The organism is uncultured Rothia sp., from assembly GCF_916715725.1.
GTDB lineage: Bacteria > Actinomycetota > Actinomycetes > Actinomycetales > Micrococcaceae > Rothia.
Map to the genome: position 1 here is coordinate 1 of NZ_CAKAPD010000008.1, position 57,671 is coordinate 57,671.

A 57,671-nucleotide genomic window follows, 5' to 3' on the forward strand; every position below is an offset into this window, starting at 1 on the left:
CGGAAGAATGACCTTCCGGGGCACCGCCCTTTAACTATGCGGGGTTATGGGGTTGAGAAGCAAAGCCTAGCCAGCGTGTGCGTCTTCATCGTGTACGTTCGCGTGGCACAAATCCTCGTGCAGAATATCCCGCGCCGGATGCAACCGCGCCCGCTCCTCCGCAGCACGGTCAGACAGCGAATAAAACCACGTAATGTGCTCGCACACCCGCTCATAGGCCGCCTGCTCATCGTGAGAAGCAATCGCCTCAATAATGCCGTAATGCTGCCGCTGCAACGTGCGCTTGACCGCCTCCCAATCCTTCAAGAAAGGAACCGCCTCCTGCACATAACTCATCGTCGCCATGTGCAAAGAGTCAATCACCGTATCAAGCACAATATTGCCGCCAAGCTTCGACAGCTCATAGTGAAAACGCGTATCGCAGAAATGGAAACGCTCATCGCTGATCTGCTCATCCATCTCCGCCAGATGCACGCGCGCCCGCTCCAACGCTGCTTCACGCTCCGGGGTGTCCGGCGCCGCGGCTGCCGCACGGGCGGCGGGACCCTCCAACAGCAGGCGGGTTGAGACAACGTCCTTCACCGGCAGGCTACGGGTCGCAATGTGCATGCGCAACGCCCAGCTGAGCGCATCCGATGGCTCCGAAATGATAATCGCACCCGACTTCGGTCCCGAACCGGTGCTGGAACGAATCAGACCCAGCGCGTTCAAAACCCTCAAACCCTCACGGACCGAGGGGCGGGAAATGCCGTGTCGTGCGGCAAGCTCACGTTCGGAAGGGAGCTTATCGCCCACACGCAACTCACCCAGGCGCAGGCGCCGCTCAAAGGTCTCCAGGATGATGCTGTAGCTGCGGTCCGCCAGAATCGGCTGGCGCTCAACCGCAGGGGGCGCCTCAGCAGGCTGGGTGTCGTCATGAGAACGAGGCATGGTCTCTCCTGATAACGAGGCTGGTAACGAAAAGAAATACCCGTGTTTGAGCTAGCTCAGAGATATTTCGGGTCATTCGTTGAGTGGTCAGGGCATAAAAAGCGGGGCGGCGGAACCCAGAAGGTTCGCCGCCCCGCCGTGGCCTCCGGAAAATACCGGGGCGAATGTCCTATGGTCCTCGAGGCTTTCACCTCAAGAACTCTCTAAGGGGTGAGCCTCAGATTAGGGAACCAGGAAGGACAGAACGTTGGTCTGCAGGAAGACCAGGACGCAGACGACCACGAGCATACCGAAGGACCAGGGGAGGACAGCCTTGAGGATGTCGGATTCCTTGCCTTCCATGTCCACAGAGGTAGCAGCAATAGCCAGCGACTGCGGGGAGATCATCTTACCGACCACACCACCGGTGGTGTTAGCAGCCAGCATGAGCTCGGGGGTTGCGCCGTGGATACCTGCCTGCTGCAGGTTCTCAGCAGCAGACACCTGCAGCTTGGAGAACAGTGCGTTCGCGCTGGTGTCCGAACCGGTCACAGCGGTACCAATCCAGCCCAGAGCCGGTGCGAGGAATGCGTAGACGGTGCCCAGGCCTGCCAGGTAGGTACCCATAGCGATGGTCTGACCGGAGAAGTTCATGACGTATGCCAGTGCCAGAACCGAAGCAATGGTCAGGATGGACCAGCGCATGCGGTAGACAACGGAACCGAACTCGGTGAAGATCGCCGGGAACTTGAAGGCGTAGCGGCCCTTCTCGTTGAAGAAGAAGTAGATAACAGCAACAACCAGGCCGGAGATGATCAGCAGGGTGCCGGGGTTGGACATCCAAGCGAAGTTGTAGACAGCGTCCTTGACGGGCTTGCCGTCAGCGGTGACGAGGCGGGAGCTCAGAGCCTGGATGTCGATCTTGATGACGAAGCTCTTCAGCCATGCCTTCAGGCCGGCGTGCAGGTTAGCAATACCGAAGATTGCGACAACGATGACGTAGGGCAGCAGTGCCATCCAGACGCGAACTGCGGGCAGAGCTTCCTTCTCTTCGGACTGTGCGGGCAGACCGTAGCGCTCACGAACGCCTGCGACGCCGCGGGGCTTCCAGAACCGCAGGAAGATCACAGCAACGCCCATGGAGACGATGCAAGCAACAACGTCGGTCAGGTTGAATGCGGGGGTAGCAGCGGTGACCCACTGTGCGATTGCGAAGGAAACGCCGATGACCAGTGCGGGCAGCCAAGCGTCCTTCAGGCCCTGCATGCCGTCGAGGATGACCAGCAGGATGAGGGGAACGAGCATTGCCAGGAACGGAGCCTGGTGACCAACGATGGTTGCGATAACGTGTGGGTCCTTGCCGCCAACGTCACCTGCGGTGGTAATCGGGACAGCAACTGCGCCGAATGCCACGGGTGCGGTGTTAGCGATCAGAACGGTGACAGCAGCCTTAAGGGGCTTAACGCCCAGGGAGAGAATCATGGTTGCGGTAATTGCAACGGGAGCGCCGAAGCCAGCCAGTGCCTCGAGCAGACCGCCGAAGCAGAATGCGATGAGGATAGCCTGGATGCGCAGGTCGCCGCCGCCGAGGCGGTCGAAGACGCGGCGCAGATCTTCAAAGCGGCCGGAAAGGACGGTGATCTGGTAGAACCAGATTGCACCGAGGATAACCCAGCAGATGACCAGGCCGTAGATGCCACCGCGGATGGCGCTCAGACCGGCGAGGTCAGCGGGCATGTGGAAGCCCAGGACTGCTACGAGGATGGATGCTGCCAGTGCCACGAGTGCGGACCAGTGAGCGCGTGCCTTGACGCCCAGTAGCATCACGAAGAAGGTGAGGAGGGGAATGGTTGCCACGAGTGCGCTGAGGCCGAGGCTACCTCCCACTGCATTGGTTACAGCGGTATAAGTTTCCACTGGAACTCCTTTGGTTCAGGGTGTGTCTTGTGTGTGGTCAGACCATAGATAATCCCGCCGGGGAACGGGTCATTGTTTCCCATGCGGGGATGTGGTCAGACCATTGATCGCATGTTTAGAAGAGTACCGGATAGTGTGGTGTTTCGCCAAAAGTGACCTGACTCATTCTCGCATCTAAGGGGTGTTTGGGAGGTTTGTGCCCCGTGAATTTACCGAAATATTGCGACTCTGATAGTTAATGCCAGCTTCTGAAACTCGAATATTTCTGAAAGCGTAAAGAACCGGGTGTATGAGTGACTGCTTTATCCGTTGGGGAACCTTCAACTGCGGGCACATTCTTGAAAAGAATGTTGCATTAAAGAGGAGTCACCCCACAAAACAATCATTAATGCTTCAGAAAGGCGGATTTCTAGGGGGTTTGTCCGCTAAAAATGTGTGTTTGATAAATGTTCAATAGATAAAGAGGTGTAGGGGATGGGGTGAGGGTAAAAACTAGATGAGGTCATATGTACCGGAAGGTAGGAAAATATACCTTAAGGTCAGGGTGACCTAACCCATTATTTAACAAGGAAAGTATGCTCTATTTCGACTAGAGAAAAGCCGCACGACGGTGTTAAATGGCAAGGAAGATAAAAGACATCACCACGGTTTCTGATCCCACCGCATCCCACCTCCACTTGGGGCGCGCACATTCAGCCGGAGCTCTCCGGCCCAGCTTCCCCGACTCAATACAGCTGAGTCGCCTCTTTGGAAGACCGAACTCGTTCGGACTGTGCCCCGCCTGCCCCAGACGCAGGCGGTGAGACCGAGAAACTCTGAACACAGAGGAAAGGACGGACAAGTCATGCGCATTGCACTCTTCTCCACGTGCATCGTTGACGGCATGTACCCCCGCGTAGCACGCGCCACCGTCGAAATTCTTGAGCGCCTGGGCCACGAGGTTGTCTTCCCCCCGAACCAGACCTGCTGCTCCCAGATGCACGTCAACTCCGGTTACTTCGATGACGGCTACGAAGTCATCAAGAACCACGTCGAGGCATTCGACTCCTGGGACTGGGACGTTGCTGTTGCACCCTCCGGCTCCTGCGTCGGCTCGCTGCGTCACCAGCAGGCAATGGTCGCACGTAGCCGCGGCGACGAGGCACTGGCTCTGAAGGCAGAGCAGATCGCTTCCCGCACCTTTGAGCTCTCCCAGCTGCTGATCGACATCCTCGGCATCACCAACGCCGCTGAGCAGCTCGGCTCCTACTTCCCCGAGCACGTCACCTACCACAGCTCCTGCCACGGTATGCGTATGCTCGGCCTGGGCACCCGCCAGCAGGACCTGGTCCGCACCGTTGAGGGCATCAAGTACACCCAGATCGAGGGCATGGACCAGTGCTGCGGCTTCGGCGGTACCTTCTCCTTCAAGAACGCTGACGTCTCCGGCGCAATGGTCAACGACAAGGCAGACAACGTTGAAGCAACCGGTGCTTCCGTCTGCACCGGTGGCGACTGCTCCTGCCTGATGAACATCGGTGGCGCACTCTCCCGTCGCGGCTCCGACGTGAAGACCATCCACTTCGCTGAGATCCTCGCATCCACCAAGGAAAACCCGCTCAAGATTGATGCCGAGCACCTCGAGCTCTCAATCGCCTAAGGAAAGATAAGACCTCATGACCGCTATTCAGCTTGGTATGCCCAAGGTCGTTCACTACGGCGAGGGCAACATTTTCGAAGAAACCCCCTTCCCCAAGTACGCGAAGGAAGAGCTCAAGAACGAGCAGCTGCGCTCCAACCTGCGCTTCGTGACCCACGCGATCCGTAACAAGCGTGCCAAGGTCACCGCTGAGGTGCCCGACTGGCAGGACCTGCGTGACACCGGTGAGTCCGTCAAGAACTACGTTCTGGCAAACCTCCCCGAGCTGCTCGAGCAGTTCGAGCGTAACTTCACCGCCGCAGGCGGCCACGTGCACTGGGCACGCAACGCCACCGAGGCAAACCAGATCGCTCTGGACCTGATTCGCGAGCAGGGTGTGGACGAAATCATCAAGATTAAGTCCATGGCAACCGCAGAGACCGGTCTGAACGAGTTCCTCGAGGAAAACGGCATCAACGCTATTGAGACCGACCTCGCGGAAGAAATCGTCCAGCTCGGCCACGACCGCCCCTCCCACATTCTGGTGCCCGCAATTCACCGCAACCGCCGCGAAATCCGCGACATCTTCCTGCGCGAAATCGAGGGTATCAACCCGGACATCACCGATGAGCCGGCAGAACTGGCAGAGGCATCGCGTAACCGCCTGCGCAACAAGTTCCTGAACACCACCGTGGCAGTTTCCGGTACCAACTTCGGTATTGCTGAGACCGGTACCCTGACCATCGTGGAGTCCGAGGGTAACGGCCGTATGTGCCTGACCCTGCCCGACACCCTCATTACCTTCATGGGTATTGAGAAGATTCTGCCCACCTTCCAGGACTACGAGGCGTTCCTGCAGCTGCTGCCCCGTTCCTCCACCGGTGAGCGCATGAACCCCTACACCTCCATGTGGACCGGTGTGACCCCCGGTGACGGCCCGCAGAACATGCACGTCATCCTCATCGACAACGGCCGTACCGCCGTTCTGGCTGACGAGCTCGGCCGCCAGGCACTGCGTTGCATCCGTTGCTCCGCTTGCATGAACGTGTGCCCCGTGTACGAGCGCGCAGGCGGTCACGCCTACGGCTCCACCTACCCGGGCCCCATCGGTGCGATCCTGTCCCCGCAGCTCTCCGGTATCGAGGCAGCGCACAACAACTCGCTGCCGTACGCATCCTCCCTCTGTGGCGCATGCTACGAGGTCTGCCCCGTGAAGATTAACTTCCCCGAGGTGCTCGTGCACCTGCGCGCTAAGGACGTCGAGTCCAAGCACGCTGTCCGCGAGTTCGAGGGCAACAAGAAGGCTCCCTTCTCGCAGATGGACGGCATGATGCTCGGTGCGAAGAAGCTCTTCACCTCCGGCAAGATGATGTCCATTGCAGAGCGTGGTCTGCCCATGTCCCGCCTCATTACCGGCCGCAAGCACAAGATCACCGCTGTTCCCGGTATCGTCGGCGGCTGGACCGCTTACCGCGACATCCCCGAGCCCCCCAAGGAATCCTTCCGCAACTGGTGGAAGAAGGAGAAGGGTCAGGCTCCGGCACGCGATAACGCACAGCGCGTTGACATTCAGGCCCTCATCGAGGCTAACAAGGGTAAGGCAGCTGAAGCGGCTGCAAACGCTAAGGCTGCTCAGGAAGCCCGTGAAGCTAAGGAGAACAACTAATGTCCTCTGCTAAGGAAGATATCCTCGCACGTATCCGCTCGTCCCTGGCTGACGCACCCGTCGCCCCCGAGCCCGTACGTAACTACCGCCGCGTCAGCGAGCTGAACGAAGAGCAGACCATTGAGATGCTCGTCGACCGCCTCATTGACTACAAGGCAAATGTGTTCCACGCGAACAAGGAGAACATCTCCGAGGTCATCGCAGAACGCCTGGGTGAAAAGTCCACCTACGTGGTTCCCGAGGGCCTGAACATGGAGTGGCTGCCGGCTGACACCGCTGACCGCAAGCGCGTCACCGACTCCGGTAGCACCCTCAAGCCCGGCTGCCTGACCCTGAAGGAACTGGACGCAGTTGACGCTGTGGTGACCGGTTCGACCGTCTCCTGCGCAGAGACCGGCACGATCTTCTTGAACACCAACCCCGATGAGGGTCGCCGCGCCATCAGCCTGGTGCCCGACCACCACATCTGCGTGGTGCCCCGTTCCACCGTCGTGGAGCTGGTCCCCGAGTCGATCGAGCGTATCACCTACACCCGCCCCGTGACCATGATTTCCGGTCCGTCGGCAACCAGTGATATCGAGCTGATCCGCGTGGAGGGCGTGCACGGCCCCCGTACCCTGGACGTCATCATCTACGACGCCTAAGGTACAGCGCCAGAAGGCAAACCTCTAAAGAAACCGCCCGAGAGCTAAGGCTCCCGGGCGGTTTCTTTATGCCCTCGCGACGTCTAGCCGCAGAAGCGAGGCGCCAGTTGTGAGCGCACAAAAACGGTGGCGGGCCCATGTTTCCCGCCACCGTTCTGTGCTTTATATGTTCAGCGCTTTATAGGGTGGTGTATCGACGGTTAGCGTCGTAGCGCCCCGCGGGGGTGCTTAGGCGCGTGCGTCGAAGTGCTGCAGACCGGAGTCCTCGCGGCTACCGCCCTGGCCATCGCCAACATCGTGGTAGTCCTTGATCCACTCGATCTTCTGAACCCACTTGACCATCTTGTAGCCGTGCATGGAGTCCGCACGCAGACGCAGCGGGCCACCGTACACATCCGGCAGGGGCTTGTCGTTCATGCCCCACGCCAGGATGGTCTCATCTTCCATTGCCATGGAGATGTCCAGGCACTCGTAGTAGGGTTCGGTCGGTCGGCCGTCGTAGGTGTGGCCCACGTGGCCGAAGGAGGTCACCATGACGTAGCGTGCCTCGTCGGTCTTCTCGACCAGTGCGAGAACGTCGCGCAGGCGCACGCCCTCCCACTTGGCGATGCCGGTCCAACCCTGCATGCAGGTGTGCATGGTGATGTTGACTTCCTTGCCCAGCTGCTTGAGCTCGTCAATGCTCAGGGACTTGGATTCCTTCACCAGGCCGCCCAGTTCGAGGCGGTAGTCAACGAAATCGTGCTCCTTCAGGCGGTTCCACTCGGTGCTCTCACGCTCTGTCGGCGGGCGAGTGTTAACCCAGTGGAAGGGCGAAATGTCGGCATCGGTGAAGGTCTTCTTCTGCACCTGACGGGAGGTGATGCGGTCCAGCAGGACGTTACGAATCGGCTGGGTCAGACCCCAAATGAAGGTCTGAGTGAATCGCAGGTCGCGCAGGGACCAGTAGGATGCGAAAATCCACAGAGCCACGGCGAAGACAATGCCGCCAATGAGCATGGTGACTGCCTGAGCGAACTGTGCTGCGTCCACCTCGTTGTAGGGCTTGTTCAGCATCATGTGGGCGATGTTGTACTGGGGGTGAACCACGAACACCAGCGCCACGTGAATGACGGTGAAGACGCAGTAGAACGCCATGCCCAGGAAGTGGATGGAACGCGCGGTCTGGCGGTTACGGAAGAGGCGCACGTAGCCGGGGAAACGGCCGCAGAATGCCGGGCTCATAATCGGGCCGGTTGCAATCATCAGCGGTGCCACGATGAACACCACGGTGAAGTACATGATCTGCTGCAGAGCGTCGTACGGCTGGAAATGCTCAATCGAGGGAATCTGGAAGCCAGCGTAAATCTGGATGGATTCCCACGCCTGCGGGATGATGTCCCAGCTGGTCGGGACGATGCGGCGCCACTGACCGGTCAGGAACAGCAGGGAGACATATACCAGACCGTTAACGATCCAGATAACGGTGACCAGCGCGTGCCATGCGCGACCCAGACCAATCTGAGCCTTACCGGGCAGAGAAATCAGGGGAGACAGGGTGCGCTGGTCATCGCGCGCCGTAAATGCGCCGGGGGTGGTAGGGACCTTGTCCTTGGTGAACTTGATCCACTCAGAACCCGGGGTGCAGTGGTTGTTCCAGTACAGGCGGGGGTGAGAGGCGAGTACTTCCCAACCTGAACGAATCAGGAAGCCCATCATAATGAAGTTGATGAAGTGCGTAATTCGGAGCCAGGCCGGGAAGTCCAGCTCTACGCCACCAGTGCTCGCGGTGAGGAGTAGTTGGTGCATGATATTTCCTTCGGAAATGACTGTGTGTGCAGACAATCGTTAGGATTCAGTGCGAGGCCTTGAGATAAGAGGTTAGAAATAATTACCTTTCTGAACCATATGATCCTCCTCCGTGGTTGGGAGCCGCCGGGGGTATCGTCGCGGATACTCCCGAAAGGGGCACCTCCCGTGTGTGAGATGGGAGGCGCGCCAGCTCCCGCTGGGGCGGAAGCGGCTCTGTGTATGTATGTTGGTTTATGTGTGTTTTAGGGAAATTCCCTGTCCGCTTTCAATTTTATAGGACAAAGTGTCAGTCGAGAAAGCTAAGACACGTCATGTTCTGTAATATTTGCATAAAAAATCCGAATTTAAGGAAGATTCTCATTTTTCCGCGGTTTATAAGGTCACTCGGGTGTAAAAAACCCACCGCAGCCTCAAGAGAGAATGCGGTGGGTTTTGATCATATATGTGGGATGCATGTTGGTTTGCAGGGTCTTAACTGCCTGGTATTGTGTGGTTTTATAAAGCTAAACCCACATAAGGTTGGGGTGACTGTAAGCGGGTCCCCCGCTCAAACCGGTTCATCAACCCAATCTTGAAAGACCGAAGCGCAACCACAGTGTAGCCGAGGCTACTTCTCTGCAGAACCCGCAGTCTTAGCAGAGCTCGTAGTCTTCGCAGAACCGGGCTGAGCATCAGCCGGGGCCTCAGCGTCAGACGGGGTCTCAGCGTCAGACTGGGACTTCAAACGAACCACCGGAATCATGCCCGTGGTCAACTTCGTCTGAGCATTACGCTGAGCCTTCAACGCGTTCATCTGCTCCTTACGGCTCGGCTCCTGCTGAACCGGCTGACCAGAGCCAAACGCCTGACGAATACCCAACGCCCACAGCGGGAACAGCAGAACCGTCAGCGCGCCACCGGCAACCAGAAGTGACGCCGTGGACTCCTCCAAAAGATCCGAACTGGTCGCAACCTCCGTCACCGCCACAATAATCGGCAGACCCGCAGCTGAATACAACGCCAACTGCGCCTTCTGTGCGCGAGTAGTCAACCCCGAACGGGTATCGAAGAAATGCTCCGCCAAAAGAACCGGAACACCACGGCACAGCAAAATACCCACCACCACGGCAAGCAGACCCAAAGGATTAGCCACCACGGCAGACACGTCAATGCCCATACCGCTGACCACAAAGAACAGCGGAATCATGAACGTAAAACCAATCACCTCAAGGCGGCGAGTCATCATATGCAACGCCGCCGGAGGAGTCAGGGTACGTAGAATCAGGCCCGCCGCGAACGCACCCAGCACTGCATCCAAATCAAAGAGAGCAGTGCACATGATCAGGGTCGCCAGCAGGAACATCGCAAGACGCAGAACCGTCTGACCGGTCGTATTCGCCTCCGCAGCCATAATCTGACGCAGACCCGGCACATGCGCAAACAGACGATGCGGAATCAGCGCCGTAACAACCGCAACCACCATAAACGCCAGCAACACCACAATCGCCATACCCGGCGAACGCGAAGACAGCAACAACGAAATAGCGAAAATCGGCAGAAGCTCACCCACAGCACCGTGCACCAGCACCGCATTACCCACCGGCGTACCGGCAGCACCGTGAGACTTCAACATCGGCAGCAGCGTGCCCAACGCCGTAGAACTCAGCGCCACGCCCACCGCAATATACGTATTCAGCTCATGCGAGAACGACGTAATAACCGCCGCACCCGTCATGCCCAGAGCAAAGCACACCACCCACGTGGCAATAGCGCTATAACCCTGACGGCTACGCAATGACGACACGTTAATCTCAAAGCCCGCAATCAAAAAGAGCATGCCCAAGCCCAGCTCCTTCAGCAGCGGGATACCGCCCTCACTGCTGGCAAGGTTGAGCATATTCGGGCCAATCAGCAGACCAAAAATGAGCAGGAAAACCACATCAGGGATCTTCTTGCCCGTCAGCCGCGAAAGAATCGGCGACAGCAACGCAACCAACGTAATCCAGAAAATGGACACAAACTGGCCGCTATCGTGGCTCGACCCTTCCGACAGAGTCGTACCCGAAGCAAGAAGAGCACCAGAAGCCCCCAAATCCGTCAAGAAAAGCGGGGAAAAAGTCGAAAACATAAAACCTCAACGTGGTGTGTGCAGGTGGGGCGTGTTTGGGACAGTAAAAGGAGCGAAATCATGCTCCCGCGGGATTGCCCCACCTTTAAGAACGTACCAATGGTACACACCCAACCTCGCGCAACAACACTTGAACAGCACGTATCGAGCGCCTGAACACCGAAAATAACCGCACGAGGAAACCACATGAGAGCAAAACCTCCGCGCCACCACCCGAGCAGCCGTTACACTTAACACCTATGCCAGCGCATCCGGCTCACACCACCGGACGCGGCAGATACCCCGGCAGGGCACACCCCCTGGCGTAGCCCTAGCAGGGCGCACAGACTCTCAAACACGGCACTACAAGGAGCGAGGACATGGCAGCAGGGCGCACACAACCCATCCCCACCGTCAGCAGCGGGGCACGCGCCGCCTCCCTCGGAGGCACCCGACGCGACCTCGGGCTCGACCTCGCCCGCGCCTTCACCGTGCTCAGCCTGCTCATCCCCTTCGGATACTGGCTGCAACTAATCCCGGTGTCCTGGAAATTCTGGATCCCGCAGACCCTCGTACCTGCAGAACCGCTCTTCGCCGCAATCCTGGGTGCCGCCGCCTGGCGCTACGCCCGCACCGCAAACTTTCCGCAGCTCTTCGCCGGAACCATCGTGCGATTCCTCGCGCTACTCCTGCTGGGCGTGGCACTCATGCAGGGCATCACCTACCTGCCGCAAGCCGGAGTGACCGTACCGGCGCAGGGCTTCAGCTACTCTCTGCCCTTCGACATGCTCGTGCACCTGGCGCTACTCACCCTGCTGACCCTATTCGTCGTGCACCTGCCCCTGTGGGCAATCGCAGTGCTAGCGGTAGTCACCAGCCCCTTCATTACCTGGACCTACACCCTGCTCATGGACGTAGCCGCCCAGGCAGATGCGTGGACCGCCGTCCAGCTACCCTTCCTCGCAAGCCACGGCGTCAACCACGCCCAAAGCGCCCAGCTCATCTGGGTCATGTGCCTGGGCATCATGCTCGTGCGCCTCTACGACAACCTGCAGGCAAAGCTCGCAATCCCCGTAGTACTCGCCGTGCTGGCGCTCGCCGTCTACCGCACCTTCAACCCCTACACCGAGCTCGGCTTCCTCAACAGCCCGCAGGTGCTGCTAACCCTAAACCTCGCGGCAACCCTCTACTTCTGGGCAGAATGCGCGCGCCTGCTCTCCGCACAGGCGGGAATGCTCACCCCCATCGCCCGCCTGGGCCAGATGTCGCTGAGCGCCTCCATTGTGCTGAGCGGAATCATCATCTACGCAGGCCCCACCATCAAGGCATTCACCGTCGGCGAGCACTACGTCGCCACCGGAGGCTGGGGCACCGCCGTGTACTGGAGCGCCTTCCTGCTACTCGGCGCTGTTATCGCCCTGGGCTTCTGCATCCTCTGGTCACGCATGGCACGCTCCATTGCCGGACGCGGCCCCCTGGAGGCGATTCTCGCCCTCATCTCCGGGCGCGGCTAACCCAATCTGAACTCGATACGAAAGCGACCCCCTCGCCCGCGTTACTGCGCGGGTAGGGGGGGTCGCCTCTATGTGCTCAACATCTGCAACAGAAATACTGCGGGTACGACAAAGCCCCGGTCCATAGGACCGGGGCTATCTGTCGGGATGACAGGATTTGAACCTGCGACCTCGTCGTCCCGAACGACGCGCGCTACCAAGCTGCGCCACATCCCGATGTTTACCTATCAGCGAATACCGTAGGCAACTCACCTAGGATAACCCAAAAAAATTCAGAACGCAACACAACGGCACACCACCGGTCGGGGAGAGGCAAATAAAGTTCCTAGGCTTCAGCCTCCTGAACCTGATTCAGCTCATCCCAGGAGGCGTACATCGCCGCAAAACGACCGCCGGAGGCAATCAGTTGCTGCGGGGAGCCATCCTCCACCACGGACCCCTCATGAATCACCAGCACACGATCAGCACCCAAAACCGTCGAGAGGCGATGCGCAATCACCAGCGCCGTACGCCCCGCCAACACGGTACGCAGCGCCGCCTGCACCGCACGCTCACTCGGAATATCCAGCGAAGCCGTCGCCTCATCCAGAATCAGCACCCGCGGATTCGCCAAGAACACGCGAGCAAAGGACACCAGCTGACGCTGACCCGCCGACAGAGTAATACCGCCACGACCCAGCTGCGACTCGTAGCCGTCACGCAGACGCTCGATGAACGCATCAGCGCCCACCGCCTTCGCGGCAGCCTTCACCTGCTCATCGGTCGCCTGCGGGTTGCCCATGCGGATATTCTCCAGAATCGACGCGGAGAACAGGAACACTTCCTGAGTCAGCATGAGAACCTCACGGCGCAGTTGCACGTCCGCCAGCTGGCGAACATCCACGCCGTCAATACGCACCTGACCGGAGGAAACATCGTAAAAACGAGCCACCAGCTTAGCGATAGTAGACTTGCCGGCACCCGTAGCACCCACTAGCGCCACGGTCGTGCCCGGCTCAATGCGCAGGGTCGTCTCCTTCAGCGCGTGACGGTCTGAGGTGTACCCAAAGACCGCCGAATCCAGCTCCACCAGGGCACCCTGAACCTTGCTGGACGCGCCCTCAGTGGTACCGTTAGCAGACTCTACAGCGCGCTCATGCGGATGCTCCGGCTCAGCAACCTCCGGCTCCTCAGCCAAGAACGACGAGAGCTTCTCCAACGCGGACATCGCCGACTGGAACATGTTGTAGAACTCAGAGAGCTGCATGACCGGCTCAAACACGCGGTTCGCATAAATCACCAGCGCCAGCAGGGTACCAATCTGCATGGTGCCGCCCAGCACCGCATAACCACCCAGTACCAGCGCACCGGCAATAAACACATTGCCCAAAAGCATCAGCACGGGCGAGTAGATGCCGAAAATCTTAATCGAATCCATCACCGCCAGGCGGTAACGCTCCGACGCCTGAGCGTACTCAGTGCGCATCTGCGCCTCCGCACCAAACGCCTTCACCGCACGGATACCCGTAAAAGTCTCCACAAAACGGCTCGTTAGATGCGCAGACTCGGTACGCATCGTGCGGAAAACCGGCACAGCCGTCTTCTGGAACCAGCGCGTCAAGAAGTAAATCGGCACGCCCATGACCAGCATGAACAGACCGATACGCCAATCCAGCAGGAAAATAGCGACCGCAGAAATCACCATGGACAGCAGCGTAATCGCCAGCTGGCTAATACCGCTGTCCAAGAAGCTACGGACCGTATCAATATCGCTGGTCAGACGCGAAATAACCTTGCCCGAGGTGTAACGCTCATGGAACGACACACTCAGCGACTGCGCGTGACGGAACACCCGCTTACGCAGGTACACCACCACGCCCAGCGACACACGCACCGTGTACGCCACGTTGACCCACGAGAATATCGCGGTCACCGCCGTAGCCGCCACAAAAAACACCAGCAGGGTCAGCAGGACAGAAGCATCACCCTGCTTGAGCGGCTCAATCGAACTATCCAGGACGCGGGCAATCAGAATCGGTGCAATCGCTGAGGAACCCGACACCAAAAGCACCGAAATAATCGACAGTGCCAACGCCCCACGATGCGGGCGCAACATCTGACGCAGCAGAGCCATCGAGCGTTCACGGGTTTCCGCGCGCTCCTGCGGGGTCATCTGCTCCCGCGGCTCCGCCGGACGATGATGGGCCATTAGCCCTCCTCCATCGTCATCAGCTGGCGGTACTGCTCCGAAGAATCCATCAGCTCAGCGTGAGTACCCTCAGCCACCACGGCACCATCAACCATCAGTAGCACACGGTCCGCCAGAGCCACCGTGGAGGGGCGGTGCGCCGTCAGCAGGGTAGTGGCACCGCCCAGGCCCTCCAAGCCCTCACGCAGGCCGGTGATAATACGTTCCTCGGTGTTCACGTCTAGCGCCGAGAACGGGTCATCCAGCAGTAGCACGGAGGGGCGCTTTGCTAGGGCGCGCGCCAAGGACAGGCGCTGACGCTGACCACCGGACAGGCTCATGCCTTCCTCACCAATGACGGTATCCAGACCCTGCGGAAGCTCCGCCACGAAATCGCACGCAGCCAGCTGCAGCGCGGTGTTCAGGGTCGCCTCCAGCTCTTCCTGGCTCGGGTAGTCCTCATCCTCGGTGCCGCGCTCGTACTGCTCGGCAACGCCCATCAGCACGTTCTCACGGACCGTGCCGGAGAAGAGCACCGCCTCCTCAAAGACGAACGCGGTCTGGGCGCGTACCTCCTCAACGGACATATCGGCGGTATCGCGGGTGCCGAAACGTAGGGAACCGGAGGTCGGCTCGTAGAAACGCGGAACCAGCGAGAGCACGGTAGACTTGCCACTGCCGGTTGCACCAACCAGCGCCAGAATCTCACCGGGGAAGACCTTGAAGTTCACGTCCTTCAGCACAGACACCTCGGGTGCCTTAACCGCAGAGTTTGCCTCAACAGCAGGCTCGGCAGGGGCCTCGGCTGCGTCGTAGCTGAACTGAACGTGATCGAAAGCGACAGATACTGCGCCACCGCTGGGGTACTGCATAGTTTCCTTCCCGGAGCCGTCCTCGGCAGACACTCCAGCTACTGTTGACGAATCAGAAGCACCCAGCGGATGCACGGGCTCAGACACAGCCCCGGAGCCACGAACCAGCGGCACGGCCTCAAAGCCGGGCTCGTCCATGACCTCGTTGTGGCGTTCGAGCGCCACCTTATAGCTCAAATAGGCAGACATCAGCGCGGTCGAGCGCGTCACGTGGCTGAGCACGGTCGTCTGCACCGCAAAGTAGGCGGTCATCGCGCCCAGGCTCAAGGTGCCCGCCGCAACCTGCGAAGCGCCCACAGCCAGCGCCACCGCTGTGGAGACACCCACAATCAGGCCCTGGTACAGGGTAACGCGAGCCACCAGCATCGACCTGCCGTACTCGCGTACCTGCAGGGCATCAACCGACTCGGAATATTCCTGAATCTGCTCGGGGGAGCGGCCCAGCGCCTTAATCACGCGGATACCGCGCACCGACTCCTCAATACGGGTGGAGAGGTCGCCCGTCATCTGCTGAATCTCATGCGAGGCGCGGTAGTACTTGCGGGTGAAGTTCACCAGCGACAGCACCAGAATCGGCACGGTCACCACGAACACCAGCGCCAGGGACGGCGAGGAACGCAGCATGAAGAAGCCACCGACCAGGAACATCACCACAATAGTCAGCAGCTGCACAATACCGAAGGACAGCCAGCGGCGAATCGTACCCAAATCGCTCATGGAACGGGTCAGCAACTGACCGGACGGCCAGCGATCCAGCAGAGAAAGCGGGGCGCTGAGCAGCCGGTCAAAGAAGTTCATGCGCATGGACAGCTCAATCGTGGAGGTCGGGTCCACAATCAGCCAGCGCCTCCAATACATGAAGGAGGCGTGCGCAATACCCAGCAGAAGCACCAGGCCACCGGCAATCCAGATGGCGCTTTCAGTGGTGCTCTGCGAGAGATGATCCACGATAATCTGCAGCATCTGCGGGATGGCAATCTCGAGGGCACCGGCGCCGAACGCCACGAGCAGACCCACACCCCAGCGCACACGAATCGGACGCGCATAAGCCGCCAGGGTGCGCGGGGCGCGTTGACCGTGCGCGTAGTCAATTGGGTCGGGGGTCGGCTCGCTCGCGGTCTCCAGGAAGGGATTGCGGCGGCGCTTAGCCGTGCGTGCTGTAGAGGCCTCAGGCATTAGCGGCGACCACCTGCCGAAGCGGCGGTAGGCTGCTCCTTATCGCAAGCCGTGAGGGTCACCAGAATCGCCTCCGGCGGGCAGAACAGACGCACCGGAGCAAAACGAGAAGTACCCAGACCGGCAGAAACCTGAACCGGAACACCGGACTGCTCGCTCACGCCCTTCGCACGCGAAGGCGGCAAATCGCAGTTACTGACCAGGGCGTGACCGCCGGGCAGGCAGACCTGACCGCCGTGCGTATGGCCGGCAAAAATAGCCTGTGCGCCATCCTGTACGAAACGGTACAGGGTACGCATGTAGGGGGCGTGCGCCACGCCAATACGGACGCTCGGCTCGTCCCCCTCATCGAAGGCACCGGGGGCGAAACCGGGGTGCTCATCGTAGCGCAGGTGCGGGTCATCCACACCGGAGAACTCCAGACGCAGACCCTTGAGGTTCAGCGTGTCGTAGCGGTTGACCAGGCCCGTCCAACCGCGCGACTCGAAGGCGTCGTGCATCCGCTCAATGGGCAGTGCTACGCGCGAGCCCTCCTCAATCATCTGCGGGGTGCGCGGCTGCCACAGGTAGCGTGCCGGGTTCTTGAAGACGGGCGCGAAATAGCAATTCGAGCCGGGCACAAACACACCGGGGAAGTCCATGAGCGGGTCGAGCGCCTCCAACAGCGGCTCCATACCGCCCACGTGAGAGAGGTTGTCGCCCGTGTTCATGACCAGATCCGGCTCCAGGGCAGCCAGCGAGTGCATGAACTCGGTTTTCTTCCGCTGCCCCGGAATCATGTGCATATCCGAGATGTGCAGAATCCTGAAGTCGGGGCTACCGGCAGGCAGCACCGGCAGGGACTCGGTGCGGAGCTGAAAATTATTCAGTTCAATAAAGTGCCCGTACGCCGCCGTGGCGGCCCCCAACGCTGCAGTGGCGGCTACCGCCCCCGCCACCTTCTTCAGGAGTGGGGAGGAGCCGCGTGCGCCGGGGACCGCCACGGGGACGCGGGCGTTGACTGCGTTTTCACACATCATCAATCGCCTTTCAGACCTCAGCCTTAGCTGGGGTTGGAGTTATAAGACAGGACCTTATCGCTGGGGGTCGTGAAGTCCTTCGTGTTGTACTTCGGAGCGATGGCCTTCATAAAGGTCTGCCACTGGGCACCAGCGTAGTTTGCACCATCCACATAGCTCAGCACGCGACCGTTGATGGCCACGCCGTTCAGGGAACGGAAGCCGAGGTTGTTAGAACCAACCCAAGACGCGGTGGACAGGCCGCGGGTGTAACCCACCTGCCAGGTCTGCGAGGAGTTATCGTTCGTACCGGTCTTCGCAGCCGAACCGTTCGGCAGACCAATACCGCGCTGAGAAGCGGAACCGCCGGGCTGGATAACACCCTTCAGAACCCAGCTGACACCGTTCGCGATGTCCGGATCCAGAACCTGCTCACACTGGTTCTGGTATTCCTTGAGAGTCTCGCCGTCAGTCTTGGTGATCTTCTCAATCGGGCGCGGGGTGCAGTACTTACCCTCAGAAGCGAAGATAGCGTACATGGATGCGCTGGTCAGCGGGGAGATACCGTACTTGGTACCACCAATGTTGGTACCCAGGTCGGGGATGCTGTGCAGCGGCTCGCCGGTACCGTCCAGCGCGTGCATCTTGATGGACAGGTCGTGCACATCGCACAGGTCCAGCTGGGAGAGCATGCCGAACAGGTACGAGTTGAACGACTGGCGGATACCGTACGCCGCGGTGTTGTAGCCTAGGCCACCGTTGACTGCGTTCTTGTAGGACCAGCCGTTCGGCTGACCGGTGTAGTAGTACTTACCACCGTCGTAGCACTTGGCGTTCCAACCGAAGCTGGTGGGCCAGAACAGCTGGGTACCGTTCACGGTAGCGTTAGCGCCGCGGCCACTGATGAGCCACTGAGCCAGAATAATCGGCTTGAAGGTCGAACCGGGCTGGAAGCCAGGGGTACCACCGTACGCTACATCAACGTTGTAGTTGTACTCGGTCTTGGAGTGGTCGTTTGCGTCTGCGGGGCTACCGAGCTCGGTGTTCTGTGCCATTGCGATGACGCGACCGGTGCCGGGCTCAACACTGGTCAGCGCGGAGTTCACGTCGTTCCAGTTGGTGGCGGCTGGCTGGGTGGAGTCCACAGCCTGCTTTGCCGCAACCTGAGCCTCGGGGTTCAGGGTGGTCACAATCTTCAGACCGCCGCGCTTAATCGCGGTGTTGCGCAGCTCGGCGGTAGCGCCCAAGCTTTCGTCCTGCAGCAGGTAGTTCACCACGTAGCGGCAGAAGAACGCCTTGTCGCCTGCCAGGGAGCAACCCTGGGACTTGGGGTGGACGTTGAGCTTAATGTCGCTGGCGATGGCGTCGCTGTATTCCTTGTCGGTAATCTTGCCGTCGCGGAGCATGGTGCCCAGAACGATGTCGCGGCGTTCACGGGCGAGTTCGGGGTTCACGGTTGGGTCGTACACGTTCGGTGCCTGCACCAGACCGGCAAGAAGCGCGGACTGGGCCACGTTCAGGTCCTTAGCGGAAATACCCCAGTAGTACTGTGCGGCAGCCTCAACACCGTAGTTCGAACCACCGAGGTTCACGATGTTCAGGTAGCCTTCAAGGATTTCGTCCTTGGACTTGTTCTGCTCCATAGAGATCGCAAGCTTCATCTCGCGAATCTTTGCGCCGTAGGTCTTGTTACCGTTCAGGGTTGCGGTAGCGTCCTCACCACGAGCCACAGCGGAGTCAACAATGAGGTTGTTAACGTACTGCTGGGTCAGGGTGGATGCACCCTGACGGCGGCCGCTGTTGGAGTTAATGATGTTGTTCAGGAACGCACGACCGATACCGATAGCGGAGACAGCACCGTGGTTGTAGAAGTCACGGTCCTCCACCGAGACGATAGCGTTCTTCATATGCTGAGAAATCTGATCCAGCTTGACCGGTTCACGGTTCTCTTCAAAGAAGGTCGCGATTTCGGTCTTGCCGTCAGCAGCGTAAATAGTAGAAGGACGGGAGGAGATGCCATCGGCAATGTCGTCAGGAAGGTCCTGGAACCATGACATCGACGCGTTCGTGACCATACCCAAGCTCACAGCAGGGGGTACGACAATAATTGCCGCAAGGAAACCGGCAATCACGCTGAACGCGAGGAACTGCAAAAAATCTCCCGGGCGGCGACGCGCACGGGTTTTCTTAGATGAAGCCATTCATTCAGTTTATCCCATGAAGCTGTGAGAGGAAGCCCGTCTCGCCGCCCCACGGGGAGGTGGGCGCCTCAGTCCTGAGAATAAAGCCCCAAAAAGCCCCGGACATTGACCGAAACCATAGTAAATCCCTTTTACTTATTCGACCCTGAAAGCTAGGCTAGAGGGTATGAAGAAATGGGAATACGCAACTGTACCGCTGATGATCCACACGACCAAGGCAATCCTCGATAACTGGGGTGAAGATGGCTGGGAGCTCGTCACCGTGCTGCCCGGCGCCTCCGCACCTGCCGGTGCAACCCCCGCATCGAACATGGTCGCTCCGACTCAGGGCAACCCCATCGCCTACTTTAAGCGCGAGAAGGCTGACTAAGAGCAGCGTACCCGGCGGTCACCTCGCTATCCCGGCTCTCCTTTAACTAGGGGAGCGCGGGAATAGATGAGGAAGGCCGCCGGTTAGCCGTTTAACAGCTGCCTGAATATCAGTAGCGTTTAGATTTACGGCATTTCCCCTATCACCGTTTGGGTGCCATCACCCGCCATCCTTCTGGAGTAATCATGACTGAATCCCGTATTGAAGCACGTATCCGCGAACTCGGTTACGAACTGCCCGTAGCACCCGCCCCCGTTGCAGCCTACGTTCCGGCTGTTACGTCCGGCTCCTACGTGTACACCTCCGGTCAGCTGCCCTTCGTCGAGGGCGCCCTGCCCGAAACCGGTAAGGTGTCCGACTCCGGCGCTGAAGGCTTCGTGACCCCCGAGGATGCGAAGAAGTACGCGGGTATCAGCCTGCTCAACGCCCTGGCAGCGGTCAAGTCCGTCATTGGCGACCTGGACCGCGTGCAGCGCGTCGTGAAGGTTGTCGGCTTCGTGGCATCCGAGGTGAACTTCACCGCTCAGCCCGCCGTCATTAACGGCGCCTCCGAACTGCTCGGCGAAATTTTCGGTGAGGCAGGTCAGCACGCCCGCTCCGCTGTGGGTGTTCCCGTTCTTCCCCTGGACTCGCCCGTAGAGGTCGAGATCATTGTTGAATATGTCTAATCTGTACACCGGCGCGCTGCCGCTGTCTGCTATTCGTGCTGCCCAGGCTCAGCGGGCAGCACAAAGTGGCGCCCAAAAGACGGTGAACGGTATCGACGGTCACGGATCCGGCGAATCGCAGGATATCAAGACTCTGCCCCTGCCGGTGCAGGAACGCCGCTTCGGCACCCCCACCCCGGCTGAAGGCGTGGAACGTCCGCGCATGTTCACCGGTCGACAGTCCGCGGCTAACCCGCGAACCTCCTGCATTCAGCGTCTCTACACGATTCCCGAGTTCATGCGCACCGCCGCCGAAAGCTGGCGTGAAGGCGGTAACGAAGGAACGAACGGCTGCACGATGCGCCCGGCGGCATCCGTCATTTTTGTGCGCGACGGCGACAACGGCCTCGAAACGATTCTGACCTACCGCCCCGGCACCTCTCCGCTGGGCGTGGTGGCTTTCCCCGGCGGTACGGCTCTTCCCGGTGATGATGAGTCTGCCTCCTGGGTTGGCCCCGGCGCCGAATACTGGGAAGAACAGTTCCACTTCTCTGACGTAACTCAGGCACGCCGCAGCGTCATGGCTGCCGTGCGTGAATCCTTTGAAGAGACCGGCATCCTACTTGCCGGTGAGGACGACCAGGATGTGGTGGAGCGCTCCAGCACCCCCGAGCTCATGGCGTGGCGCGAGGCGGTCGCTGCTCAGGATAAGAGCTTCTCGGACTTCCTGACCTCCAGCGGTTTGAGCGTGCGCGCCGACCTGCTGCGCCCCGTGGCGCGCTGGCAGTCCCCGGACTTCTTCCTCAAGCGCTACGACATTGCCTACTTCAGCACGGCTCTGCCCGTGGGCCAGGACCCGAAGCTACTGCTCGGTAAGGGCGTGTGGGGCGACTGGCTGAACGTGCGTGAGCTACTCGAAGCCAAGGACACCAGCGAACTGGGCGACCGCATCGGCCAGCCTAACACGGTGGGCCGCACCCTCGACCAGCTCATCACCCCCGGCGTGATGTGCCTGCTCGAATCGCTAGCGAAGGCACAGACCTCCGTGGCATGGCTGTCCAAGCGCCGCAAGATTGAGGTAAAGAAGCCCGTGCTCGTGACCCACAATGGCGCGTGCATGCTCTCCTTCACCGAGGTGGTCCCGGCGACGACCGGATCCATGTACACCGGCGCGATGGGTGTGCTCTAGCGAGTTGCCGCATCCGCTCGCTCATGAGATGAAGCGTTAAATAAAATCAGGAGCCGTTTCCCCATGCAGAGGGAAACGGCTCCTGATCTTTTTAAGTCGTGCGTCTTTAGCGGGAACGCTGGCGCAGGCGGGGCAGGTCCAGAATGACCACCGCGCGTGCCTCCAGGCGAATCCAACCGCGGGAAACGAACTCGGCAAGAGCCTTGTTCACGGTCTCGCGGGATGCGCCAACCAGCTGTGCCAGCTCTTCCTGGGTCAGCTCGTGAGCGACGAGCACGCCGTCGGTTGCCGGGCGGCCGAAGCGGTCAGCCAGGTCCAGCAGAGCCTTAGCGAGGCGGCCGGGAACATCGGAGAAGACCAGGTCAGCCAGTGCCTCGTTAGCGTGGCGCAGGCGGCGAGCCAGAGTCTTAATAACCTGATCGGAAATCGAGGGGTCCAGCTGCTGTGCACGCTTGAAGGACTCGTGCTTGATGGCAGCCAGACGAGTCTCAGAAACAGCCACAGCATTGGTCGAACGGGGCGAGGGATCGAAGAGAGCCATCTCGCCGAAAACGTCACCGGGACCCATAATCGCGACCATGTTCTCGCGGCCGTCAGCGGCGGTGCGGCCCAGCTTGACCTTACCGGAGAGCACAGCGAAGAGCTGGTCATCCTGGTCACCCTCGTAGAAGAGGACAGCGTTGCGGGAGAGGTCAATCTCCTGAATGTCATCGGTCAGCAGAGCGAAAGCTGCATCGTCGAGGTTAGCAAAGAGAGGGGTACGACGGAGGATCTCGAGATCCATAAAGTTCTCCTAGATATGAGGTGATGAGCCGAAGCTCGTAAATGTTCAGTGAGTGAGCCCGAACCGGTGTCATGCGTCTCAACATCTGAAATGTGAGAAGGCTCAAGCTAGTGTGACATATTCAACTGATATGAGCGTACCCTAAAAAGGCGCTTTATGCATTCCGATATAGGGCGCTTTACAGCAAAAGTTATTTCTTTCGAGAAAATTCAAAGCTTACCCACAGGTTCAGCCCCTAATATCAAGCATTCAGGTGTGTACTTTTTTCGGTACCAAGCACGCTGACGCCCTCATGACAAACCCTCATGACAAGGAGGCACATCGCCTCCACACGCGGTACGATGCGACGAGGCAGAACCCGGTCTCAACAACCCCGGAACCGCCCGTCACGCCCGCCGCAGGGTACAGCGTGCCACCACACTCATCGGGCACAGCCCGCACCAATCACATGGGCACACCGTGACCACTTCTACCCACCAAGGAGGCAATTAGTCGTGACGACCGGCATCAACCTGCTTGATATTGCTATCCCCATCATCCTGCTGCTCTACTTCCTCGCCGGAGTCCGCAGCGGATTCTTCACCACCCTCGGAACCTTTCTCGGCCTGGGCCTGGGCGTCTGCGCCGCAGCCTGGCTCGTGCCCCTCGCCGTGGCATCCGTGGGATCCCAGTGGAGCCTCATTACCGCCGTCGGCGTGCTCATCATCTGCCTGACCATCGGACAGTGGCTCGGCCTCGTTGCCGGACGCACCATCCGCCGCGTCACCGACATCACCCCGCTCAAGGGCGTAGAACGCTTCTTCGGCGGCGTGCTGAACCTCGCCGCCTGCGCCCTGGTCATGGTCGTGCTGACCATCTCCATGCGCACCGTGCCCATCCCGCAGCTCAACACTGCGCTCAGCGACTCCAAGACCCTCTCCTGGATGGTCGCCTCCACCCCCGAGGTCGTCAAGGACCGCATCAACACGGTACGCAATGACGTGCTCGCCTTCGGAACCATTCCGGAAGTCAGCCAGCTCATCGCCCCCGAAACCAGCGCCCCCACCGAGACCGTAGAATCCGCGGCACTGGACCAGGCGGCAGCCTCCGTCGTTGAGATTCTGGGCGCCGCAGAACAGTGCGGCTACACCTCCACCGGCTCCGGCTTCGTGGCGGACAATGGCCTGGTCGTCACCAACGCCCACGTGGTCGCCGGCGTGACCTCCCCGGTCGTGCAGGACGCCCGCGGCCGTACCTGGCCCGGCACCGTCGTCTACATGGATACCGAACAGGACCTCGCCTTCATCAGCGTTCCCAAGCTGCCGCTTGCACCGCTGAACATTGGCACCAACGCCACCGCAGGTAGCCTCGTGACCTTCATGGGCTACCCCAAGGGCGGCCCGTTCAAGGCGCTGCCCGCCACCGTGCAGGGCATCGGCAACACCCAGACCATCGACGCTGACACCGGCCGCGCCAACGCTATGCGTCAGGTCTACCAGCTGGCAGCCGACGTGCAGCACGGCAACTCCGGCGGCCCCGTCCTCGACGAGAACGGTAACGTGGTCGGCGTGATCTTCGGTAGGGCAACCAGCGGCCAGACCGGCTACGCCATCACCGCAAGCACCCTCAAGCAGGCACTGGCTGAAGGCGGCGACAACACCGCCGCAGTCTCCACCGGCACCTGCCGCAAGTAACTAGCCGCTAAATAGCGATAAAAGTTTAGGCTCCCGAACCTCTTGCGAGGAACGGGAGCCTGAACTGTTTAACAAGGAGGGGGGTAGGCGGGGCTATTCCGCGAAATGCTGGGCGAGGAAATCAACCGCCATGACATAGCCGTACGCACCCGCACCGGCAATCACCGCGGTAGCCTGCGGCGACACAAACGAATGATGACGGAACTGCTCACGACGATGCACATTCGACAGATGCACCTCAACCACCGGAAGCTCAGCCGCCTCCAGCGCATCGTGCAGCGCCACCGAAGTGTGCGTGTACGCCGCCGGGTTGATAATAATCGCCGCGCCACGAGTACGAGCACGCTGAATCTCATCCACCAGCGCACCCTCATGATTCGACTGCATAAACTCAACATCAAAACCATGATCCGCCGCGCGCTCACGCACCATACGCTCAATATCGTGCAGAGTGGTGTAGCCGTACACCTCGGGGCGGCGCTGCCCAAGCAGGTTCAAATTCGGTCCATTAAGCACAAAAATCGTATCTGACATAAAACCAGTGTGGCACAGCCGGTGCCCGCTCAGTGGTAGTCGGCGCGAACTGCCCAGAAAATGACGGGGAGGGGCGAGAAACGCCACGAGCTAAGTACGGTGAACCTCGCTACCGCCCGCACCCAAAGCCCGGTACCCTCGCGCTATGACCGAGAACGCCACCCGCACCGAAGTAGAGAACACCACGGCACAGAACACTGCGGCAGAAAACAGCGCGGCAGAGAACACCGAATCGCCCCTGCAGATCCGATTCGTCCCCGAATTCAAGGCCGCAGCCGCCGCACGCCGCCTCAACGCACGCGCACCCGAAAGCCACCTCGCCACCGTGCGCCGCGCCCGCAAAATCAACCGCATCCTCGGCGAAACCTACCCCTACGCCGTCGCAGAACTCGACTTCGACAACCCCTTCGAACTGCTCATCGCCACCGTGCTCTCGGCACAAACCACCGACGTGCGCGTCAACTCCGTCACCGGTGCACTCTTCGCACGCTACCCGGACGCCGCCGCGCTCGCCTCCGCACGCACCGAAGAGGTCGAACCCTACATTCAGTCCCTCGGCTTCTACCGCGCCAAGGCACGCTCCATCGTCACCCTCTCCCAACAGCTCGTAGAACGCCACAACGGGCAGGTTCCCTCAACCCTCGAAGAGCTCGTAGAACTCGCCGGAGTCGGCCGCAAAACCGCGAACGTGGTCCTCGGAAACGCCTTCGACGTGCCCGGACTGACCGTAGACACCCACTTCGGCCGCCTCGCACGCCGCATGGGATTCACCACCGCAGACGCCCCCGAGACGGTCGAAAAAGACGTCGCCGAACTCATCGAACGCAAAGACTGGACGCTCTTCTCACACCGCATGGTCTACCACGGCCGCCGCATCTGCCACGCCAAAAAGCCCGCCTGCGGCGTATGCCCCGTCGCCGATCTCTGCCCGTCCTATGGCGCTGGGGAGACGAACGAACAAGCAGCACGTAAACTCATGAAATACGAAATGGCACCCGGCCGAGAAGATCTGCACCTGCGATTCCTGCAGGGCGCAACCCGCCGCGAACTCATGGCAGAAGGCTACCCGCTCAGCGCCTAACGGCACCTGAACCGGAGTGCAGCCGCGCAGAAGAGAGGTACACAGATGAGCGAAAACACGTCCCAGCAGGAGGCACAGCACCCCGCCCAGCAGGCACTGGCGGCTCTCGCAGAGGGCGGCGTGGAATTCGACGTCCAAGCCCTGCTGCGCAGCGCACCCGCCAGCCCCCTCAGCAAAGAAGCCGCCGTGCTGATCCTCTTCGGCGTGCTCGATAACTCGCCCTCCACCGGCGAATTTGAGGGCTGCCCCCACAACGTTAGCGCCGACCTGGACGTACTGCTCCTCGTACGTGCCGCAACCCTGCGCTCACACGCCGGTCAGCCCGCCTTCCCCGGCGGCAAAATCGACCCCGAAGACTACGCGCTCGCCGAAACCACCGGCGAACCCGTCGCCCACATCGCTGCCCTGCGCGAAGCGGTGGAAGAAACCGGGCTCGACCCCGCCGGCGTGCAGATCCTCGGCCAGCTGCACACCCTGCCGCTACCCATCAGTAACTTCATGGTCACCCCCGTCATCGGCTGGTGGAACAGCCCCGTGCCCGTCGAAGTCGTCGACCACAACGAGTCCGCGCTCATCGCCCGCGTGCCCGTGCGCGACCTGCTCAACCCCGCCAACCGGCACACCGCCTACGTCAAACGCGGCCGCACCTCACACCGCACCCCCGCCTTCGAGGTGCGTATGCCCGGCGGCGAAGAATTCACGGTGTGGGGATTCACCGCGATTCTGCTGGACCGAATCTTCGACTCGCTTGGCTGGACCGTGCCCTGGGATCAGAAAAAGATGCGCCCGGCACCCGGCTACGAGGAGTAAAGCTTATCGCAGAATAAACGCCTGACCAGCGGATATAGGGAGCAGAATAGTGCGCAGATAGGGGCGGTAGGTAACTTGAATGAAGTTACCTGCCGCCCCTATTTTTTTATTGCACGGTGCCGCTTATGCGCAGCTGATTATTTACCGCAGATTATTTACCGCTGATTATTTATTTACCCTCAGCGTAGTTGCGCACTCGCGCCACCGACACCGGAAAATCAACCGGCACCCGACCGAACAGCAGACGCGCCGCCTCCGCAGCGCCCTCACGCACAATACGCTCCACGCGATCCGCCTCCAGCTCAGGACCGCAGAGCAGAAGCTCATCGTGCAAAAAATACACGATGCGGGTGCGCATCGGCATACCAAAAATCCGCTCTGACAGCAGACGAGAACGCACCGCGCCCATCCAACACAAAGCCCACTCCGCAGCCGTACCCTGAACAATAAAATTGCGGGTCATGCGACCGTGCGCACGCGCCGTCGATACGGCACGCGACTCAGCCGCCGGCGAAGACCGATCAGCCACAATCTCACGGAAACGCTCATCCACCGGCGGGGACGTGCGACCCAAAAAAGTCGTCACCTGACCGCCCGCCTCACCAATACGAGCCGCACGCTCCGTAAACTCCATCGCCTGCGGAAAAAGCGCCGCCACATGCGGCAACAGGGCACCAATCTCACCGCTGCGGCCGCCATACATAATCGCCAGCATACCCACCTTCGCGTGGGAACGCTCCGTCAAAGCCACACCCTTCAGCCGCGCCAACTCGGCAATACCCGCATACAGGTCAGCGCCACGACCCGCCGAAGCGAGCGCCTCATCACGGCTCAACGCCGCCAGAATACGCGGCTCAATCTGCGAGCCATCCGTCACCGTCAGCACCTGACCCTCCGGCGCTTGCACCGCCTGACGAATCTCCGCAGGAAGCTGCAGCGCGCCACCGCCGGAAGCGCCCCAGCGCCCGGTCGCGGCTCCACCCACCTCAAGATGCGGGCGGAACGCACCCTCAGAAACCCACGTATCAGCCCACGTCCAGCCGTTAGCAGTCCAAATGCGGTACAGCTTCTTATAACGCAGAATCGGGTCAATCAGCGCCCAACGCTTATCCCGCTGAGCCGGAATCGCATCCGCCCAACTCTTCAACTCCCATGATCGCGTAGACTTCACTGAAACCCCCGCAGACTGCAGAGCGCGCAAAAGATCCTGCGGCGAATCCGGGTTCAACGACGGCATAAACAGCATGCGCTGAATCTGCTCCGCCAACTCCTGCATCTTCTGCGGACGCTCACCCGGCACCGGGCGCGGGCCCAACAACTCGCACAGATGCTCATGATGCGTCTGCACATTAAACGGGATGCCGTAATAACCAATCTCAGCCGCCACCAACGCACCGGCAGACTCAGCCGCCGCCAAAAGACGTAGCCGCTCCGGGTGCCTCGACTCACTAATAGCGCGCGCCTGCGCCAGCCACTCACGCATCAGCACACGCACCACCGGATGCTCCGGCAGCAGAGTCACCGGGCCCGCCGCCAACTGCTGGGCAAAAGGCTCATGGGGTGCCGCCTCCAGGAAATCGGGGGAGGAATCTGCAGAGGAATCGGCGGGTGCGGCGGAAGAGGTGGCGGGGGCACTCAAAAAATCAGCGCCGAACAGCTCCTCCTGACCCTGAATCTGCCGCGCCACCGGCAGATACCCCTGAGGCTCCACCGCCTCACGCAGATCAGCAAGATCCAGCACCGGGCTGTACTCCACAAAATCGCTCGGATGCGTAGCGGCAGTCGCCAAAATTCGCTGCACCAGACGCAAATCATGGCACAGATGCACCCGCACCCCGCGGTGCAGAAGCAGCGGGTCAACGTGGCGGGTATCAGCCCAAATCCAGCGCGGAAAACGCGCCTCCGCCGACTCGGACGCCTGACGCTCCACCTCACGCACATACGCCGGAAGATTCGCCGCACTCACCCGGTCCGCACGCGTAATCCGCGGAATAAAGGTCGGGTCCTGCAACTGCTCAGCGGTCGGCGCCGAAAAATGAAAAGCACCCCACGACGTCACCGGCTGGGCACCGCGCGGCGAAGCACCCGCGGCAATAGCCGAGGTGACCGGGTGCGCGGGGGTGCCGGTCTGGGCGGTAATACCCGCGCCGGTGGCAGGACTGAGTAGAACGTACATTCTTCCATTATCGGTGACCGGGTGCGAAGGCGCGCGGTTTGCGGATGAGCGGGCACGGGATACGTGCGAAAAGTACTGTGGGTGCGAGAGGGCAGAACGCGCCGCGGTTTGTCATAAAAGCGCCGGATGCGTGCGTTTTGTTCGTTTGGGGCGCGTGCATCGTGGATATTTCGGGGTGCGCGAGGAGTTATCCACAGAACGCTCATTCTCTTAAAAATTTAGGATGGGCGCAATGCTCTCCTAGAGCCATGAACCCCACCAGAAATCCCGCCAGCAACACCGGTAGTCCCAATGGCTACCCGACCAGCGCCGTGCAGAATCTAAGCACACAGAGTCCAAGCACGCAGGTGCAGGGAACGAATCGACTGGGTGCGCAGAATGCAGGTGCGCGCTCACTGCCCGCCCTGCTCATCCCCGAAGACTACCGCGCCCGCGCCGTCGCCCTGCACGCCCGCGAGCTAATCCTGCGCTCGCCGCAGATGAGCGCTATCGCCCTGAACGGTTTTAGCGGTGGTTTTAGCGGTGGATTTGGCGCCGGGGTTGAGACGGCAGCGGAGCGCGCGCCCGCAGAGGGTGTAATCGCCGCGGGCAGCGCAAACACTGCGAGTGCTGCGGACGGTGGACTGCTCCAGGAATCCCAGCCCCTCCGCGAGATTCTCGAAAATGCCGTGGACGAGGCAATCTACGCCATCGACGGCGGATGCCAGGGGAATGCCTGGGGGAACGCGAACGCAGAAGGAACGGGCGCAGACGGAAGCAATGCAGCGAAGCTCCGAAAATTCCGCGCCAAAGCTGCGCCGTCCGCGCCCGCCTCCTGGAGCTACCCCAGCGTGGAATACGTGCCCGTCAACCGGCAGACTGCGCTACGCTACCTCGCCGCGGAACTCTACGGCCTCGGCGCCCTCGACCTGCTCCTTGACGAGGGGCAACGCTCCGGAACGATTACCGATATTTACGTGAATTCGCCCTGCGATATCTGGGTGGGTATCAACGGCACCACTCGCCCCGTGGCGCTGAGCCTAGGCAATGAGCGGCGTGTGCGTGACCTTGCCGAGCGGCTCATTCGCAGGCACGGTGGGCAGCTGGACGCCGCGCATCCGGCGGCTGACATCAGCGACGAGTACGGTAGGCGAATCCATGCGATTATCCCGCCGCTGAGCGAACGCACCCGGCTCTCCGTGCGCCTACCTTCCCGCGAGCGCCCCACCCTGGCGCAGCTGCAGGTCGCCGGGCTGTGCGATGAGGCGACCGCCGCCTACCTGCGCCGCATGATTGCTGAACGCCGCGGGTTCCTGATTAGCGGCGGCACAGGCACCGGCAAGACCACTCTGCTCAATGCCCTGCTGGGGCTGTGTAAGCCGCAGGAGCGCCTCATTCTGCTCGAAGACACCCCGGAACTCGCGCCGCAGCATGAGCAGGTGGTCGCCCTCAAAACCCGTGCCGCGAACTCCGAAGGCGCAGGCGAAATTGGGTTGGGCGAGCTGATTGTGCAGGCGCTGCGCATGGGTCCGGATCGGCTCGTGGTGGGTGAGTGTCGCGGCGCGGAGGTGGTGCACCTGCTGACCGCCATGAACACCGGTCACCGCGGTGCTGGAACGACCCTGCACGCCAATAGCGCGCAGGCGGTGCCCCTGCGTTTGTGCGCCTTAGGTGCGCTCGCCGGACTGGATAGTAGAACGGTCGCTCTACATACGGCGACGGCTTTTGAACGCATTATCCACCTGGAACACCGGGACGGTCGCCGCCGCATCGAGGGGATCTACAGCCTGCACCCCGCCACGCAGGGTAGCGAAGAGTATCTGCAGGTCAGGTGTATTTCTACCGGGTCTGATGTTGGGTACTAGCCCCCCGCGATAGGGGAACGGAAAACGTGAAAGGAGGAAGCGTGAAGAAGAAAGAGAAGAGCGGCGGAAGCCTTCGCGAGCGCTGGGTTGAGCGTCTAGCCGGGCCCGCCAGCGCCGAGGAAATGCGCATGTGGCCGCTCATGCTACGCACCCTCGCCCTGAGCCTGCGCGCCGGCATTCCCCTGCAGGAGGCGGTGCACACCGACCCTGGCTCTAGGCAGCTCGGGGAGTTCGGGAAGTCCGGGCAGGGCGAGCTGGTGCCAGGTACGGGGAAAACGCGCACGAAGAATAGCTCTCGGAAAAGCGCCAGGAAAAACACCCGAGCTCGACGTGCACGAGGCCTCTCGCCCCTCTCCGAAGACTACGGGCACAAGCGGTGCGCCGAAGATATCCGTCGTTTCACGCAGGCGCTCGCCACGGTCACCTCCTGGGGTGCCCCCGCGCACCTCGCCTGCGCCCAACTGCTCGAAAACAGTACCCGGATGCGCCCGCACAGCCGCGAGCGCCTGCACGACCTGCAGGTGAGCCTGCGCATGAGCGAGAGCGCCGGGGCGCCGCTCGCCACGAGCCTGGAACGTGCCGCAGAACACGCCGAAGAACGCATCGACGCGCTCCTGGGGCGGCAGAGCGCCCTTGCCGCGCCGCGTGCCACTGGCAGGATTCTCTCCTGGCTGCCGCTACTCGGCCTGGGGTTGGGTGTGCTCATGGGAAGTGACCCCGTGGGCGTGCTGACCGGCTCCATCCTCGGGGCGCTTACCGGTTTGTTCGGGCTGGGGCTCGCCTTCGCCGGGCGCCGCTGGACCGCCGCGCTCGTGCATCGGGCGGAGATGGAGAGCACACGAGCTGGGCATACAGGAGGCGAGCAGGCCTTGAATGCACCGACTGTTGATACCGCCCTCGTACTGGAACTACTCGCCGCGCAGTTGAGAGCAGGGCTTGCACCGCTCGCCGCCTTGGGTACCCTCGCTGAGGCGCTCAACAGCCGACCCCTGCATACGGTCTGCCAGCGCCTACAGATGGGCAGTAGCTGGGGGAGCGCCTGGTCGGGCTCCGCGGCGGGAACCTTCGGTGAGCTTCGGGATGCGCTCGCTCCCGCCTACACGGGTGGCGCACCCAGCACTGCGCTGCTGCTCTCCCTTGCCGATGCGCACCGCCTCAGCGAGCGCCGCGCGGCAGAACGCGCCGCCGGAAAGCTCTCCGTAGCGCTCGTGGTACCCCTCGGGCTGTGCTCGCTGCCCGCCTTTATCTGCCTGGGTATTGTGCCCATCATCATTTCGCTACTACCCACGCTGACGGGCTAAAGAACCATGCGCATAAGCGCTGTTGACCAGCTGAAATGCCGAAAAGTTTAGACCCTCGCCCATCTGCAGCGAACGCGGATGAGCACCCACCCCGCCCCGCATGTTTAGGGCACAACGAAAGGAAAACCAATGACGAACACCCTCTGCGAAGCAATCCGCCACGATCTGCACACTGCCGATATTTCGGTCGGCGCTCCGGGCAACGCCCCTGTCGGTGCTCCGGGTGGCATTCCGAGCGAAATTCAGCCCGCCGCATCCGGTGCAGAAGCGCAGACCATTCTGGGCCCCGTGCCGCTGTCCGTTGCCATTGCAACCACCATGAAGCAGCTGCGCGAAGAATGCCCCGAGCTTTTTACTGATGCCGAACTTTTTGCCGGTGTTGAGCAGAAGCATGCCGGTCCCAGGATTGACCCCGCCGAAATGGAGATTGATATGAACACGGACCGTTTGAGCCCCGAGCAGGCGCTGACCATTGCCCGCGCTCTCGCCGAGGGGTGCACCCTGGACGAATGTGGCGCCACCTGCCGCAGCCTGGGTGAGCACGCGCCCGGCTGCACCGAATATGTACCCTCTGAGGAGCACGAAAAGGCGCTCGAAGAGTACGCCCCCGCGGGGGATCCGGAGGAGGGCGCCTCCACTGCGGAGTACGGCATTGTGATGCTCGCGGCGGTCGGTTTTGCGGGCCTGCTGGTGCTGATTCTCAAGTCGGATGAGGTGCGTTCCATGCTCCTGGATATTGTGCGTAACGCCCTGTCGATTGCGGGTAACACGGGGCTGCTCTAGAGGTTTTGGGAAACCCGCCACAGGGTTTAACTCTAGAGGCAAAGGAATCCCGGAAAGTCAGGCTAGAAAGGAGGAATAAAGAATGAACGCTCATGTGAATTTGGGTGCTTTGTGGTGCACTCGTCCCGCAGGGAAAGTCGGGGCGGAACCGGTGCTCTCGACCCCGCAGAAGAGCCCAGTAGAAGAGGGCGTGATTACCGCCGAATTTGCGGTCGCCCTACCCGCTGTCACGGTGGTGCTCGCCCTCTGCCTGGGTGCCGCCTCCACGGGGGTTGCGCAGCTCAAGGTGGAGGAGTCCGCCCGGACGGCAGCACGAGCAGCCGCCCGCGGGGATTCCGAGGCGCAGATTCGCTCCGCAGTCAGCCGCATCGATCCGGCGCAGAGTGTGCAGATTTCCGTTTCTCCTGATGGTGCAGTTGATGCAGGGGAGGAGCACGCCCGGCAGGTGCACGTGCGGGTGAGCCGCCCCGCCCCCGGTGTGATCGGCTCGGCAACCGGCTGGGTGCTACGGGCGGACGCCCACGCCCGCGTTGAAGGCGGCGGCAAAAACAATGCTGAAAACGGTGCGGGGCATGAGGGTGAATAGAGTCGCTATGTGCCCCGCCCCGAAGGCATCCTCCAAGAATCAACGCCCCGAAGAGGGTAGCGGTACCGTCCTCGCCCTCACCATTATTGCCGCGCTGCTGGTGCTGACCGTGGTGATCGCCGGGCTCATCGGGGTGGTATCCGCGAATCGCAGGGCGTCCGCAGCCGCCGATTTGAGCGCACTCGCGGCGGCGGATGCCTACCGCGGGCTCACCGAGGGTGACCCGTGCGCGGTGGCGACGGACCTTGCCGAACGCCACGGTGCGCACCTGGAATCCTGCACGTTTCCGGATCGCCCTGAAACGGTGGAGGTGACGGTCTCGGTCCCGGTCGCAGGGCCCATGGGAATGCTGGGCCTGGCGAGGGTACGTGCCCGCGCTGGGGCTGAGCACCCCGAAGAAGAGCACGCCGAAGAAGAGCACGCCGCGGCGGGCAACGCGGAGGAGTTGAGCCCGGATGAGGTCGCCGAGCTGGAGGAGGAGCTGGAAGCTGGGCAGGACTCGGAACCCGAACCTCCTGAGCCGGAAAACCCACCCGAGCCGGAAAACCTAACCGACTAGTAGGCTATTCGCCTCGATCGGGAGTTGCCATCCCAGCTCGCCCTACACCCCAGCGCGTTCTACGCCTCCGCCATGCTCCGCAACATTGCCTGCAGTAGCGCCCGGGCGCCGTGCTTGCTGAGAGGCTCGTTGCGGTTGCCGCACTTGGGCGAGTGTACGCAGGAGGGGCAGCCGTTGTCGCATCCGCAGCTTTCGATGGCTTCGAGGGTGGCGCTCAGCCACTGCGTAACCGCGTTGAAGCCGCGCTCGCTAATGCCCGCGCCGCCGGGTGCGGCGTCGTAGACGAAAATGGTGGGCCTGCCGGTGTCCACGTGAAGTAGCGTGGAGAGTCCGCCCAAGTCCCAGCGGTCGCTGGTGGCGATGAGCGGCAGCAGTCCGATGGCGGCGTGCTCGGCGGCATGCAGGGTGCCGGGGCCGTCCTCTTCGGTCACGCCCGCGCCGAATAGGTAGCTGGGCTCGAAGGTGAACCAGACCGCCTCGGTCATGAGTACTTCCGGTGGCATGGGTTGTGCCTCTTCGCCCAGGTATTCGCCGCCGTAGACGGAGAATCGCCGGTAGCCGGTGACCTGGTCGGTGACCTGAACCTGCCCGCGGTGCATGGTGAGCGGGGCGAGCTGCTGCGCGTCGGTTTCGGGAGCAGACTCGCCGGGAACCGCTTCCCCAACAGCGTTTTGCGCACCGTAACTAACCCGCGCACGCTCCGCCAGAATACGCACCTCGGTGCTCTCAATGGCGCGCGTGTAGTACTCCGGGTAGACGCGGCTGAGTAGAATCACGCGCTCGCCCTCGCTGAGGGATTCGACCACGTACTGCGCGCTCTGGTGAATGTAGATTGCGCCCGGGTGCCCCTGGCTCATGGCGTGCGCGGCGTCCATGGTGCCAACCAGGGTGCCGTCTTCGGCGTCGATGAGCTGGTAGGGTCCGCCGCCGGTGCCGCGGATATCGACCAGCTCGGCGGCTGATTCGGCGTGCGTCCAGTACCAGCCGTCCGGGCGGCGACGCAGGTACCCCTGCTGCACTAGCCGATCCAGCAGCGCGGCGGTATGCGGTCCGAAGAGGCTCAGTTCTTCGGCGCGGATGGGTGCCTCCTGCGCGGCGGCGCACAGCTGCGGTGAGAGTACGTACGGGTTTGTCGGGTCGAAAACGGTCGCCTCAACCTCCTGCCCGAAAATCGCCTCCGGGTGGTGCACCAGGTAAGTGTCGAGAGGGTTGTCGTCGGCAATGAGCACGGCGAGCGCGTCCTGACCGCTTCGACCTGCGCGGCCCACGCGCTGCATGAAGGAGGCGCGGGTGCCCGGCCAGCCCGCCACGAGTACGGCGTCCAGTCCGGAGATGTCGATGCCCAGCTCCAGCGCGGAGGTGCTCGCCAGGCCGAGCAGTTCGCCATTGCGGAGTTTGCGTTCGAGTTCGCGGCGCTCTTCGGGGGTGTACCCGGCGCGGTATGCGGCGACGCGGTGGGCGAGGCCCGCCTCCACCTCGTCGAGGTAGCGTTGGGTCTTCTGCGAGAGGATTTCTACGCTGCGGCGCGAACCGGCGAAAACCAGGGAGCGGGTGCGGGAAAGCACCAGGTCGGTGAGCATTTGCGCGCCCTGCTCCACGGGGGAGACGCGGCGTGGCGCCTCCTGCTCAGCCTTCGACTGAACCGCTTGCTGCTGGGTGCTGCGGGCGCCCTTGGCGAGCTGATCGTGCGCCTTGGGCGGCATGAATTCGGGCTCCCAGAGCGCGACGGTGGTTTCACCGCGTGCGGAGGTGGACTCGGTAATGGCGGTGACCGCCTGCTGCGGCACGCCAATGAGCTTGGAGAAAGACTCGACCGGGTTGGAACTGGTCGCGGAGGCACCGTAGAACACGGGCACGGTGCGGTAGAGCGCGCAGACGCGGCGCAGGCGGCGCAGCAGGTTGGCGATATGCGCACCGAAAACGCCGCGGTAGCTGTGTGCTTCGTCGAGCACCACGTAGCGCAGCCCGCGCAGGAAGGATGCCCACTGCCGGTGGTTGCTCAGGATTGAGTAGTTGAGCATGTCCGGGGTGGTGAGGATGAAGTTGGCGTGTTCGCGGATCCAGCGGCGTTCGCCGGTGGGGGTGTCGCCGTCGTAGCTTGCCGCGTGGAGTCCGGGCAGGTTGTAGGAGGTGAGGGCGGTGAGCTGGTCGGCGGAGAGTGCCTTCGCCGGTGAAATGTAGAGAACGTTCGCTCTATTATTGAGGTTTTCTGCCCCCGAATACGCGGAAGTTGAGCTCACCAGATCACCGCACGATGCACGATAAATCGCATCCAGGGTAGGCATCAGATAGCTCAGGGTCTTGCCCGAGGCGGTACCCGTCGCCACAATCACGTGCCCGCCGCTGCCGGTGCTCTTTACGTCTTCGGCGTGCGCGGGAGTCGGTGCTTCAACCCGCTCAGCCTCAATCCGCCCCGCCTGCCAGCCGTAGCGTGCCGCACTCGCCGCCAGCGCCGCATCAAGACCCGCATGGGCGGCGTCTGCCGCCTGCATCTGGTGGGCGTAGGGCTCGGCAATACCGAGCGATTCGAAGGCCTCCACCACGCGCGGATGCAACCACTGCGGCCACGGCGCGTAGCTCGCCTCCCTTGCGGCAATGGTGTGAATATGGGTCACCTGCTCGGGCAGGGTTCCGGTGCGTTCCGCCTCCGGCAACAGGGATGCCAGCACCTGCTGTGCGCTCGCGGGCAGCTCGCGGTAGCGTAGCGTTTTTGGGCGCGCCGCAGACTGCCCCTGCTCGGGCTGGTGTACAGACTGGCGCGTGGGCTGCTGGTTGGCGTTCTGCGAGGAGATGCTGTGCGGCATGGGTTCCATTGTAGGGCGGCGGGCTAAAACCCGACCTGCCGCCGGTCACGCGCTACCCTGAACGCCGGCTCCAAATCCGGCTCTGAGTCCGGCTCCGAACCCGCTCGAACCCTCCCGCGACCCTGAGAGCTTAACCCTGTCCCAGAACCGCCTCTGCGCCGCCAACCCCTTAGTCAGCGCGCACATATCAAAAAATTTGCATGCTTTAGACGCATATGACGATAAAATAGTTTCGTGGCTCAAAATAAGATTATTCTGTATTACCAGTTCGCCCCCATCGCCGACCCGCAGGCGGTCATGCTCTGGCAGCGTGCCCTCTGTGAGAAGCTCGGCCTGCGCGGGCGCATCCTCATTTCCAAGCACGGTATTAACGGCACCCTCGGCGGCGAAATCAACGCGGTCAAGGCGTACACCAAGGAAACCCGCAAGTACCCCGGCTTCAAGAACATGGAGTTCAAGTGGTCCGAGGGTGGCGCGGAGGACTTCCCCCGCCTGTCCGTGAAGGCTCGCGACGAGATTGTGGCTTTCGGCGCTCCCGACGAGCTGCAGGTGGACGAGAACGGCGTCGTTGGCGGCGGCGTGCACCTGAAGCCTGAAGAAGTCAACAAGCTTGTTGAAGAGCGCGGCGACGAAGTGGTCTTCTTCGACGGCCGTAACGCGTTCGAGGCGAAGATCGGCAAGTTCAAGAACGCTATCGTTCCCGACGTGCGCACCACTCACGACTTCATCCGCGAGATCGAGTCCGGCAAGTACGACCACATTAAGGACAAGCCGGTTGTCACCTACTGCACCGGCGGTATTCGCTGCGAGATTCTCTCTGCACTGATGAAGAACCGCGGCTTCAAGGAGATCTACCAGATCGACGGCGGCATCGTGCGTTACGGCGAGAAGTACGGCGATAAGGAACTCTGGGAAGGCTCGCTCTACGTCTTCGACAAGCGCATGCACATGGAGTTCACCCCGGACACCGTCACCATCGGCAAGTGCGAACAGTGCGGTGCCCCCTCGAACAAGTTCGAGAACTGCTCCAACGATTCCTGCCGTGAGCTGGTTCTGCTCTGCCCCGAGTGCGCAGCTGATGACGCGAAGCGCCACTGCGTGCCCGAGTGCTCGGTGGACCGCGAAGCAGCTGAGGTGAACGCCTAATGGCAGCCGCTAAGGGCGGCGCGGTTCAGATTTCTGAACCTCGCATTGAGGAGCACCCGGCAATGGTCGTTGCCGGCGTTTCGCAGGTGTTCCCCCTGGACGGCGACTTCTCCTCGCTGTGGGATGAGCTGAATCAGAAGGCGTCCCCGGCGATGCTGGATGTTCTGAACGTGACCCAGTACCTGGGCGTGTGCACTCAGCCGAACCCGAAGGGGCAGGTCCGCTACACTGCGGGCTTCCTGGTGTCGGAGCCGGCGAGCGCGGCGAAGCTTGGTCTGGGCGTGCTGGAGTTGCCTGCGAGCACCTACGCGGTGGTTGAGGTGACCGGCCCGATTTCGGAGTCCATTCCGGCTGGCTTTGCAAGCTTTGAGGAGGCGTTCTTCGCGAAGAATCCGCAGTACCGCCCGGTGGGTGGTCTTGAGGTGTACGGTCGCGGCGATATGCAGGCGGCTGATTACCGCATGGAGCTGTGGGTTCCGCTGACAAAGCGTTCCTAGGGCAGTTTGTTTCTGCCGTTATAGCTGCAGTTTTAGCTGTTGAATAGAAGGGCCCGGTGGTGCGATGTGTTCGTGCCGCCGGGCTTTTTTTGTGCCCTTTTTCGGCTATATTTTGTGCCAGCATTTTGTGGCGGTATGTGTGCGTCGGGTGGGTGGGGCGTGCGGGCGGCTGAGGTGTGCGGGTGAGGCGTGCAGCGAAAGCGGGGGAGCGGTGCTCTGCACGTAATACTCCAAAACAAAATACTTGACATGTAAAGTATTTGGGTTTAGATTTAAACCACCAGCCCGGCACTGCACGAACCCGAGCACAACTCGCTAAGGAAAAAACCATGAGCACCAACCCCAACAGCACCCCGCAGCTCGACGAGTCTATCCGCATCAGCCACCTCGAACCCATGCGTGGCGACGAGAAGAAGCTCGGCTTCCTCTCCTTCGGCCACTGGGCTGAGGTTCCCGGTTCCCGCGTACCCTCCGCTGCAGAATCTCTGCACCAGGCAATCGACCTTGCCGTAGGTGCTGAAGATATCGGGCTGGACGGTGCGTTCTTCCGCGTGCACCACTTCGACCAGCAGCAGGCGACCCCCTACCCGCTGCTCTCCGCAATCGCCGCCAAGACCGAACGCATCGAGCTGGGTACCGGCGTGATTGATATGCGCTACGAAAACCCGCTCTACATGGCAGAGCTCGCCGCCATGGCTGACCTTATCGCGGCGGACCGACTGCAGCTGGGTGTCTCCCGCGGCTCGCCCGAATCCGTTATCCGCGGCTTTGAGAGCTTCGGCTACTACCCGGTAGAAGGGGAAAACGAGAGTGATATGGCGCGCCGCCACCTCGACATTTTCCTCAAGGCAATCGAGGGTGAGGGCATGGCGCCCAGCGCTCGCGTGGCGGGCAAGTACGCCCCCGTCCAGCCGCAGTCGCCGGGTCTGCGCGACCGCATCTGGTGGGGTGCAGGCACCGATAGCACCGCCGTGTGGACCGCGCAGAAGGGCCTGAACCTCATGTCTTCAACCCTGATGCTGGAAGATAAGGGTATTCCGTTCGATCAGCAGCAGGCGCAGCAGATTCGCCTTTTCCGTTCCGAGTGGGTGAAGGCGGGCAATTCGGGTGTTCCGCGTGTTTCGGTGTCCCGCTCGGTGCTGCCCGTTATCGACGAAACCTCGGCACGCTACTTCGGTCGCCGCGCCGCGGAGGACTCGCAGGATTACACCGGCATTATTGACAACAGCTTCTCCCGCTTTGGCCGCAGCTACATTGGTGATCCGGCGGATATTGCCGAAGAGCTCGCCCGTGATGAGGCAGTCCAGGCGGCGGACACCGTGCTGTTGACTATCCCGAACCAGCTGGGTGTGGACTTCAACCTGAAGATGCTTGAGGCCATCGTCAAGGAAATCAAGCCCTCGCTGACCACCAAGTAAAGACCCTGAGGTGAAGACTCCGCAGAACCTTCTGCGCTAGCAGGGTTTCGCGCCAGCGTGCCGCCGTCGCTTCCGTGATGGGCGGTGGCCGCTGATGAGCGCGAACTCTGCCGCCTCCCGAGGGCAAGGGCGCGGAGCACGTGCGGCAGCCCGCACAAGTGGACAATTGGTCAGTTATCACTGTATAGTCATCGTATGCTGACTATTGCTTCACGCCTCGACGTCATGAACCGGCTCGGCCGCGCCATGGCCGACCCGACACGTTCCCGGATTCTGATGACCCTCCTCGGCGGCCCGAGCTATCCAGCCGTGCTCTCGCGCGAGCTGGAGCTGACCCGCTCGAACGTGTCCAACCACCTGACCTGCCTGCGCGATTGCGGAATCGTCGTCGCCGAGCCCGAGGGCCGCCAGACGCGCTACGAGATTGCCGACCCGCACCTCGCCGCGGCACTGACGTCCCTGATCGACGTCACGCTCGCGGTGGACGAGGCAGCGCCGTGCATCGACCCGGCATGCTCGGTGTCGGGCTGCTGTGGAACGGCGGCGGGAGCATGAGCGAGACCCTGACCACCGCACGCCGCGCGATGCTGCACCGGCGCGTCCGCTTCATCGTCGGCTTCACGATCACGTACAACGTAATCGAGGCAATCGTCGCAGTCTGGGCAGGCGTCCTCGCCTCGTCCGCGGCGCTCATTGGCTTCGGGCTCGACTCGGTTGTCGAGGTACTCTCGGCCGCGGCCGTCACCTGGCAGTTCACCCGCAAGGACCCTGAGCGGTGGGAAACGGTCACCGTCAAGGCCATCGGCATCGCGTTCTTCGCGCTGGCGGCCTACGTCTCGATCGACGCGGTGCTAGCCCTGGTCGGCCAGGAAGGCCCCGACCGCAGCCCGCTGGGTCTCGGTATCACCGCGCTGAGCCTGGTCGTCATGCCTCTGCTGGCGTGGATTGAGGTCCGCACCGGGCGGGAGCTGGGCTCCAAGAGCGTGATGGCCGACGCCAAGCAGCTCATCCTGTGTATCTACCTCTCCGGTGCAGTGTTCATCGGCCTCGTCCTCGACAGCCTGTTCGGCTGGTGGTGGGCTGACTCGGTCGCGGCGCTGGTCGTGGCGGTGCTCGCGGTGCGCGAAGGCCTGGAGGCCTGGCGCGGCGACGTCGAGTCGCCGTTCGAAGTGCTAGAGGACCTCGAAGACGAGGACGACTGACCCGTCGCCCGACGTTGAAGAGCCAGTGCTGCAACCCAGACATGCGCTACGAAAACCCGCTCTACATGGCTGAACTTGCCGCCATGGCCAATCTCATTGCGGCGGGTCGACTGCAGCTGGGTGTGGACTTCAACCTGAAGATGCTGGACGCAATCGTGAAGGAGATCAAGCCCGCGCTGACCACCAAGTAAAGGTCCTGGGGTAAAGACCCTGAGGTAAAGACCCCGTGCCAAGCTGTTTCCGGCGCTCTGTGACGCGCTGAGATGTTTATTCCCATACAGCTTGAGCCATACATACAGCGATGCCCCGGCAGGCACCCGCAAGGGTTCCGCCGGGGCATTACTATGCTCACGTTCTTAGAAATCTTTCGTCTTTTCCCAAGACTCAATAGCGCCCGGAACCACCTCAAAAAGCGGATGCGCACACGCCGCCAGCTCGCCGCGTGCCGCCAGGCGCTCGCTCAACTGGTGCTCCCACTCGGGGTCGCGCCCAGCCACTTTGTGCTGCAGAAAGGCGAGCTCGTACTCCAGCTGGCCTAAAGGAACGGGAATACGCGCGATCGAAGCGTACGGGTCTTCCGCCTTGTCGGCACAGTTTTTATCGGTACCGTTTTTACCTGCGCTATTTTCGTTTGTGCTATTTTCGCCCGCGCCAATCAGCGCGCGGTTGAAGGAGTAGCCGCGGGCATCCGCCTCATCCGCCAGCCCGGACAGGTAGGCGGCAACCGCCTCCAGCGGCTGCGGATGCGCACGAAAACGAATCAGCTGTGGGTGGTTCGTGTACCCGCGAGTCAGACCCCGTAGAACCTTCTGCGCCAGCAGGGTTTCACGCCAGCAGGCGACCAGGGCGCGCCGATCGAGCAGGGAGGGGTGAAGGGACCAAATGCGCACGCCTAGCTCTGCTCGTCTGCAGTGCTCTCGTCAGCCGATTCTGCGCCCGCGTGTTCGTCGCTAAAGTGCAGGAAGCTCTTGAGCACCAGCTCACGCACCGCATGCAGCAGGGTATCGCGCGGATGCTGCTGCTGCGTACCGCGTGCCGCGGCGGCAGCCTCGTCGTACTCGGGCCAGGACAGCAGCATGGCAAGAGCCGCCACGATTTGACCCACGGCAAGCTCACCATCGCTCGCGGAAGTGAAACCCGCCGTCTCGGTGGAGAGCAGCTGGGTGCGGCACAGACCCGATCCGGCACGCAGCAGAATAACGCTCGGGTGCTCGGCACCGGGGCGGCCGTGGCGTTCCTCGGTGACGTCCTCGGCAACCTCCAGGTGTGCGGTAAGGAGCGCCTCATCGTCCATGGCGGCGAGGCGGTCGTAGCGGCGCACGGACTCGGTGAGGGCGCGGGCGATGGGTTGCTGAATCGGGTAGGTGATTTCCTCGAAACGCTGCAGGGGCTCGGTCACACCTGCCGCGGTTGCCTCGGTCGGGCGGCGCAGCCAAATCATGCCGAAACCAATAGAATGAACGTTCCGGGAAGCGAAGTCGTTCAGGTACGCCACGTAGGTCTGTTCGTAGTGGCTGCGGTCGCGGTTCTCGCTCGCATCCTTCAACCAGGTCTCCGCGTAGGAGGCGGGGGTCAGCGCCTCACGCTGAATAAACCACGCCTCCGCGCCGCCGTCGGCAACCCAGGCGCGCGGGCGCTCATCCCACGGGCACGGTGCTTCCGGGTCCGCCGAATCGCGAATAATTTCCCAGTTGCCCAGCATCTGCGCGCGGCCACCGGGCACCAGCACCGACGGCAGCTGACGCACCATCGTGCTCACAATTTCGTCACCGGGCAGGCCGCCGTCGCGGTAGGTGAACTGCTCCTCGGCGCTCTCACCGGCAACACGCGGGGTAATCACGAACGGCGGGTTCGACACTACCAGGTCGAAAAGCTCACCGGCGACCGGCTCCAGCAGGGAACCTTCACGCAGGCTCACGCGCGCCTGCGGGTTCTGCGGGTCAATATTGAGCGCCTGCGCGTTCAGCAGCAGGTTAAAACGGGTGAACGCCAGGGCACGCTCCGAAATGTCGGTAGCGGTCACGTGCTCAGCGTGGGCGAGCAAGTGGAAGGTCTGAATACCGCAGCCGGTGCCCACATCCAGGGCACGCTTGACGGGGGTGCGCTCGGTAATCTGCGCCAGAGTCAGGGAGGCGTGACCAATGCCGAGCACGTGATCCTTACGCAGCACGCCGGGTCGCTGATGCGCACCCAGGTCGGCGGCAACAAAGATTTCGGTGCCGTCATCGGCGGCGTGCGGGCGCAAATCAACGCTCGCGGACCAGCAGGTAGAATCCACCGAATCGCGCTCAATCAGCGCGGCATCCTCGAAATCAACCAGGGCATCGCCGAAAACCTCGGCTGCCTCAGCCTCAGTGAGCGGGCGAGCCAGCAAGAAAAACGCCAGCAGACGCGCCAGGTTCTTCTCACCCGCACTGTAACCGCCGCGCAGAATATGCTCCACACGCCACAAGCCCGGAACCACCTGGTCGCGAGCCATCGCCTCAGCCGCCTCAACACCGAGCAGCTCCTGCACAGCGTCATAGCTGTAGTTCAACGCCAACAGGCGTTCACGGATGCGGGTCAGGCGGGCGTAATCATCGCTGCGAGGAGCATCCGCAACGGCGGCGTACTCGGGAGCGAAAGAGGCGGCAGAAATAGTCATGCACACCATTCTACGCACCCGCCGCATCTGCCCGGGCGCGCCCACCGCGTATAGGCAGCAGCGCAATGACACAGCCCCGACCCACCCACTGACCAAAACCGTCATCTGCGCAAGAGCGCCCACCCCATCGCATACACTGAAACCATGAGTAACCTGTACCCCGATGAAAGTATCAGCGTCGACAAGTGCTGGGAGCGTCTGCACGCAAACACTCTCGGCCGCCTCATCCTCACTGACGGACAGCACGTCGATGTGCTGCCCGTGCTCTACGCCGTCGCCAGCCAAGACGACAAGCAGGAAATCTACATCCGCACCACCCGCGGCAACAAGTTCTCCTCCGTGGTGGTCAGCCGCCGCGTTGCCTTCGAAATCGATGAAACTCTCGAAGACGGCATCCGCTCCGTCATCGTGGTCGGTATCGCCCACTGGCTGCCGCCGGAAATGACCCCGCAGATTGTGCGCACTTTCGACCTGCCCGACTCCGAAACCCACGAAATGCAGTGGGTGCGCATCGCGCCGCAGACCGTGTACGGCCGCGAATACCCGCTGCTGCCCGCATATCTGGACGGCACCCATCCCGACTCGGACACCCTCACCAGCTAGAAACGCAGGTGAGCGGGTGCGGTGCGCCCCAGCGCTATACCCTGCATGAGTTCCGCGCACCCGCCCTGCGCACACACCACCGTGCACACACCACCGCTCCGGTACCGTATGATGTACCGAGTACCCTGCGCACTCGTGCAAGCTCAACACGCCCGGTCCTCATCAACTAGAACCGTGCCAGCTCGCCCAATGCCGGGTCACCGCGCGCTCGCCGCATGAAACGCACCGAGCGCACCACATCAACCCAACATAAACTACACCCCCACCGATCACCTCACCCGCGTACAACCACACCCCGCCGGCGCCCACAAGCGCCAGCGTAGGTTATGGTTGAATACGTAGCTTTTCAACACACAGATAGAGGAGTGCCGTGCCCGCTCAGGCAAAGACCGGAAAAGCCCTGCTGATTGTGGAGTCTCCCTCCAAGGTCAAAACCATTAGCAGCTACCTCGGCGAGGACTACCTTGTCGACTCGTCCATGGGCCATATCCGCGACCTTCCGCAGCCCTCCGAACTGCCCGAAAACCTCAAAAAGAGCCCCGTCGGCAAGTTCGCTGTCAACGTTGAAGAGAACTTCGAACCCTACTACGTGGTCAACCCCGACAAAAAGAAAAAGGTCGCCGAACTCAAGCGCAAGCTCAAAGAAGTAGACGCGCTCTACCTGGCAACCGATGGTGACCGCGAAGGTGAAGCCATCGCATGGCACCTGAAGGAAGTCCTCAAGCCCAAGGTACCCGTCTACCGCATGACCTTCCCCGAAATCACCCGGGAAGCCATTCAGCGTGCCTTCGGCGAACTGCGCGATATCGACCTGCACCTGGTCGACGCGCAGGAAACCCGCCGCATCCTCGACCGCATCTACGGTTACGAAATTTCCCCCGTGCTCTGGCGCAAGGTCGGCCGCGGCCTCTCCGCAGGTCGCGTGCAGTCCGTCGCAACCCGCCTCGTCGTTGAGCGCGAACGTGAGCGCATGGCATTCGTCGCCGCCAACTACTGGGACCTGACCGGACGCTTCCTGACCGCAGCCTCCGAAGGCTTCGACGCCAAGCTGGTCGCCGTAGACGGTAACCGCATCGCCACCGGCAAGGACTTCGCCGACAACGGCACCCTCAACACCTCCAAGGTCACCCACCTGAATGAGGAAGCCGCCCGCGCGCTCGCCGCAGCCCTGCAGTCCGCCGCGTTCTCCGTACGCTCCGTTGAGACCAAGCCGTACAAGCGCCGCCCGGCAGCGCCGTTCACCACTTCCACCCTGCAGCAGGAAGCCGCGCGTAAGCTGCGTTTCTCCTCCCGCGTGACCATGCAGGTGGCGCAGCGCCTCTACGAAAACGGTTACATCACCTACATGCGTACCGACTCGGTGGCACTGAGCGAGCAGGCAATCTCCGCCGCACGCCGCCAGGCATCCGAGCTGTACGGCGCAGAGTTCGTGCCCTCCGCACCGCGCGTGTACACCTCCAAGAGCAAGAACGCACAGGAAGCCCACGAAGCAATCCGCCCCGCCGGTGACACCTTCCGCACCCCGGACGCTGTGCGCGGCTCCCTGTCCAACGACGAGTTCCGCCTCTACGAACTGATTTGGAAGCGTACCGTCGCCTCCCAGATGGCTGACGCGACCGGTTCCACCGCCTCCGTGCGCCTGGGCGCCGTGGCATCTAACGGCCAGGACGCCGAGTTCGCTGCATCCGGTACCGTCATCACCTTCCGCGGCTTCCTCGCCGCCTACGAGGAGGGCGTTGACGCATCCCGCTTGGCTGAGCGTGAGGCGAAGGACGCTGAGAAGCGCCTGCCGAACCTGACCACCGGCGAGGCACTGACCGCCGAGGCGATTGAACCCGCCGGCCACGAGACCCTGCCGCCCCCGCGCTACACCGAGGCGTCCCTCGTGAAGACCCTGGACGAGCTGGGCATTGGCCGCCCGTCCACCTACGCGGCGGTTATTTCGACCATCATGGACCGCGGATACGTGAACGTTCGTTCTGGTTCGCTGATCCCGTCCTGGATCGCGTTCTCCGTGGTGCGCCTGCTCGAATCCAGCTTCGGCCCCTACGTGAACTACGAGTTCACCGCGCAGATGGAAGAAGACCTCGACCGCATCGCACGCGGCGAAGAATCCCGCGTCGAATGGCTGGGCGAGTTCTACTTCGGCGGCGGCTCCAAGCGCGGCCTGAAGCCCATCGTCGACAACCTCGGTGAGATAGACGCCCGCAGCATCAACTCCATCCCAATCGCGGACGGCATTGTGCTGCGCGTGGGCAAGTTCGGCCCCTATCTGGAAGCCGAAGGCACCCTCGACACTGAGACCGGCGAACTGACCGAACCGATCCGCGCGAACGTACCCGCCGACCTGGCACCGGACGAACTGACCGAAGCGAAGGCACGCGAACTGCTCGAACAGGGCAAGTCCGACGGCCGAGTGCTCGGCGTGGATCCGGTCTCCGGCAACCAGATTGTGGCACGCGACGGCCGCTACGGACCCTACGTCACCGAAGTCATCGAAGAGATGACCGAGGAGCAGATTCAGGCGTACCTGGACGCGCAGCCGACCGAATACTACAAGAACGGCAAGCCCAAGCCGAAGAAGAAGCCCAAGCCTGCCAAGCCGCGCACCGCCTCCCTGTTCAAGTCTATGGACCTGGCGACCGTGACCCTTGAGCAGGCACTGCAGCTGATGAGCCTGCCGCGCGTGCTCGGTACCGACGCTGAGGGCGTGGAAATCACCGTGCAGAACGGCCGCTTTGGCCCGTACCTGAAGAAGGGCACGGACTCCCGCTCGATTGGCAGCGAAGACGAAATCTTCACGATTACGCTGGAGCAGGCGCTGGAGATTTACTCCCAGCCAAAGCAGCGCGGTCGTGCGGCGGCTAAGCCTCCGCTGGCTGAGCTGGGTGTGGACCCGGTCAGCGAGAAGAAGATCGTGGTGAAGGACGGCCGCTTTGGCCCGTACATCACCGACGGTATTACGAACATTACGGTTCCGCGTGCGGAGTCGGTCGAGTCACTGACCCACGAGCGTGCGGTGCAGCTACTGGCTGACAAGCGTGCGAAGGGCCCGGTCAAGCGTAAGACCGCCGCGAAGAAGACCACCACGGCGAAGAAGACTACTGCTAAGAAGACGACCGCAAAGTCTACTACCGCAAAGTCTACTACCGCGAAGAAGACGACCACTCGTAAGACCGCGGCGAAGAAGACCGCCGAGTAGCTCTTCTACCTGAAGGCGCAGGATGCGTCCCGAACCCCCGCGTGGGGGGGGGGCGCCTCCTGCGCCTTTTGCGTGCCCGAGGAATGTTTGTGCCCGCGCTGTGTTTCTTAGGCTTGCGCTGTGCTGATGCTGGGCATCCGCCCGGATTGTTTGCGGAGTGAGCCGCGCCTCTGACAGACTGGAAGAGGCGCCGCACCTGCGGTACCGCACACAGACGATATCCCGCCGCGGGGCGGGGGAGGGGAGCGCATCGTGCGCCTGGGAGTTCTGGATGTTGGGTCGAATACGGTCCACCTGCTACTGATTGACGGCAGTCCTGGAGCGCGCCCCGAACCGTACGCGTCCCATAAGATTCCGCTGCAGCTCGTGCAGTACCTCGACGCTGAGGGCAACATTTCGCAGGAGGGCGCGGACGCACTGACCCGCTTCGTGACTAGCGCCCGCGACTTCGCGATCGAGAATGAGGCGGAGGACCTGCTGGCGTTCTCCACGAGCGCTATCCGTGAGGCGGGTAATGGTGCGGCGGTGCTGCATCAGGTGCGTGAGCAGACCGGCGTGAGCCTGAACGGTATTTCGGGTGATCAGGAGGCGGCGATTACGTACTTTGCGGTGCGCCGCTGGCAGGGCTGGGGTGCGGGCCGCATCCTTGATTTTGATATTGGTGGCGGCTCGTTTGAGTTTTCGACGGGTACGAATGCGTTGCCGGACGCGGCGATGAGCGTGCCGCTGGGCGCGGGCCGCCTGACCCGTGAGTTCTTTGATGAGCAGCCGCCGAAGCCGAAGCAGGTGAAGCGTCTGCGCAAGTATGTGCGTGAGCAGATCGCCCCGGTCGCGGAGAACCTGTTGCAGTATGGCACGCCGGATATGACGGTGGGTACGTCGAAGACGTTCCGTTCGTTGGCGCGTATTTGTGGTGCGGCGCCGTATTCGGCGGGCCCGCATGTGAAGCGTGAGATGCATCTGCAGGATTTGCGCCTGTGGACTCGTCGTATGGAGGCGATGACGGTGTCTGAGCGTAGCGATTTGCCGGGTGTTTCGAAGGCGCGTGCGGAGCAGATGCTGGCGGGCGCTATCGCTGCGGAGGCGGCGATGGAGGCGTTTGGGGTTGAGACGATGCGCGTGTGCCCGTGGGCGCTGCGTGAGGGCCTGATCTTGAAGCGTATTGAGCATCTGGCGGAGGGTACGGGTACTCCGGTCAACCCGAAGACCCTCCTGGGTGAGTAGAACATGATGATGAACCCCGCAGGCTGGTGCGTGTAACGGGCACAGCCTGCGGGGTCACCGCTTTTCTTTTGTATATAACCCGCCAACAAAGATGTAGGAAAGGAACAATCACCGATGAAAATCCAAGAAGTTATTGACGAGGTCAACAACACCTGGGGCGAAGAACACGAAGAAAAACGAAAAAAGATATTTCGAGATAGTGTATTGATAAACCCATTGTTAAAATTTATTGGGGTCACGCTGATTTATCTATCTGGGATTATCATGTATTTGATTATGAGCGCATTGCCTGGTAGTAATGTCGACACAGAGATAATTCAAGGGTGGGGCTATATCTTTAATATCCCGTACTTTTTATTTGATATTCGAGTGAGTATGATTATCTCGTTGGCAAGTGTTCTTTTGAGTTTATATGTAAGTGTGGGTAAATTTGCAGATGGTTCTGAAGGACCCTCTGGGGATGCTCGGCGTGCTGTATATAGAAAATTTGCAGTTCTGGTTAGTAGATTTATTTTTGTAGTATTCGTTCTTAATTTCTGGCATGGTCTACTCTCTGGGTATTTTCAGGGAAGTGCCTATGCTCCTGAAATATTAGGGCCATGGAAATATGGCCCTGGCTGGGGGAGGTTAATTATTCCTCTAGAGATGAACTTGGGTAGATATGGTGAAATACCTCTATGGATTTTGTTATTTTTTGCTTGGTTTACATTATCATCTGCATCTCTTCTGACTTTTAATGAGAAGGATATATTGATACGAAACTTTCATATTTTCAGGAGAATTAATTATATCTATAATAATAAATCCCTCAGTCCTGAATATCGATTGGCTCAAAATTTAGTGATTAATTCCCAAAAATCGGGATCTCATTCCTATCGATTGAGTTATAAATATAGCGGTTCAGATGGTTATGATGGACGATTGGCGTATGACTCCAATTATTCTGGATTTAAATTTAGGGTAAAATTTTCTGCCTACATGAGGGATGTCAAAGTGGTTTCCATTCTGTGTCTCTGGGTGGTGGCAATAATTTTATTTGCTGTGTGTTCGGTCGCTTACACGGGGAGCCTTAAGGGTATTTTTGCTGCTTTGTTTATATATATTCCAATTTCTGCCTTTGAGATATTTAATTGCATTTCTGATAGGGTTTATTTGCATAAAGATATTTTTCGGGTGGCTACTGAGGGTATGGCTAAAAGAGAAAGGGTTCGGGAATGGGTGAAATCCTTCTTGTTGGATGGATTAGCTAAATTTATTGGTAGGGTTATTTCTGCGATTTTTGCTATTGTTGGTTTTTGGTTTTTATTGAGCAAAGCTCTTCGAGAGGGGAATCCCGGAAGCCTGCTTCAGTCTCGTGATTTTGTGTATGTAGTATGCATTCTTTTGTTTACGGTGATTGTCTATATTCTTTTCTTTTTCTTGAGGGCTTTAATGCGCCTGATTTATAATGCAGAAATTGATAGGTATTCGGCTAAATATGCTTCTTCTTATTTGCTTAATGGGTGTGATGTGGGTAGTGTAAAATATTTGATTGTTGCATATATTTATTGTTCCATTATCAGAATTAATGGGTGCTACTCAGATTATCAATCTGAGATTGGAAAATCTGAGACTATGGATTTTTCGGATAAAGTGATCAGCTATCAAAGTTCTAGGTTGATTTCTCGTAGGATCCCATATTCTCTCCGCCGTAAATAGCGTGCACCTCCGCAAAGGTAACCGTTGAAGCCATATGTGTTTCGAACAGTCACGCCATAAGTGGCTTCTGGAAACACATGTGGCTTCTCGCTATGGGGGTATCTGTAATCCGTGCAGAATTTGTGCCATGGTTTAGCGTCTTCTGCCATGGTTTTTAACTACGACCAAAGACACTAACCTATGGCACAAATCCGGAACTCATGACCGATCTCCGGCTGTGCCAGGTAGGTGAGAGTTGGTTATGGGTTATGCCTTAGCCTTTTTGTCGATAGGTTAGTGTCTTCACTGCGGGTTAAAGACCCACGATGAAGACACTAACCTATCGAAAACCTCTGTCTAAAAAGCAGGCAGCCCCGGACGCACACACGCATCCGGGGCTGTCTCTTTCGCTTTTTTGACGAATTCTCTATTGCCATTTTGATATAATCATAGGAGATGTAATTAATAGTCAGAAGGACTGGGCTATATTGATATATTGCAGAATTTTTTCATATTAAAATTTAGTGACGTAACAAGAGAAGTGATTCTACGAGAGGCTATTGGAGGTATCGATGACTTTTCTAGACTATAACAAAGATGAAAAGTTAGAATTTAACTATAAGAGGGCATGTGGTCTGTGGCTAATTGTGGTAGCGGCAGTTATAGCAATAGCCACCATGACCGGAGGAAAACAAATAATAAATATGCAAGTATTCAGCATTGGCTATGTTATTAGCTTTTTCTCGATCAACATGAACAAAAAGGTGTTGAATAGACTATCCGACGGTCCTTCAAGTGAATTTCAAAAGAAAGTATCTTCACGTGCCGTTATTCTATTATTTGTCTTGATGATTTTGCTGGGCGGCCCATTCTTCGCAACTGAAAATTGGAGGCTGATTTGGCTGGGAGCGCTGATGGCAACCGCACTGCATTTCTTCCCGTACTATTTTATGCATGGAAAGTCAATGATATACCTGGGTCTTATCTGTGCCATTAACGTGTTTGCGGGATATATTTTTACCAACATCCCGTTAGAGGTAATTGCATATATCGACGCGGCGATTAAGCTCATCTTCGGAATCTATCTGCTATTCCTTTCAAAGCCGTCAAAGCAAATTTAAGGCAGATCTTCGGCACAACAAATCAGGGCGGCCCCGGACGCACACGCATCCGGGGCTGCCTGCTAGGAAAGGAACAATCACCGATGACGAACCAACTACTGTTAGCGCAGGTGCTAGCTGCTGGATTTGACTGGGACTATTTCTGGCACTGGACTCATGACCAGGAGCTCGGCAAAGTGCTGATTTCTGCAATCCCACCGATTGCAACCGCTGCCATCGCTGCATTGAGTCTTATACTGACTGCTCTCAGGGAGACCAAGCAGATGGAACTCTCTAAACAGGGGACACCTCCTGAACTAACCCGGTACAAAGAATGGCTCGAAGTTTCTGAACGGTATAAGGAACTTGTAGGAGTCCCGGATGCATGTAATCTCACAGAAACTTCGGAAGAGTACCGGGAAATTGAATCTTCGCGAAAGGAAGCTCTCACACGTGCGGTTTGGGAGAGGAAAGTTATTTCTGTCTGTCCTAATGTACGTGGGCAGAAGCGGCTCTTGAATGTTCCAGCAAGTCTGGTTGTGCATGGTGATAAAAGAATTATCACTTTACCTAATTTTAGATACGGTATATATCTCTGGATTGAGGCTCTGATTATTGTGTCTGTATTTATGGGAATGTTAATTACTATGGTTTTGGTTGTTGGATCATTTGCTACCAGCCTCCTATCAGGTGCTGGGGATATAATCGAGACAACCGTATCTTTTATTTTTGTTGTCTTAGTCTGTTTGTATGCCTTAATTTATGGGATTAATTTGGTTGAGTCTACGCGGATGAGCCTATCTGGAGAACGGTTTGCTGAGTATGGTTATCTCCGTATCCTTCAGGAAAATCTGCCGAATGATAAGTTTAAGGATGTATTTAAATCTTCTTTGAATAAAATGAACAATTCGCAGAGATTTTTCTTTGCGCTTTGGGATGAGAATTATCGAAATTTTGTCTATTGTCCTAAATGGATAGGGTCCAAATATTTTTCTGTTATAGAACCATTTATTCTTGGTCTTCCCTATTGGATTATAAATTGGGGGAGTGGAAAACGCGGATATGACTATGGCGAGTATAAGCCAGAAACTTTTGGGATTTCAGAGAAAGTGTCGGAGGGAGAACAAACTGAACAAGATGAGAATCTGAAAGGTAAAAAAGCCTCCGTGAGCAAGCGGATAGTTTTGTGGATTTCTAAAAAGTGGGAATCTCTGAATCGTAGTTAACGAATTTTGGTTGGGTTCTCTTCCTATGTGATTCTTCGCTACGGGGATGGTCGTACCCCCGCAGAATTTGTGCCATGGTTTAGCGTCTTCTGCCATGGTTTTTAACTACGACCAAAGACGCTAACCTATGGCACAAATCCGTAACCCATGACCGAATCTCTGGCTGCGCCAGGTAGACGGGAACCGGTAATGACTTAGTGTTTTCGTCGATAGGTTAGTGTCTTCACTGCGGGATAAAGACCCACGGCGAAGACACTAACCTATCGAAAACCTCGGTCTAAAAAGCAGGCGGCCCCGGACGCACACACGCATCCGGGGCCGCCCGCCACCTGTCAGAACCTACTTCTTAGCGCTAAACACTCGCGTCCACGCCCAGCGGGTCAGCACCGCCGTGCCCACCGCAACCGCCATCGGCAGCCACGCACTCGCACCCTGACCCGTAAACCCAATCAGCAGAGTCAACGCAGACAACGGCGCATTCATCGACACACCCAGAAACGCCGCCGTACCCGTCAACGCCGCAGCATACAACACCATCGACGTGCCACCCGGCACCCCGTCCAAACCCGGGAATGCCCACAGCACCAGCGCCGCCACACAAAACGCAGCCGCCGCACCCAACGCCAAACCCGGCGTCAACGTACCGCCATAAGAACCGAAACGCAGACTCAACACCACCACGGCAGCCTTCGCAACAGCCAACGCCAACACATACACTGCCGCCGATGCGGTCAAACCGCCCGCCGCCGCATCCAGCGACACATTAAACGTGTGCTGAGTCAGCAGACGACCATTACCCAGAATCTCTGGAAGCCACAGCGAAACCACCGCGACCAGCGCAAACGCTACAGGAATACGCCACAGAAGAGAACGATCCTTCGCCTTCAACTTCTCCGCACGCTGCGACAACGCCCTAAAACCCAACGCCAACGGAGTCAACACCACACCCGTCAGCGCCGCCACTGTCAGCGTCGTCGCATCCAACGGAAGCTGCGGCACCGGGTACGTCGGCTCATTGACGATCACCAGATTCGCCGTGACCGTCGCCGTCCACACCGTCACCGCACCCACATATAGCGACCGCAGGCTCAAACCAACAGCCATCGCCTCCACAAGGTACACCACGCCACCAATCGGCACCTGATACACCGCCGCCAAACCGGATGCCGCACCCGCCGCCACCAGCAGACTACGCTCACGAACACCCAACAGTGCGGCACCGTCAGCGCCCACAAAACCAAGACGCTCCAGCAGATTCGAGGTGCGGCCAGCCGCCAAAGCACCCAGCTCACGAGGCGCGACCTCCTTACCCACAGGAGAGCCCGCACCCACCGCAACAATCTGAATCAGCGAATGCGAAATCTGCCGCCACAGCGACGGGGTACGGTCCTCCTCGGTAGCACCGGCAATCTGCGACTTCACGCCGACCACACGCCGCCCACCGGACTGCAGGTAGTACCACACCAGCGCCACAAACGGGCCCAGCGCCGCCAAAACCAGGGCACGACGCGCCGGGTCAGCGCCGTCAGTAACCATCGGGTGATGCACCTCAGAATGGCCGAAGGTCAGCTCCTGCATAAAGTCCAGCACATAGTGCAGCACAATTGCGGCGGCGCCACTCAACACGCCCGTGATCAGAGCGGCAAGGGTCAGAGCGATAACGAGGCGAGGTGAAAAAGAGCGCGGGAAAAAGGCGCGCAGGGCAGTAGCCGTCATGGGCTGAGAAGTATGAGAAGACATGAAGTATTTGGTTGTCGTGTGTTGGTGTGCTTCAACAGGGCACTCCAAAGGGGCGCTGGGTGAAGCTGCTTTCATTCTACGCCCGCGCTTTTTACGCCTCATGGGCGGGCCACGAGGTGAGAAGCTGGGGTGGCACATGGGGCCGGTGTATGGGGGGGAACTGGCGTCGGTATATGAGGGGGCGGGGTAGTGCGCAGGCGCGGAGCCTGAAGCCGCTGCCCAGAAAACGCGGAAGAAACACGAGCCAGGTCATATGCCCGTAGCCGCACCCGCTATGCTGGAAGGGTACGCCTCCACGCGCCCGCCGCGCACCGAACAGTAGCCCCCGGAACACACCGGCGGCACGCCTGCCGGCACCCGGCGCAGGCACCCCATTAGGAAGGATCAACGATGACCGCAACTATTGCTTTTCTCGGCACCGGCTCCATGAACGGCTCCATCGCCGCAGGTCTGCTCGCTGCAGGCCACGACCCCGCTCACATCCGCGCCACCGTGCGTAGCGAAGAATCTCGCGCCGCCCTCGCCCAGCGCCTCGGCGACAAGGTCGAAATCATCACCACCGGCGGCGAAGCTGACGGTAACCACAAAGCAACCGCCCACGCGGACGTTGTGCTGCTCGGCGTGAAGCCCTACGGCATTGTCGAGCTCGCCCGTGATATCGCACCCGCCCTTGCCCCGAACGCTGTTGTGGTGTCCGTTGCTGCTGGCGTGACCCTCGAAACCCTCGCCGAGTGCCTTCCCGCAGGTCAGCCCATTGTTCGCTGCATGCCGAACACCCCCTCCTCCGTGGGCAAGGGCGTGCTCGCCATCTCCACCACCGACACCGTGAAGGACGAGCAGAAGAAGCTCGTCGAAGAGGTCCTGGGCACCGTCGGCTTGGTCGTTGAAGTACGCGAAGACCAGATGGATGCGGTCACCGCCGTCTCCGGTTCCGGCCCGGCATACGCGTTCCTGCTTGCGGAGGCGATGGCAACCGCCGGTGAGAAGCTCGGCCTGGACGCAGACACCGCCCTCAAGCTTGCCAGCGCAACCGTTGCCGGTGCGGGCTTCTTGCTCGACACCAACCCGGATGCGCCCGCCCTGCGCCGCGCCGTGACCAGCCCGAACGGCACCACCGAGCGTGCACTGAACACCTTCGTGGACGGTGGCCTCTTCCAGCTGACCGAGGACGCGATGCGCGCCTGTGCGGCACGTTCTGCAGAAATGAGCCAGCTGTACACCGCTGACGAGGACTAATACCGTCTGGTAGCATCCCCCTGACTAGCTGAAACTACAGAAAAACAGCCTCCTCCCGGCAGAACGGGAAGAGGCTGTTTTTCTATGTCTATTTGCGGGCTCCTCAAAACCAGCAGAGCTGGGGAAGATAACCGCCGCAGCAAGGAAAACTGCGCTTAGGGCCGCGCCGCGAAACGCTCAATCAGGTCCACCTGACCGGACACGATCAGAATGTCACGCGAGTGAATGCGGGTGGTCGCATCCGCGTAGGTGAAGTCCTCACCGGGGGACTTAATACCGACCACGGACACGCCGTACTTGGAGCGGATATCCGACTCAGCAAGGGTGAAGCCGTGGGTTTCCTTCGGCGGGCGCATCTTCGCAATCGCGAAGTCGTCATCAAACTCAATGTAGTCCAGCAGTCGACCCGAGACGAGGTGCGCGGCGCGGCGGCCGGCATCCGCCTCCGGGTAGACCACGTGGTGCGCGCCAATACGCTCCAGAATCTTGCCGTGCGCGGGGGTAATAGCCTTCGCCCAAATACGCTCCACACCAATGTCCACGAGGTTCGCGGTAATCAGCACGGATGCCTCCACCGAGGTGCCCACACCCACCACGGCGGAACCGAAATCGTCCGCACCCAACTGGTGCAGGGTGTCGATATCGGTCGCGTCAGCGGAGACCACGTGCGTCAGCACACCGGACCACTTCTGCACAAGCTCGGGGTCCTTCTCAATAGCAAGGACCTCTTTGTTCTGCAGGCGCAGCTGGGCCGCCACCGCGGAGCCGAAGCGTCCCAGACCAATCACGAGGACGGGGGCATTATGTGCACTAGCCAATGGTGGGCCTTTCTTCGGGGAACTTGTAGAGGCGGCGGCGTGAACGCAGCGCCAGGCCGGTCGCGGCGGTTGTGGTGCCTACACGGCCAATGAGCATCAGGCCGCTGAGCACGTAGATACCCGCCGGCGGCAGGCTGGAGGAGAGACCATTCGAGAGGCCGCAGGTCGCGAAGGCGGAGATGACCTCGAAAATGACTTCCTTGAGGTCCGCGCCGCTAATAATCAGAATCGACGCGGCGCCGACACCTACCACGGTAGCACCCATAACAATCACGGAGATAGCAATACGCAGGGAGGACTCGGGGATGGTGCGGTTGAACGCGACAACCTTCTGATCGCCTCGCGCCTCAGCAAGGATAGACAGGGCAATCACGGCGATGGTCGTGACCTTCACGCCACCCGCGGTCGAGCCGGAGCCACCGCCAATGAACATGAGCATGTCCGTCAGGAGCGTGGAGACGGGGGTAATGCTGCTCATGTCGACCAGATTGAAGCCGCCCGAACGCATCATTACAGAAGCAAAAATGGCGTTCAGAACCTTGTCGCCTGCGGAGTAGTCGCCGATGGTGGCGGGGTTGTTCCATTCGAAGAGACCCCAGAAGAACGCGCCAAAAGCAAAGAAAAACAGGGTCGTCACGGTGGTCAGCTTCGCGGTGAGCGACCAGTGGCGGGGGCGGAAAGGATGATGCTGAATCGCAATGAAAACAGGGAAACCGAGCGAGCCCAAGAACACGGCAATGCAGATGGGCACGAGCAGGAAAAGGTCATGACCGTAAGGCACGATGCCGTCGGAATGCGGGGTGAAGCCTGCATTGTTGAAGGCTGAGATGGAGTAGAAAATGCTGTGCCAGATTGCCTGGAACGGGTCTTCGCCGAGGGTCAGGAAACGAGGAATCAGCACAAGCGCAATGATTGCCTCGATGGAGAATGAAGCATAAGAGACGCTCTTGATGATGCCACCGACCTCGCCAAGACGGCTGATGTTCAGGTCTTCCTGTGCGATGAGCTTGGTGCGCAGACCCATCTTACGGCCGATAGCCAGCGCCAGCAGGGAGGTAATGGTCAGAGTACCTAAACCACCGACCTGACAAGCCACAAGAATCATTGCCTGACCGAAGGTGGACCACTGCTCGGCGGTGGAGACGGTAGTCAGGCCGGTCACGGTCACCGCGCTGGTAGAGGTAAAAAATGCGTGGTGGAAAGGCGCGGGCTGCCCATCATTGGAGGAGATGGGCAGT

The 57,671-nt window shown here is 60.3% G+C and carries 44 protein-coding genes, 1 tRNA gene and 1 pseudogene (1 of these 46 running past the window's edge); 28 read left to right on the forward strand and 18 right to left on the reverse strand.

What is annotated here, in order from left to right:
• Window positions 1-66 precede the first annotated feature (66 nt).
• Both QZ822_RS05800 and QZ822_RS05805 read right to left on the reverse strand, forming a co-directional pair.
• Window positions 67-930, reverse strand: coding sequence for a FadR/GntR family transcriptional regulator (locus QZ822_RS05800; protein WP_294643242.1), 864 nt, complete (start codon window positions 928-930; stop codon window positions 67-69).
• Window positions 931-1,152: 222 nt separating this feature from the next.
• Complete coding sequence (locus QZ822_RS05805) at window positions 1,153-2,826, reverse strand: L-lactate permease (RefSeq protein ID WP_294643244.1); 1,674 nt, start codon at window positions 2,824-2,826, stop codon at window positions 1,153-1,155.
• Window positions 2,827-3,670: 844 nt separating this feature from the next.
• On the opposite strand from QZ822_RS05805, the gene QZ822_RS05810 reads away from it, so the two are divergent.
• The 3 genes from QZ822_RS05810 to QZ822_RS05820 are packed head-to-tail and all read left to right on the forward strand — an operon-like array spanning window position 3,671 to window position 6,754.
• Window positions 3,671-4,465, forward strand: coding sequence for a (Fe-S)-binding protein (locus tag QZ822_RS05810; protein WP_049327463.1), 795 nt, complete (start codon window positions 3,671-3,673; stop codon window positions 4,463-4,465).
• A 16-nt stretch (window positions 4,466-4,481) separates the two neighbouring features.
• Window positions 4,482-6,110: a LutB/LldF family L-lactate oxidation iron-sulfur protein gene (locus tag QZ822_RS05815; protein ID WP_294643247.1), complete on the forward strand. Its 1,629-nt coding sequence runs from the start codon at window positions 4,482-4,484 to the stop codon at window positions 6,108-6,110.
• The gene (locus tag QZ822_RS05820) at window positions 6,110-6,754 is read left to right on the forward strand and encodes an LUD domain-containing protein (RefSeq protein WP_070691147.1); all 645 of its coding nucleotides are present in this window, start codon (window positions 6,110-6,112) and stop codon (window positions 6,752-6,754) included. Before QZ822_RS05815 ends, QZ822_RS05820 begins: the two co-directional genes overlap by 1 nt.
• 228 nt (window positions 6,755-6,982) lie before the next feature.
• On the opposite strand, the gene QZ822_RS05825 is transcribed toward QZ822_RS05820, so the two are convergent.
• Together QZ822_RS05825 and QZ822_RS05830 are read right to left on the reverse strand one after the other, a co-directional pair.
• Window positions 6,983-8,542 carry a molybdopterin-dependent oxidoreductase gene (locus QZ822_RS05825; RefSeq protein ID WP_294643249.1) on the reverse strand — a complete coding sequence of 520 codons (1,560 nt, stop codon included), beginning with the start codon at window positions 8,540-8,542 and terminating at the stop codon, window positions 6,983-6,985.
• A gap of 610 nt (window positions 8,543-9,152) precedes the next feature.
• Window positions 9,153-10,652, reverse strand: a complete 1,500-nt coding sequence (locus tag QZ822_RS05830; RefSeq protein WP_294643251.1) for a cation:proton antiporter — start codon at window positions 10,650-10,652, stop codon at window positions 9,153-9,155.
• A 359-nt stretch (window positions 10,653-11,011) separates the two neighbouring features.
• On the opposite strand from QZ822_RS05830, the gene QZ822_RS05835 reads away from it, so the two are divergent.
• Window positions 11,012-12,145: a hypothetical protein gene (locus QZ822_RS05835; protein WP_294643253.1), complete on the forward strand. Its 1,134-nt coding sequence runs from the start codon at window positions 11,012-11,014 to the stop codon at window positions 12,143-12,145.
• A gap of 142 nt (window positions 12,146-12,287) precedes the next feature.
• Here QZ822_RS05835 and QZ822_RS05840 read toward each other — a convergent pair.
• The 5 genes from QZ822_RS05840 to QZ822_RS05860 all read right to left on the reverse strand — a co-directional run bounded on the left by QZ822_RS05840 (window position 12,288) and on the right by QZ822_RS05860 (window position 19,559).
• Window positions 12,288-12,361, reverse strand: a tRNA-Pro gene (locus tag QZ822_RS05840).
• Between the two features lie 109 nt (window positions 12,362-12,470).
• A complete protein-coding gene (locus QZ822_RS05845) occupies window positions 12,471-14,333 on the reverse strand; it encodes an ABC transporter ATP-binding protein (protein WP_294643256.1) in 1,863 nt (620 codons plus the stop codon).
• Entirely contained in the window at window positions 14,333-16,360 is a 2,028-nt protein-coding gene (locus QZ822_RS05850; RefSeq protein ID WP_294643258.1) for an ABC transporter ATP-binding protein, read from the reverse strand. Before QZ822_RS05850 ends, QZ822_RS05845 begins: the two co-directional genes overlap by 1 nt.
• Window positions 16,360-17,376 (reverse strand): metallophosphoesterase, encoded by a 1,017-nt coding sequence (locus tag QZ822_RS05855; protein ID WP_294643352.1) that lies wholly within the window; start codon window positions 17,374-17,376, stop codon window positions 16,360-16,362. The genes QZ822_RS05850 and QZ822_RS05855 overlap by 1 nt, the downstream gene beginning before the upstream one ends.
• A gap of 26 nt (window positions 17,377-17,402) precedes the next feature.
• Window positions 17,403-19,559: a transglycosylase domain-containing protein gene (locus tag QZ822_RS05860; protein ID WP_294643260.1), complete on the reverse strand. Its 2,157-nt coding sequence runs from the start codon at window positions 19,557-19,559 to the stop codon at window positions 17,403-17,405.
• A 166-nt stretch (window positions 19,560-19,725) separates the two neighbouring features.
• On the opposite strand from QZ822_RS05860, the gene QZ822_RS05865 reads away from it, so the two are divergent.
• The 3 genes from QZ822_RS05865 to QZ822_RS05875 all read left to right on the forward strand — a co-directional run bounded on the left by QZ822_RS05865 (window position 19,726) and on the right by QZ822_RS05875 (window position 21,765).
• A complete protein-coding gene (locus QZ822_RS05865; protein ID WP_005504647.1) occupies window positions 19,726-19,929 on the forward strand; it encodes a hypothetical protein in 204 nt (67 codons plus the stop codon).
• Window positions 19,930-20,114: 185 nt separating this feature from the next.
• Window positions 20,115-20,597 (forward strand): RidA family protein, encoded by a 483-nt coding sequence (locus QZ822_RS05870; protein WP_049363379.1) that lies wholly within the window; start codon window positions 20,115-20,117, stop codon window positions 20,595-20,597.
• The gene (locus tag QZ822_RS05875) at window positions 20,590-21,765 is read left to right on the forward strand and encodes an NUDIX hydrolase (protein ID WP_294643263.1); all 1,176 of its coding nucleotides are present in this window, start codon (window positions 20,590-20,592) and stop codon (window positions 21,763-21,765) included. Before QZ822_RS05870 ends, QZ822_RS05875 begins: the two co-directional genes overlap by 8 nt.
• A 106-nt stretch (window positions 21,766-21,871) precedes the next feature.
• On the opposite strand, the gene QZ822_RS05880 is transcribed toward QZ822_RS05875, so the two are convergent.
• Entirely contained in the window at window positions 21,872-22,549 is a 678-nt protein-coding gene (locus QZ822_RS05880; RefSeq protein WP_005504653.1) for a Crp/Fnr family transcriptional regulator, read from the reverse strand.
• 494 nt (window positions 22,550-23,043) lie between these two features.
• Here QZ822_RS05880 and QZ822_RS05885 point away from each other — a divergent pair, with 494 nt between their 5' ends.
• Window positions 23,044-24,222: a MarP family serine protease gene (locus tag QZ822_RS05885; protein WP_294643265.1), complete on the forward strand. Its 1,179-nt coding sequence runs from the start codon at window positions 23,044-23,046 to the stop codon at window positions 24,220-24,222.
• Window positions 24,223-24,315: 93 nt separating this feature from the next.
• Here the strand turns inward: QZ822_RS05885 and aroQ are convergent, their stop codons facing one another.
• Window positions 24,316-24,756, reverse strand: a complete 441-nt coding sequence (gene aroQ / locus QZ822_RS05890; RefSeq protein WP_294643266.1) for a type II 3-dehydroquinate dehydratase — start codon at window positions 24,754-24,756, stop codon at window positions 24,316-24,318.
• A 145-nt stretch (window positions 24,757-24,901) separates the two neighbouring features.
• On the opposite strand from aroQ, the gene nth reads away from it, so the two are divergent.
• Window positions 24,902-25,837 (forward strand): endonuclease III, encoded by a 936-nt coding sequence (gene nth / locus QZ822_RS05895; protein ID WP_294643267.1) that lies wholly within the window; start codon window positions 24,902-24,904, stop codon window positions 25,835-25,837.
• A 45-nt stretch (window positions 25,838-25,882) separates the two neighbouring features.
• Window positions 25,883-26,647 (forward strand): CoA pyrophosphatase, encoded by a 765-nt coding sequence (locus tag QZ822_RS05900; protein WP_294643268.1) that lies wholly within the window; start codon window positions 25,883-25,885, stop codon window positions 26,645-26,647.
• Between the two features lie 169 nt (window positions 26,648-26,816).
• On the opposite strand, the gene QZ822_RS05905 is transcribed toward QZ822_RS05900, so the two are convergent.
• Complete coding sequence (locus tag QZ822_RS05905) at window positions 26,817-28,823, reverse strand: bifunctional 3'-5' exonuclease/DNA polymerase (protein ID WP_294643269.1); 2,007 nt, start codon at window positions 28,821-28,823, stop codon at window positions 26,817-26,819.
• A 248-nt stretch (window positions 28,824-29,071) separates the two neighbouring features.
• On the opposite strand from QZ822_RS05905, the gene QZ822_RS05910 reads away from it, so the two are divergent.
• The 5 genes from QZ822_RS05910 to QZ822_RS05930 all read left to right on the forward strand — a co-directional run bounded on the left by QZ822_RS05910 (window position 29,072) and on the right by QZ822_RS05930 (window position 33,896).
• A complete protein-coding gene (locus tag QZ822_RS05910) occupies window positions 29,072-30,667 on the forward strand; it encodes a CpaF family protein (protein ID WP_080974856.1) in 1,596 nt (531 codons plus the stop codon).
• 26 nt (window positions 30,668-30,693) lie between these two features.
• Window positions 30,694-31,968, forward strand: a complete 1,275-nt coding sequence (locus QZ822_RS05915; RefSeq protein ID WP_294643270.1) for a type II secretion system F family protein — start codon at window positions 30,694-30,696, stop codon at window positions 31,966-31,968.
• A 129-nt stretch (window positions 31,969-32,097) separates the two neighbouring features.
• Complete coding sequence (locus QZ822_RS05920) at window positions 32,098-32,751, forward strand: DUF4244 domain-containing protein (protein ID WP_294643272.1); 654 nt, start codon at window positions 32,098-32,100, stop codon at window positions 32,749-32,751.
• Between the two features lie 82 nt (window positions 32,752-32,833).
• A complete protein-coding gene (locus QZ822_RS05925) occupies window positions 32,834-33,337 on the forward strand; it encodes a TadE family type IV pilus minor pilin (protein WP_294643273.1) in 504 nt (167 codons plus the stop codon).
• A gap of 7 nt (window positions 33,338-33,344) precedes the next feature.
• On the forward strand, window positions 33,345-33,896 hold the full coding sequence (locus QZ822_RS05930; RefSeq protein ID WP_294643275.1) for an Rv3654c family TadE-like protein: 552 nt from the start codon (window positions 33,345-33,347) through the stop codon (window positions 33,894-33,896).
• 59 nt (window positions 33,897-33,955) lie between these two features.
• On the opposite strand, the gene QZ822_RS05935 is transcribed toward QZ822_RS05930, so the two are convergent.
• Window positions 33,956-36,709, reverse strand: coding sequence for a DEAD/DEAH box helicase (locus tag QZ822_RS05935; RefSeq protein WP_294643277.1), 2,754 nt, complete (start codon window positions 36,707-36,709; stop codon window positions 33,956-33,958).
• Window positions 36,710-36,934: 225 nt separating this feature from the next.
• Here QZ822_RS05935 and QZ822_RS05940 point away from each other — a divergent pair, with 225 nt between their 5' ends.
• The 6 genes and pseudogenes from QZ822_RS05940 to QZ822_RS08890 form a co-directional block, all read left to right on the forward strand.
• Window positions 36,935-37,846: a rhodanese-related sulfurtransferase gene (locus QZ822_RS05940; RefSeq protein ID WP_294643279.1), complete on the forward strand. Its 912-nt coding sequence runs from the start codon at window positions 36,935-36,937 to the stop codon at window positions 37,844-37,846.
• Complete coding sequence (locus QZ822_RS05945) at window positions 37,846-38,343, forward strand: GyrI-like domain-containing protein (protein ID WP_294643281.1); 498 nt, start codon at window positions 37,846-37,848, stop codon at window positions 38,341-38,343. Before QZ822_RS05940 ends, QZ822_RS05945 begins: the two co-directional genes overlap by 1 nt.
• 329 nt (window positions 38,344-38,672) lie before the next feature.
• Window positions 38,673-39,761 (forward strand): LLM class flavin-dependent oxidoreductase, encoded by a 1,089-nt coding sequence (locus tag QZ822_RS05950; protein ID WP_294643283.1) that lies wholly within the window; start codon window positions 38,673-38,675, stop codon window positions 39,759-39,761.
• A 195-nt stretch (window positions 39,762-39,956) separates the two neighbouring features.
• Complete coding sequence (locus QZ822_RS05955; RefSeq protein WP_294452951.1) at window positions 39,957-40,316, forward strand: helix-turn-helix transcriptional regulator; 360 nt, start codon at window positions 39,957-39,959, stop codon at window positions 40,314-40,316.
• Window positions 40,313-40,963, forward strand: a complete 651-nt coding sequence (locus QZ822_RS05960; protein WP_005508275.1) for a cation diffusion facilitator family transporter — start codon at window positions 40,313-40,315, stop codon at window positions 40,961-40,963. Before QZ822_RS05955 ends, QZ822_RS05960 begins: the two co-directional genes overlap by 4 nt.
• A gap of 38 nt (window positions 40,964-41,001) precedes the next feature.
• Window positions 41,002-41,088: pseudogene (locus tag QZ822_RS08890) on the forward strand (luciferase); the annotation flags it as partial.
• Between the two features lie 231 nt (window positions 41,089-41,319).
• Here QZ822_RS08890 and QZ822_RS05970 read toward each other — a convergent pair.
• Complete coding sequence (locus QZ822_RS05970) at window positions 41,320-41,853, reverse strand: pyrimidine dimer DNA glycosylase/endonuclease V (protein WP_294643287.1); 534 nt, start codon at window positions 41,851-41,853, stop codon at window positions 41,320-41,322.
• 2 nt (window positions 41,854-41,855) lie between these two features.
• Window positions 41,856-43,607, reverse strand: a complete 1,752-nt coding sequence (locus QZ822_RS05975) for a methyltransferase (protein WP_294643289.1) — start codon at window positions 43,605-43,607, stop codon at window positions 41,856-41,858.
• Window positions 43,608-43,751: 144 nt separating this feature from the next.
• On the opposite strand from QZ822_RS05975, the gene QZ822_RS05980 reads away from it, so the two are divergent.
• The 6 genes from QZ822_RS05980 to QZ822_RS06005 all read left to right on the forward strand — a co-directional run bounded on the left by QZ822_RS05980 (window position 43,752) and on the right by QZ822_RS06005 (window position 52,639).
• Window positions 43,752-44,210 carry a pyridoxamine 5'-phosphate oxidase family protein gene (locus QZ822_RS05980; RefSeq protein ID WP_044145909.1) on the forward strand — a complete coding sequence of 153 codons (459 nt, stop codon included), beginning with the start codon at window positions 43,752-43,754 and terminating at the stop codon, window positions 44,208-44,210.
• Window positions 44,211-44,580: 370 nt separating this feature from the next.
• Window positions 44,581-47,412 (forward strand): type I DNA topoisomerase, encoded by a 2,832-nt coding sequence (topA, locus tag QZ822_RS05985; protein WP_294643291.1) that lies wholly within the window; start codon window positions 44,581-44,583, stop codon window positions 47,410-47,412.
• 252 nt (window positions 47,413-47,664) lie between these two features.
• Window positions 47,665-48,636 carry a Ppx/GppA family phosphatase gene (locus QZ822_RS05990; protein ID WP_294643293.1) on the forward strand — a complete coding sequence of 324 codons (972 nt, stop codon included), beginning with the start codon at window positions 47,665-47,667 and terminating at the stop codon, window positions 48,634-48,636.
• Window positions 48,637-48,750: 114 nt separating this feature from the next.
• Window positions 48,751-50,334, forward strand: a complete 1,584-nt coding sequence (locus tag QZ822_RS05995; RefSeq protein ID WP_294643295.1) for a hypothetical protein — start codon at window positions 48,751-48,753, stop codon at window positions 50,332-50,334.
• Window positions 50,335-50,885: 551 nt separating this feature from the next.
• Window positions 50,886-51,434, forward strand: a complete 549-nt coding sequence (locus tag QZ822_RS06000) for a DUF6609 family protein (RefSeq protein WP_294643296.1) — start codon at window positions 50,886-50,888, stop codon at window positions 51,432-51,434.
• An 83-nt stretch (window positions 51,435-51,517) separates the two neighbouring features.
• A complete protein-coding gene (locus tag QZ822_RS06005) occupies window positions 51,518-52,639 on the forward strand; it encodes a hypothetical protein (RefSeq protein WP_294643298.1) in 1,122 nt (373 codons plus the stop codon).
• A gap of 339 nt (window positions 52,640-52,978) precedes the next feature.
• Here QZ822_RS06005 and QZ822_RS06010 read toward each other — a convergent pair whose 3' ends face one another.
• The gene (locus tag QZ822_RS06010) at window positions 52,979-54,379 is read right to left on the reverse strand and encodes a chloride channel protein (RefSeq protein WP_294643300.1); all 1,401 of its coding nucleotides are present in this window, start codon (window positions 54,377-54,379) and stop codon (window positions 52,979-52,981) included.
• A 390-nt stretch (window positions 54,380-54,769) separates the two neighbouring features.
• On the opposite strand from QZ822_RS06010, the gene proC reads away from it, so the two are divergent.
• The gene (proC, locus tag QZ822_RS06015; RefSeq protein WP_049351893.1) at window positions 54,770-55,615 is read left to right on the forward strand and encodes a pyrroline-5-carboxylate reductase; all 846 of its coding nucleotides are present in this window, start codon (window positions 54,770-54,772) and stop codon (window positions 55,613-55,615) included.
• A 155-nt stretch (window positions 55,616-55,770) separates the two neighbouring features.
• Here the strand turns inward: proC and QZ822_RS06020 are convergent, their stop codons facing one another.
• Both QZ822_RS06020 and QZ822_RS06025 read right to left on the reverse strand, forming a co-directional pair.
• Window positions 55,771-56,433: a TrkA family potassium uptake protein gene (locus QZ822_RS06020; protein ID WP_005504725.1), complete on the reverse strand. Its 663-nt coding sequence runs from the start codon at window positions 56,431-56,433 to the stop codon at window positions 55,771-55,773.
• On the reverse strand, window positions 56,426-57,671 hold the 3' portion of the coding sequence (locus QZ822_RS06025; RefSeq protein ID WP_070687218.1) for a TrkH family potassium uptake protein. The gene runs 380 nt beyond the window's last position; the window shows 1,246 of its 1,626 coding nt (coding positions 381-1,626); its start codon lies off the right edge, out of view — the gene reads right to left on this strand; its stop codon occupies window positions 56,426-56,428. Before QZ822_RS06025 ends, QZ822_RS06020 begins: the two co-directional genes overlap by 8 nt.

Coding starts and splice junctions, on each gene's coding strand:
- QZ822_RS05800 (WP_294643242.1), bottom strand. CDS start 930: ATGCCTCGTTCTCATGACGACACCCAGCCTGCTGAGGCGCCCCCTGCG.
- QZ822_RS05810 (WP_049327463.1), top strand. CDS start 3,671: ATGCGCATTGCACTCTTCTCCACGTGCATCGTTGACGGCATGTACCCC.
- QZ822_RS05815 (WP_294643247.1), top strand. CDS start 4,482: ATGACCGCTATTCAGCTTGGTATGCCCAAGGTCGTTCACTACGGCGAG.
- QZ822_RS05820 (WP_070691147.1), top strand. CDS start 6,110: ATGTCCTCTGCTAAGGAAGATATCCTCGCACGTATCCGCTCGTCCCTG.
- QZ822_RS05825 (WP_294643249.1), bottom strand. CDS start 8,542: ATGCACCAACTACTCCTCACCGCGAGCACTGGTGGCGTAGAGCTGGAC.
- QZ822_RS05830 (WP_294643251.1), bottom strand. CDS start 10,652: ATGTTTTCGACTTTTTCCCCGCTTTTCTTGACGGATTTGGGGGCTTCT.
- QZ822_RS05835 (WP_294643253.1), top strand. CDS start 11,012: ATGGCAGCAGGGCGCACACAACCCATCCCCACCGTCAGCAGCGGGGCA.
- QZ822_RS05845 (WP_294643256.1), bottom strand. CDS start 14,333: ATGGCCCATCATCGTCCGGCGGAGCCGCGGGAGCAGATGACCCCGCAG.
- QZ822_RS05850 (WP_294643258.1), bottom strand. CDS start 16,360: ATGCCTGAGGCCTCTACAGCACGCACGGCTAAGCGCCGCCGCAATCCC.
- QZ822_RS05855 (WP_294643352.1), bottom strand. CDS start 17,376: ATGTGTGAAAACGCAGTCAACGCCCGCGTCCCCGTGGCGGTCCCCGGC.
- QZ822_RS05860 (WP_294643260.1), bottom strand. CDS start 19,559: ATGGCTTCATCTAAGAAAACCCGTGCGCGTCGCCGCCCGGGAGATTTT.
- QZ822_RS05865 (WP_005504647.1), top strand. CDS start 19,726: ATGAAGAAATGGGAATACGCAACTGTACCGCTGATGATCCACACGACC.
- QZ822_RS05870 (WP_049363379.1), top strand. CDS start 20,115: ATGACTGAATCCCGTATTGAAGCACGTATCCGCGAACTCGGTTACGAA.
- QZ822_RS05875 (WP_294643263.1), top strand. CDS start 20,590: ATGTCTAATCTGTACACCGGCGCGCTGCCGCTGTCTGCTATTCGTGCT.
- QZ822_RS05880 (WP_005504653.1), bottom strand. CDS start 22,549: ATGGATCTCGAGATCCTCCGTCGTACCCCTCTCTTTGCTAACCTCGAC.
- aroQ (WP_294643266.1), bottom strand. CDS start 24,756: ATGTCAGATACGATTTTTGTGCTTAATGGACCGAATTTGAACCTGCTT.
- nth (WP_294643267.1), top strand. CDS start 24,902: ATGACCGAGAACGCCACCCGCACCGAAGTAGAGAACACCACGGCACAG.
- QZ822_RS05900 (WP_294643268.1), top strand. CDS start 25,883: ATGAGCGAAAACACGTCCCAGCAGGAGGCACAGCACCCCGCCCAGCAG.
- QZ822_RS05905 (WP_294643269.1), bottom strand. CDS start 28,823: ATGTACGTTCTACTCAGTCCTGCCACCGGCGCGGGTATTACCGCCCAG.
- QZ822_RS05910 (WP_080974856.1), top strand. CDS start 29,072: ATGAACCCCACCAGAAATCCCGCCAGCAACACCGGTAGTCCCAATGGC.
- QZ822_RS05920 (WP_294643272.1), top strand. CDS start 32,098: ATGACGAACACCCTCTGCGAAGCAATCCGCCACGATCTGCACACTGCC.
- QZ822_RS05925 (WP_294643273.1), top strand. CDS start 32,834: ATGAACGCTCATGTGAATTTGGGTGCTTTGTGGTGCACTCGTCCCGCA.
- QZ822_RS05930 (WP_294643275.1), top strand. CDS start 33,345: ATGTGCCCCGCCCCGAAGGCATCCTCCAAGAATCAACGCCCCGAAGAG.
- QZ822_RS05935 (WP_294643277.1), bottom strand. CDS start 36,709: ATGGAACCCATGCCGCACAGCATCTCCTCGCAGAACGCCAACCAGCAG.
- QZ822_RS05945 (WP_294643281.1), top strand. CDS start 37,846: ATGGCAGCCGCTAAGGGCGGCGCGGTTCAGATTTCTGAACCTCGCATT.
- QZ822_RS05950 (WP_294643283.1), top strand. CDS start 38,673: ATGAGCACCAACCCCAACAGCACCCCGCAGCTCGACGAGTCTATCCGC.
- QZ822_RS05955 (WP_294452951.1), top strand. CDS start 39,957: ATGCTGACTATTGCTTCACGCCTCGACGTCATGAACCGGCTCGGCCGC.
- QZ822_RS05960 (WP_005508275.1), top strand. CDS start 40,313: ATGAGCGAGACCCTGACCACCGCACGCCGCGCGATGCTGCACCGGCGC.
- QZ822_RS05975 (WP_294643289.1), bottom strand. CDS start 43,607: ATGACTATTTCTGCCGCCTCTTTCGCTCCCGAGTACGCCGCCGTTGCG.
- QZ822_RS05980 (WP_044145909.1), top strand. CDS start 43,752: ATGAGTAACCTGTACCCCGATGAAAGTATCAGCGTCGACAAGTGCTGG.
- QZ822_RS05995 (WP_294643295.1), top strand. CDS start 48,751: ATGAAAATCCAAGAAGTTATTGACGAGGTCAACAACACCTGGGGCGAA.
- QZ822_RS06000 (WP_294643296.1), top strand. CDS start 50,886: ATGACTTTTCTAGACTATAACAAAGATGAAAAGTTAGAATTTAACTAT.
- QZ822_RS06005 (WP_294643298.1), top strand. CDS start 51,518: ATGACGAACCAACTACTGTTAGCGCAGGTGCTAGCTGCTGGATTTGAC.
- QZ822_RS06010 (WP_294643300.1), bottom strand. CDS start 54,379: ATGTCTTCTCATACTTCTCAGCCCATGACGGCTACTGCCCTGCGCGCC.
- proC (WP_049351893.1), top strand. CDS start 54,770: ATGACCGCAACTATTGCTTTTCTCGGCACCGGCTCCATGAACGGCTCC.